A 50,142-nucleotide genomic window follows, 5' to 3' on the forward strand; every position below is an offset into this window, starting at 1 on the left:
ACGGAATCCAGTTCTTCAACTTCGGGCTCGGCTACTACGGCGGCTTCGGCAGCCCCTCACCTGGTCACACCAACGTGTGGGAGGTCTTCCAGCGGGAGCGGGCCGATCGCGGCATGGACCGGGCCGCCTTCGGCAAGCTCGGCGGCCCCTTGGGCAATCCGGCGCGCGGCGCCATCGGCACCCCGGAGCAGATCCGCGAGCTGCTGCGCCAGCACGAGGCGGCCGGCCTGGATCAGGCGATCTTCCTTGTGCAGGGCGGCGGGATACGGCACGAGGACGTGTGCGAGTCGCTGGAGCTGTTCGCCGCCGAGGTGATGCCGGAGTTCAAGGATCGGCACGACAAGGCGGAGCTGCGTAAAGCGGAGCGCCTGGGGCCGGCCATCGACGCCGCCTTGGCCCGGCGCGAGCCGGCCCGGACCGCCGACCCGGGCTACCGGGTGCTGCCGCGCAGCAAGCACTGAGGAGGACGGCATCTACCTGGGCATCGACATCGGCGGCAGCAAGGTCGCGCTGCGGGTCGAGTTGACTGACGGCGCCGTGCGGGAGGCGGCCTTCCGGTGGACCGCCACCTCCCGCAGCGTCGACGACGACGTGCGCGAATTGAGGGCACACGTCGCGGGCGTGGTGGCGGATCAGGCTTCGCTGCAAGGAGTTGGCCTCGCGCTACCGGCCGCTGTGGACACCGACGGCATCGTGACGGCATGGCCGAACCGGCCGTGGTGGCTCGGGCTGGACCTGCGCTCGCTGCTCTCCGACCTGTTTCCGGTGACGGGTGCCCGTTTCGGCGACGACGGCGACCTGGCCGCCGTTGCCGAAACGGTGGCCATCGGCGTGCGCGACGTCGTCTACGTCGGAGTGGGCACGGGAATCGGCGGCGGCATTGTGCTCGACGGCAGGTCCTGCCCCGGCCTGGACCGCGGCTCGTGCGAACTCGGGCACATGGTGGTGGACCGCTCGGGACCGCCTTGCGTGTGCGGCCGGCGGGGCTGCCTGCAAGCAGAGGCGTCCGGTCCGGCGGTACTGCGGGCCGCCGGCCGGGCGCTGGGAACCGAGGTGACGTACGACGAACTGGTGCGCGGGTGGGCCGCCGGTGCGCCGTGGGCGTGTGAGGCGATCGGCCACGCCGCGGCCGTGCTGGCCACGGGGCTGGTCAGCGTGGCCGAACTGGTCCGGCCCGAGCTTCTCGTGGTCGGCGGTGGCTTCGCGGCCGAGCTGCCGGGCTTCGTCACCGCTATCGCCGACCGGGTGGCGGAGCTGGCTCGTCCCGGCCATCCGACCCCGCGGGTCCGCCCGGCCGTGCTGGGCGGGCTGTCCTCGCTGCACGGCGCGGTGCTGGCCGCCAGGGGTCTGGTCTGACGGCGCCGTGGGAACGACCGCTCAGCTAACCGGCGTTCCTGGACGAACGCGATCCAGCGGCGGTGGGTGTGACCCAGCGCGCGGGCGGCTGCGTACCGTGGCCAGGACGCGGCCGACATGGTGGCCCGGTGCCGGTCGCCGGTTCTTCGAGCGGGGCGGGCGTCCCGGACCAGGTGTATCTCCCACGGCCGACGGAGATCGACCGCCAACGGGCGCCGAGCCGCTGCTGGAACAGCCGGAAGGTGTGTTCCAGACCGAAGCGGCGCACGAACTCCTGCCGGCAGCGGTCGACACCCGACGGGGCACGCCGATACGGGACCACCACAGCCAGACCGGCTTGTTGTCCCCGCCCGACGGGAGGCGCGACGGCCAGCCCGATGACGGTGACCTGGATGGTGGGCGGCGGCGCATTCGTACGGCCGGCCTGGGGGCCCCGGCCGAAGGATGGGGGAGGATCACCTGGTGCTTGGCGTCGCCGCGGCCGTAGGTATGGCCCCCCAGGACCAGGCGGCCGTCGGCCTCCTTCGGTGTCGCGAACGCCTCCCGCTTGTCCGGCGGTCGCAGCTCACTCATCTCCACGGCCCCGGTCTCATCGCGTGCGTCCTCGACCGGAGCACAGGATCAAGCCGGGGCCGCCCTCATGCGCGGCGAACGCCAAGGTGAACGACCAAGTTCGAGTCACATGTCGGACCGGGATGTTGAACGACGAGCTCAGGCGCGGGGCGAGAACCGCACCGGCAGCTCGGACAGCGAACGCTGGAAGGGGTTGAGATTGCGGCCCACCTCGTCGGCCGGCTTGGCCAGCTCGATGTCCGGGAACCGCCGGAACAGCGTCTCGATGGCGATCTGGCCCTCCACCCGGGCCAGCGGGGCGCCGACACAGAAGTGGATGCCGTACCCGAACTGGACGTGCATGGCTGAGTCGCGGGTGAGGTCCAGTTCCGTGCCGTCGACGTAACGGCTCGGGTCGGTGTTGGCCGCCTCCAGGTCGAGCAGCACCTGGTCACCGGGCCGCATGTCCGCGCCACCGATGGCGAAGTCCACGTTGACGAAGCGCACGTTGAACTGGCCGGGGCCGTCGTGCCGCAGCAATTCGTCCACGCCGCGCAGGTCGATCTCCGGGCGCTCGCGCAACTCCGCGGCCACCTCCGGCCGGGACAGCAGCGAGTGGATGGCATTGCCGATGAACCCGCTGGTCAGCTCATAGCCGGCGATCACCAGCGCCCGACAGGCGGCCACCAGCTCGCGTTGACTGAGGCGCTCCTCCTCGCTGGCCACGACCAGGTCGCTGATCAGGTCGTTGCCGGGGACGCGGCGCTTCTGCTCGGTCAGGTCCGCCATGTAGGCCGACAGCTCCGCGGCTGCGGCCTGCGAGGCGGCGATCGCGTCCGGGTCGAAGCCGGAGGCCAGCATCGCCTGCGCCTGGTGGTGGATCTGGTCCTGGGCGGTGGTCGGGATGCCCAGCAGCTCGCAGATCACCAGCAGCGGCAGCGGCACGGCCAGCATCTGCACCAGGTCGGCACTGCCGTCGGCGGCGATCTCGTCCAGCAGCGAGTCGGTGATCTCCTGGATCCGCGGCCGCAGCTGGTCCACCCGGCGCATGTTGAACACCTTGGTCAGCGGCTGGCGCAGCCGGGTGTGCGTCGGCGGATTGCTGCCGATCACGGTGTCCTCGAACAGTCCGCTCAGCGGTGAGACCTGCCCGTGCTCGGCGGCGAACGCCGCGGGCGGGCTCAGCGCCGGATTCGACAGGCACTCTCTCACCTCGTCGTACCGCGACACCAGCCACACCGGCATTCCGTTCATGCTCACCCGCCTCGGCGGAACGTGCCGAAACCGTTCCGCCGCAATGGATTGTGGATCGAAGATCGGAAAATGCTCGCTTTGTATTTCGGTCACGGCGTGATGCTAGCAACGGGATACCAGGAAAATTGGTGTTCCGTGGTGCAGTGAGGGGGTTTCCAGTCGTTGGATAGGGGGTTGTTCCGACGGCACCCACGAGAGCAGTGTTGGCATGTTGACAACCCCTGATATGAGGATGGTGGCCGTGGGCTCGCTAACTGACGTGCTGGCCGACGCCGTGTCAGCGGACGAGATCGAACGTGCTGATCTGCCCGCGGAATTCCGGGCCGTACACGTCTGCGCCGAGGACGAGGCAATGTTCTCGGGTCTTTCGGACAAGGACGTCCGAAAGTCTCTCCGCGTCGGTTCGGTTGCGATGCCGGAATTGGCGCCCGACGAAGTGCTGATCGCCGTGATGGCGAGTTCCGTCAACTACAACACTGTGTGGTCGGCGCAGTTCGAACCGGTGTCGCCTTTCCGATTCCTTGAGAAGTTCGGCCGCAAGGGCGGCTGGGCCGGCCGTCACGATCTGCCCTACCAGGTGCTCGGCTCGGACGCGGCCGGCGTGGTGGTCCGGGTCGGCTCCGGTGTGCGCCGCTGGCGGATCGGCGACCACGTGGTGGTCAGCGCCGCCTACGTGGACGAGCAGGATCCCGGCACACACTCGGACGGCATGATCGGCGAGGAGCAGCTGGCCTGGGGCTACGAGACGAACTTCGGCGGCATGGCCGACTACACCGTGGCCCGCGCGAGCCAGCTCATCCCGAAGCCGCCGCACCTCACCTGGGAGGAGGCGGCGTCCAACACCGCGTGCGCGAGCACCGCGTACCGGATGCTGGTCGGGGAGCGCGGCGCGCGGATGAAGCAGGGCGACGTGGTGCTGGTCTGGGGCGCAGCCGGCGGCCTCGGCAGCTACGGTGTGCAGCTGGTGCGCAATGGCGGCGGCGTGCCGGTCGCAGTGGTCAGCTCCGCCCGAAAGGCCGAGGCCGTGCGCCGGCTGGGCTGCGACATCATCATCGACCGCACCGAGATCGGTCTGACCGACGACCCCACCGACGATCCGGCTGAGGTGATCCGGATCGGCAAGCGGTTGGGCGCGATCGTCCGCGAGCGCACCGGCCGCGACCCTGACATCGTCTTCGAGCACATCGGCCGGGCGACGTTCGGTGTCTCGGTGTTCGTGGTGCGCCGCGGCGGTGTGGTGGTGACCTGCGGCTCCTCCACCGGCTACCAGCACGTCTTCGACAACCGCTACCTGTGGATGAAGCTCAAGCGGGTGGTCGGCAGCCACGTGGCCAACCTCCAAGAGGCATGGGAGTGCAACCGGCTGTTCGAGCTGGGGGCGATCGTGCCGACAATGTCCGCGGTCTTCCCGATGGACGAGGTCGGCGAGGCGGTCCGGATAGTGCAGAACAATCGACACATCGGCAAGATCGCTCTGCTGTGCCTGGCCGACCGGCCAGGGCTCGGCGTCACGGATCCCGGGCTGCGCGCCCGCGTCGGCGGCGACGACCGGCTGAACCCGTTGCGCGGCATGACGGCCATCGTGGAAGGCGAGTAGACGATTGATGACCTCTGCCATCGGCATCCTCGGCACCGGGGCGTACCTGCCGGCGCGTGAAGTCGGCAACGACGAACTCGCCGCCCTGGTCCCTGACACCACCGCAGAATGGATACTCCGCAAGACCGCCATCCGCAGTCGGCGCTACGCCGCCCCGGACGAGGCAGCCTCGGATCTTGCCGCCGGCGCCGCGCAGGCGGCCCTCGCGGACGCCGGCCTCACCGCCGGCCGGGTGGACCACATCATCGTCTGCACGTCCACCGGCGACTACCCACTGCCGCCCACCGCGAGCGTCGTGCAACAGCTGGTCGGCGCGGACGCGGCTGCCTGCTTCGACCTTAACGCGGTCTGCGCCGGTTTCGTCTACGGCCTCGAAGTGGCCCGGGGCCTGATCATCGCGAACCCCGGCGCACATGTGCTGCTGATCGGTGTGGACGTGTACTCCCGCTTCCTGGACTTCCATGACCGCCGCTCCGCCGTGCTGCTCGGAGACGGGGCTGGCGCAGTGGTCCTTGGCACAGTCTCGGACGGACAAGGCATCCTCGGCATCGACCTGAGCACCCGCGGCGACGCACAGGACCTGCTGCGCATTCCCGCGGGCGGCAGCCGATCGCCGGCGTCGGCCGAGTCGATCGCCACGGGTGGCCACTTTCTGCGCATGCAGGGCCGCGCGGTCCGCGAGTTCGTGCTGGAGCACATCCCGCCCAGCGTGGACAAGCTGCTCGCCAACGCCGACGTGCGTGTCGAGGAGATCGACTGCTTTGTGCCGCACCAGGCCAATGGCGTGCTCATCCAGGAGCTGGCGGCGCGCTGCGGGCTGGCCGACACACCCATGGTCCACGTGGTCGAGCAGCACGGCAATACCGGTTCCGCCTCCGTGCCGATCGGCCTGGACCACGCTGTCCGCGAGGGCACGGTCAAGCCTGGTGGCCTGGTGTTGCTGTCGGCGTTCGGGTCCGGCATGTCGGTGGGCAACGGTCTGCTGCGCTGGGGCGGTGGCCCCGCGTGACCGCGATGGAACGGGTGGGCGTGGTCGGCACCGGCGCGATGGGCGGTGGACTTGTGGACGTGTGCGCGCTGGCCGGTCTGGGCGTGCGAGTGGTGGCGTCGTGCCTGGCCAGCGCCGAGCGTGCCGAGCGTCGGCTGGCGGAATCGATGGACCGACAGTGGGCCAAGGGGCGGATCACCGAAGCCGAGCGGGACGCGGCCGTGGCCCGGGTGTCGTTCGGCACCGACCTGAAGTCGTTGGAGGACCGTCAGTTCGTGCTGGAGTCGATCAGCGAGTCGCTGCGGGCCAAGCAGGACGTGTTCCGAGCGCTGGACGAGGTGGTCGAGGACCCGGAGGCCGTGCTGGCGTCGAACACCTCGTCCATCCCGATCATGAGCCTGGGCAGCGTCACCCGCGACCCGGGCCGAGTGGTCGGCACACACTTCTTCAACCCGGTACCGAAAATGCCGCTGGTCGAGATCGTCGGCTCGCTGTGCACCTCGGCGGCCACCTGCGAGCGGGCCGAGTCGTTTGTCACCGGGGCCCTGGGCAAGCAGGTGATCCGGGTCAAGGACCGGCCCGGCTTCGTGGTCAACGCGCTGTTGGTGCCGTTTCTGTTCAGCGCCGTGCGGATGCTGGACGCGGGTGGCATCAGCGCCGAGGACATAGACCGGGGTATGACGCTGGGCTGCGGCCACCCCATGGGGCCGCTCGCGCTGCTGGACCTGATCGGCCTGGACGTCATCGTCGCCGTCGGCGAGGCGATGTACGCGGAGTTGAAGGACCCGGCTTGCGCGCCGCCGGCTCTGTTGCTGCGCATGGTCGAGTGCGGCCTGACCGGCCGCAAGAGCGGTCGCGGCTTCCACTTCTACCCCTGAGGGACGCACGACCGCGATGAAAGGGGCCTCCCGCACCGGGCGGCCCCTTTCAGGTTGTGCGCCGACATGGGAGACCGCTTGGGGCTGTACGCCCCCTGGACGAAGAGGTGGTCCTGACGGCGAGCCGGAGGCAATGGTCACCGGGGGAAGGAAGTCCGAGGCGAATCCCTAGCCTTCGGCGCCACGGTTGGGATCCGCCGCGCACTCTCCCGGACCATCTCTGTGTGACGCGCTTGATCTTGAGGAGGCGTGGTACGTATGGCGGTAGGGCGAGCTCGTGACGCACAGCAGGCGGTGACGACGGTCCAGCATATCGACGACGCCATCGACGAACTCGTCGAGCGGGAGAGGGCGGCGTCCGCGCTCGACGCGGCGCTGCACCGGTCGAGCGAGGGTCGGGTCCGGATTGTTTTGGTCGAGGGTGCGATCGGAACAGGCAAGAGTGCACTCGTCTGGCGGTTTTTGGAGAAGGCGGAGTCGGCGGATGTCTTAGCCTTCGGTGTCCATATTCATCCGGATGAGCGCTCATTGACCGTTGACACGCTGGATCGGATGTTTCGCAACGTGGCGGTTCCGAGTCTTTTCAGGACCGCCGTCGGCCGCCGGTTGTTGGCGCTGCGTGAAGGTATCGGCCAAGCCGATGACTCGGCACTGGTGACGCAATTGTGCGATTTAGCTGGTGACTTGGTCGACTTGGCCGAATCTGTTCCGGTTCTGCTCGTCATCGACGACATCCATCACCTCGACACCGACTCGCTGAATGCCCTGCTGCACCTCATGCCCACCGCGAGCGCCGGCCGTGTTCTGGTGGTGCTGACCGCCGATGAGAGCCGGCATCCGCTCGGCTGGCGGGTGCCCACCGGCCTGCTGATGCGGCCCAACTTCCAGCGTGTGGTACTGAACAGCCTCAGCGAGGACGGCGTGCGCCTCGCCGCCGCCCGCCGGCTGGGCGAAACCGCGGCGGATTCCCTCCCGTCCGACCTCATCGCGCTCAGCGCGGGGAACCCGCTCGTGCTGGAGTATCTTGTCCGGGCGTACGAGGCCACTGGCACCGGCTACCCGCAGGGGTATGCCCAGGCGTTCGTGGAGTGCCTGCGCCGCTGCCCGCCGGAGACCGTCCAGGTGGTCCGGGCGCTGGCGGCGCTCGATGGGCAGGCGACATCTGAGCGAGTGGCCGAACTGGCCGCCGTCGACCGCGTGGACGTGGCCCTGCTGCCGTTGACGAACGCGGGCCTGCTCGAACTGCAGGCGTTCCGGCATCTCTCGGCCGCTCGGGCGGTGCTCTGCGATATGCCGACCGGGGCCCGTGCGGACCTGCACCGGCGGGCGGCGCTGCTGCTGCACGACGAAGGGGCGCCGGCGTTGGACGTGGCACGCCAGTTGATTCAGGCAGACGAGCACGGACTGCCGTGGTCTTCCGGACTCCTGCTCGACGCGGCCAGCGAGGCGCTTGCTCTCAACCGGGTGTGGCTCGCCCTGGAATGTGTCAAGATGGCCAGCCGCGCCGAACACGATCCGGTGGCGCGCGCCGCCGTCGATGCCCGGCTCAGCCGCTTGGAGTGGCACCTCAAGCCGCTCGCCGCCGCTCGACACGTGCAGTCGCAGCTGAAGGACAGCGCAGCCGGCTGGCTGAGCCCACGTGACATCCTCGATCTGGCGTGGCGAACGGCGTGGTTCGGGCAGATCGACACCATCGAACCGCTGTTGTCCGCGATGGGTCGGACACCGGACGACCGGGACCTGAACGATCTTGTGGACTGGCTGGCGTTCACGTTCCCGCAACACGGATTTGACCGTCGAACAGCGACGTCACCGCCTTCCTCGGCCCTCGCGGAGCCGTGGCTGCACTCGGCGTCGAGCCTGGCCAAGGGCCTGACCGGCGGGCCGGCGGCCGACCACAGCGTGGCCGACACGGAGCCGGTGCTCCAATCCCTGGCGCTCGACCACGATTCCCTGTGGAGCGGGGAAACCGCCGCCCTGGCGCTGCTCACGCTGGTCTACACCGACCACCTCGAAGCCGCCGTCACACACGCCGACCGGCTGCTGAACGAGGCACGCGACACCGAGATGCCAACGTGGCACGCGGTGTTCATGGCCATCCGGGCCGAGGCCTTGTTCCGGCAGGGCGACCTGCCCGGGGCGTTCAGCCAGGCCGTCACGGCGCTCGCAGAGATCCCAGTCCAGGGTTGGGGCATCGTGGTCGGGCTACCGGTCGGCTGCGCGGTCCACGCGGCAGTTCGCATGGGCGACCTGGCCGCCGCGAAGCGCCTGCTCGGCTTGCCCCTCCCGGAGAGCGCGCTGTGCAGCCGCTACGGACTGCACTTCCTGCATGCCCGCGGCCACTACCGGTTGGCCGTCGGGCTGCCGCAGGCCGCGCTGGCGGACTTCCTCGCCTGCGGCAGCCTGACCGAAGGGTGGGGAGCCCGAGGCGTCGGCGTGGTGCCGTGGCGGACCAGCGCTGCCGAGGCGTGGTCCCAACACGGCAACCCGGACCAGGCGCGGCGACTGCTGCGTGACCAGCTGGCGATGTTGCCACCGAGCAGCGGCCGCGCCCGTGGGCAGGCCATGCGGGTGCTCGCGTGCGTCAGCCGGGACACCCGTCGACCGCAGCTGCTCACCGACGCCGTCGACGTGCTCAAGGACTGTGGCGACAAGTACGAGCTGGCGAGCGCGTTGACCGACCTCAGCATCGCCCTCCGCCAAGCCGGCGACCAGCTCAAGGCCCGCCGCACCGCGCGACGCGCCCTGCATTTCGCCAAGGCTGCCGGTGCGCAGCCGCTGTGCGACGAAGCCGCCCTGTACGACCAGGAAGCCACGGCGGTCGAGCTGGCCCGCGCCGAGGAGGAGAAACTGTCCCTGCTGACCGAGCAGGAACTCCGGGTCGCCGCGCTCGCCGTCGAGGGCGACACCAATCACGAGATCGCCGCGAAGCTCTTCATCACGCCCAGCACCGTCGAGCAGCACCTCACCCGGATCTTCCGCAAACTCAACGTGAAGCGCCGGGACGAACTGCCCTGCCAGCTCGACACATGGTCGGCCCAGCGGCGCCCGCCTGATTCATCACTCACACAAGGGAGACGAAGACAACCGTGACTGATACCACCCCGACTTCCGCAGACCTCTCGCACCTGTACGAGTTGTCGCCCGAAGGGAGGCGACTTTTGTTCACCGACGCCAGGACCGCGTACGCCTTCAGCTCCGAGCCGGTGTCCGACGATCGCCTGCGGGCCGTGTACGAGCTGGTCAAGTGGGCGCCCACCTCGGCCAACATCAACCCGATGCGAGTGCTGTACGTGCGCACACCGGAGGGCAAGGAGCGGCTGATGCGCGGCGTCGCCCAGCCCAACCAGTCACAGACCGCGTCCGCACCGGTCACAGCCGTGATCGCGGTGGACACCCAGTACCCGGAGTATGTGCCGGTGCTTGCGCCGTCCAATCCGAACTTCCGGTCCATGCTGGAGGCCAACGAGGAGCTGCGGATCAGCCACGGGGACTTCAACACCACCTTGCAGGCCGGCTACTTCATTCTCGCGGTCCGTGCCGCCGGGCTGGTCGCCGGTCCGATGAAGGGCTTCAACGCGGCGGCCGTGGACAAGGAGTTCTTCGACGACGGCCGGTGGCGCTCGATCCTTTTGGTGAACATCGGCTACCCGGCCGAAGACGCGTTCCGCGAGCGGCTGCCGAGGCCCACGTTCGAGCAGGCGGTGCGGATGGTCTGAGCCGCGTGCCGCCGCGAGGGCCTGGCTACTGTATCGACGCGGTGGCCAGGCCGGACGGCTGTGCCGCATGCCCCACGAGTGCTCTTTCCGTGCAAGTCGGCACCGTGGGAGAGACCGACCGCGTCGCAGTGAAGGCGTATACCGCCATGGGTCCCCTGCACGCCGCCATCGACGCTGCCCTGCAGTTGCGGGCCAGGGGTGGCCTCATGATGTGCTGGACGCACGGCAGTGCGATCGTAGGTGGTATGAGCGTGCGTCGGTGAACAGCATGTGCTGTGAGCTCCACGGTCGCCGTACGGTGGCGGCAGCACCCCGCTTCTCTGCACCGATCATGGTTGAACAGGGAGGTCAAGGATGATGGGATTCGCGGCCTCAGCCGGACCATTGTCGCTGGCGGCCATGGGCAGCTTCACGGTTGGAGGGCGGCGAGTTCGGGTCAGCGGGCAGCCGACACAGATCGTAGCCCTGTCTGAGAATCTTCCTGAGTACGTAGTCGATCCGAACGGGACTTACTGCGTCGAGCACGCCTATGTCCAGTACTACATTCCTGCCGAGGAGCGCCATGTTCCGGTGATTCTGGTGCACGGCGGCGGGATGACGGGTTCCTGCTGGGAAAGCACCCCCGACGGTCGTGACGGCTGGGTAGCACATTTCCTCCGCGACGGCCATCCAGTCTACGTCATCGACACCGTCGAGCGGGGACGGGCAGGGTGGTGGCCCGTGCCTGGCATGGCCTACGAGCAGCGCCCGCTCCTTCGCTCAGTCGAGGAGGTTTGGGACGTATTTCGCGTCGGTCCTTCCGGAGGCTGCGGCGAGTTGCAGCCGTACCCCGGCTGCTTGTTCCCCCTCGGCCACTTCGACCAAGCATGCTGCCAGGTCGTGCCGCGCTGGACGACGACGACAGATCCGGCCGTCGCGGCTCTGGAAGCACTCATCGCGAAAACCGGTCGTTGCGCCGTCATTGCTCACAGTCACGGAGGCGGGATAGCTGCCCGCGCTGTGGCACGCGACCCGGAACCCGTGGCGGCACTGGTTCTACTCGAGCCGAACGGGCTGTCCGTCCCACAGGGGGCCGAGGAAGTCGGAGCGGCGCCCCGACTGATCGTCGCAGGCGATTTCATCCAACAGTCCCCGCTGTACGCGAAGTTGTCTCCGTTCTGGTCGGAGTACCTCAAGGGCGTCGCGAGTGCCGGCACCCGGGCTGACTACTTCGATCTTCCAGCCATGGGCCACCCCGGTAACAGCCACATGCTCATGATGGATCGCAACAGCGAGCTCGTCGCGGACCTCATCCAGCAGTGGATGGACCAAATCAGCCACCGGAGCCGGGACCGGCTCCGTGGCTGATGCAGATTCGCCGCCTGGTGCGCGACCACGGGCGCCGCACACCAGCGCCGAGGCGATGGTCGCACTCGTACCACCGAGCAGCAGCGGCTCAAGGCCATGAAGAACTTCCAGGACGACATGTCCGCCTACATGCAGCTCCAGGGCACCAGGCCGCAGACCCTGGCTCATGCCCTCGCCGATTCTCCCGCCGGTCAGCTTGCCTGGATCGTCGAGAAGTACAAGGAGTGGACCGACCCGGCCAAGGAGTTGCCTGAGGACGCGGTGGACCGCGACCGGCTGTTCGCCACCATCAGCATCTACTGGTTCACCGATACCGCCCGCAGCGTGGCCAACTCCTACTACGAGCGCTTCCACGACGCGAGCATGTGGGCACCCAAGCCCCCCGCCACGGTGCCCGCGGGTGTCGCGGTCTTTGCCGCCGCCGACTACGCCATCCGACGCTTCGCCGAGAAGGCCCACAACATCACACACTGGTCGGAGTTCTACCGGGGCGGCCACTTCCCTGCCCTGGAGGCGCCCGACCTCCTCATCGGAGACATCCGCGAATTCTTCGCCACACTCGCCCAATAGGACTGCGACGGCGTGCTGTGACAAGACTCCTTGTACAGCACGCCGTCGCGCCTTACCGCTGGTGGCCTCCCAGGTCAGCTCGAGGCGTCCTTGGCACACCGCGACAGCGGCGCCCGGGAAGAGGAAGGCCGCAACGGTGGTGGGCCATCAACGCACCCCACCTCGTCGCCCTCCTCCGAGCCGGAGCCCGCTGCGCACGAGGACACCTCGTCGAACGCCTCAAAGCCCACGCGGCCTGACACACCTCAACCGATCCTGTGTCCGTGCCAAAGATTACTATTCGGCAACCTGCGGGATGTGGAAGGGGCAGTCATGGCCAAGGAACCATTCGACCTGGTTTGTCTGGAGGGGGATGGTAATAGTGTCGTTCTCCGGATCGTGGGGGAGGAGGAGCGAAAGCGTCCCCACAAGACCACTGCCCTGGCCGGAGAATTCCTGGTCGATACGCCCTTCGTCCGTGGCACCCTCAAGACCTGGATATTCCCGGAGGACCTGCGGCAGTGGCAGCAGGCCCTGGACTCGCTCGACGCGGGACAGGACATCGCCTGGTGCGAGGGGAAGCGCAATCCGTGGCTGTTCATCGAACTCGATAAGGACGATGACCGGTGCCAGGTCACGATCACGGACCACTCCATGTCCCTGACGACGGTGACGGTCACCGTCCCACTGGTCGATGCCTGGTTCGATGACGCATACCGACGCCTTGACGTGGTATGGGAGACCTGGCCCATGACCGAGGACTGAACCACGGCAGACGAACGAGATCGCCGGCCTCATGGAGCCAGGCCGTGTCCGACGGGTCGGTGACCATCCGCATCGCGGCTCGTTTTCGGCCGTGTGACGCGGGGTGACCGGGGCCTGTGCTCGCCACCGCGGATGATCGGCGGACGGCACACCGGTGCCGTCAGCGGGTCGGCCGCGCGCCGCACCACACCATTCGTACCCTCGACCGGGACCCACTCACGGATCCAGTACTCGATGCCGTCGATCATTTCCTTGACGTGGTAGCCGAGGCGGGCAACGGCGCGCTCTGGAATCTCGGCGGTGGGCAGGCGCATCTTGGTTGGCCGCGTCGGCACTGGTCGTCACTGCGCGCTCGCTTGGCCGCCGAGGCGAGGCGCGCCGAACTCACCGACTGGTGCGGCCTGGACCGGTGGTCCGGCCGCAGCGTCGAGCAGGAGCGGCCGCGCCGCTGGTCGGCCCGGCAGCCGGAGCACGTTCACCTGGCGGAGGTGGAGGAGCGCCGGTACCTGGACCGGCCGGCGGCCCGATCCGAGGAGGAAGAGACGCACCGCGCCGCGCTGGCCCGTGCTCGCGCGGAGAAGCGCGGCCGCCGCCACAGCTAACCAAGAGGCAACATTCCCCACCGTTTCGGTGTCTCATGAGACACCGTGACGTCTGCCTGACATGCGAGATCCCGTGTTCATCGGAGCGAACACGGGATCTCCTGTCGCGGTAGTGCTGAGACAGATGCTTGGCGTCAGAGCGGTGCCAGGATCATCAGGACTTCGTCGCGATCGTCCCCGGGAGCGAGACGAAGAGCGCTGGGCCAACGACCGATCTCCTTCCAGCCGAGACGGCCGTAGAAGTCCTCCAGCCCAACGCCGCCGCGTGCAGCCAGACGGAGTTGTTCCAACCCCATCTCGTCGCGGGCGATGTCACGAACGTGATTCATGAGAGCAGCCCCGATGCCCCGGCCTCGCAGGCCTGTCCGTGTCTGGACATGGTGGAGCGTCCCCCAGTGGGCGATGAGCTCAAAAGGATCACGCCGAACATTCAGCCACCCGGCGAGGTCGCCGTTGATCGATGCGATCACGAGGCGGCTCGCCTCAGGGACAAGGCCCTCGATGAGGGAGTCGACCGCCGGGGCGGCCAGACTCGCGTCGATGGGCGGGAAGGGGAACCCTGCTGCTCCGCCGGCGTTGGTGACCTCAATCCAGCATCCGATGAGTGCTTGCCTCAGCTCCGGCGTGACGTCACCTGGGGTCGTGACCTGTCGCAGGTCGAGGGGTCCACTATCCATGCAGGAGATCCTTGCACCCGGCACTGACAGTTCTGGGTGGGCCCGGGGTCAGCATGGGTCGATCGTTTCGGTTCGAGAGGCGCGTCGTTCGTCGGGCGCGACGACGGAGCCGCGTCCGGCGAGTTCCTCACGTAGGCCGGCGTTGTCATGGTGCAGGGCAGCGATCACGGTAGCTGCTGCGTCGAGGCGGCCCTGGAGCTGGGTCCGCTCACGCTTCAGTTCTTTCAACTGGCGTCGGACTTCAGTGAGTTCGCTGTCTCGGCGGGCTTCGCCGGGGGTACGGGCGCCGGGCGCGGCTGTCCGCTCGTTCCACTCGGTGAGGATGTCGAGGGCCCGGTTCATCGTGGCCCTGCTGACGCCGGCTACGGAATGCCCTGCGGCCGACCGCGGATCAGGCGGTGGCCCGCTTCACTGGGCTCCGGTCGGGAGAACGGGGCATCCGTCTGACTACGTGATCGGATCCTCTATGAGTCTGTTGGGACAGGTACTTCCCTTGGTGGGTGTTGCGCTTGGCGCTGTCGGATCCTTCCTGGTGAGCAGCTTGAACGACCGGGCGCGGTGGCGGCGTGAGCAGTCCGTGCGCTGGGACGGGCGGCGTCTGGACGCCTATGGCGAGTACATCCACGCGGTCAAAGAGCTTGCGGGCCGCTACCAGCGCATCGCTGCGGGCCGTGGGCTGGTGACTGGTCCCGCGCCGCTGGAGCTCACTGCCGAGGTGCTCGCAGAGCTCGGCGCGGCTGAGGCTCGTCGTTCCGCCCTGGGGGAGACCTGCGAATTGTTGGGAGACACTGACACGAACACCGCGTCCAAGACGCTGAACCACTGCCTGTGGCGACTGGAGCACCTGGCGCGGGGCGTTCCCACAGAAGTCGAACAGAGCTGGGACCAGGCGTACTTGGAGTTCAGAAAGGCACAGCGCCGGTACCTCGAGTGTGCAAGGGCAAGTCTGGGGGTGACCAGTCCCGTCAACCGGGATGTCGCCTGGCCCTCGGCCTCGCGGCCCGTGCGTCGGTCGTCCCGCGCCGGGTGATGAGCCGGGTCCGGTTCGAGGCCGGAGCCAGAGCTGGATCCCGGCGACGGTGACGGTGCCGTGGAAGATGTAGGCCCTCATGTCGAAGTGCGTTGCAACGGCCCGGTGGGCCTTGAGTTTGCTGCTCACCCGTTCGACCTCGTTCCTGGTGAACGCTGCCGGACAACCGCATGAGGCCCCTACAGAGCGATCGGCTGATAAGCCAGGGCCTGATCGACCACCTCATCGGCCGAGAGTTCCCGCTCTGACGGCCAGATGATCAAGTCACTGACATACCCAGTGGGACATGCCAAGGCTCGGCTGAGCATGACCAGCCAACTCTCCGCCTCCTCTTCGGAGGCATAGTCCGCATCCATAAGCCTCTGCACGAGGTCAACCGCCTCGGCCTGGCTCATCTCCACTGCACCCATCAGCCCCCTCAGCCGAGGTCACCATAGCCAGACACGTGATCGTCCGGACAGGACCTCAGACGAGGACACCGGCGCGGGCCGAGCCGAAGCGCTCCACCACCCTGCCTCCGCCCCGGCGGGTGAAGAAGACGGCCGCTCCGCCGCCCGGACAACAGCCGTCCCCCCCCACGCTTGGCCCCCGGGGCTGCGCCCACCGAAGATGCTGCCCTCCTCCGCTACTCGGTGATACCGTATAGCAGTACTCGGTATCACGCAGTACCGGCAGGGTTGAGGAAGGCGTGCGATGGACGACCTGACGGAGATGCTGAAGGGCACGCTCGAAGGGTGCGTGCTGGAGATCATCGGCAGCGAGGAAACCTACGGGTACGCCATCACCCGTCAGCTGAACGAGCTCGGCTTCGCCGACGTCATCGAGGGGACGGTGTACACCATCTTGCTGCGACTGGAGAGGAACGGACTCGTCCAGGTGACGAAACGACCATCCGGGGTCGGTCCGCCGCGCAAGTTCTACGCGCTCAACGAAGCCGGCCGCGAGGAACTCGCGAAGTTCTGGGCGAAATGGCAGTACGTCTCATCACGCATCGACAGGCTCAAGGAGGGCGGGAGATGAACTTCTGGGAGACCATCACAGGCGGCGATCTCACCAGGGAATGGAAGGCGTTCGAAGCCCGGGCCGAAGCCCTGCCAGACGACTACCGGGTGGCATGGGAACAGGTCAAGGGCCACCTCTTCCCCTATGCGGGCTTCACCGGCCGCAACCTGATGCCGATCCTCGACGCCGCCCTGGGGCTGCTCGAAGAAGCAGCGGCGGACGGGCAGAGCATCCACGAGGTGCTCGGCGACGACATCCGAGGCTTTTGCGCAGCGCTGGCCGGTGGAGAAGGGGCTCGAACCTATCGCGACCGGTGGCGCGAGCAGTTGAACAGGAACGTCGCGAGGAAATCGAGCCGGCTGGGAGGCTGACGTGAGCATCCAGGACATCATCGAGGGCAAGAAGCAGTGGCGGGCGCACATGACTCGGGTCAAGGCGCTCCCGCCGGACTACCGGATCGTCTACAAGGAGATGCAGAGGTACCTGTTCAAGGTCGGACCGGTCGACCTGCCTGACGGGCCCCTGCTCCCCGGGATCGTCGACTTCTTCGAGGAGGGCGTCGCCGCGGGCAAGGGGGTCTTGGAACTCATTGGCGACGACGTCGCCGCGTTCTGCGACGACCTGGTCAAGGACTCACGCACCTATGCGGACGTCTACCAGGAATCCATCAGCGGCGAACCTGGCATGGCCGAGAAGTGACACCCGCAGCCCCGTGCAAGTGGGCGTAGCCCGCACACGCGGTTCGTTCGCCTCGGCGCAGCGCCAACAGACGCCGGTCGCCTGGCCACCCGAAGCCGGCGCAGGCACCTCTGCCGGGTCGCAGGGCAGCGATGGCCGGCCGGACAACGCCAAGTCGGGCTCCGGCGACGGCGCCTCGCCCCGTGCCGGCTTGCCGGACAGATGATCTGGTCATGGAGGCTGTGGACAGCTCGTCCGACCAGGAGGTGGGTGGGGTCACCGTTCAGATGACCAACAAGGGTGCGAAGACCTGCTCGGCGACGGGCTTCGCGGGCGTCGACTTGAAGGACAGTGGAGAGAAGGCCGTTCCCGCGGTGGTGAGCAGCCCCGCATCACCGACCTGAAGCCTGGTGACACCGCCACCTTCAGCATCTCGTACAAGGTCGACTCCAGTGGCGACAACCAGGCGTCCCCGACCGACATCATCGTGACGCCGCCGAACGAGACCCACAGCGTGTCCCTGAAGTGGCCCGCGGAGGCGCTGAAGCTGGCCGGCCCGTATGACGACAAGATCCAGGTCGGCGATTCCTGCAGTACAGAAACTGCGAGATGCTGGTCTGGGCTTCCCGTTGATCGGTTCCATTCCGGGGATCTCCTCCCAGGAGAGTGGGAAGGCCGTTCCCGCGGTGGTGAACTGCGGAGGAGGCGGCGGAAGGCGCCGTCACCGACCAGGCACTCGTCGGCTGACTCCACGAGCGACCGGTTCCTGAAGGAGCTCGCTCAGCTCTTCTGTAAGTCTTGCGATCCATCGAGGCCGTGGATCGTCTCCACCGGCGGTGCCCGGTCCCTCTCGCGGTCGCGTTCCGATCGTCGGCCCATGCGGCACACGCTCGGTGCTCAGATGCCGCTGGACTCGTCGTCCAACGCGTTCAGGGTGCGCCGCAGCAGATCGTTCAGCAGCTCCGCGGTGTCGGAAGGGAGGCGGTCCAGCAGTCGGGCGTGCGCCGTGGTGGCGGCTTCGACGGCCTGCTCCGCCGTGGCCAGGCCCTGTTCGGTGAGCTGAACCCAGGTGCTTCGGCCGTCGGCCGCGTCCGCGGTCCTGCTGACCAGGCCGAGTTGCGTCAGGCGCCGTACCACATTCGCGGTGCCGCCCGAGGTCAGGAGGATGGCGTTGCTCAGCTCGGTGGGCTTGAGCCGGTAGGGGGTTCCCACTCGGCGGAGTGTGGCGAGTACGCCGTAATCGGCGGGGGTGAGCCCGAACTTGGCCAGTTGGCGCTGGGTGGCCTTTTCGAAGAGATGGTTGAGCAGAGAGGTGCGCTTGGCGACCTCGAGAGGCAGACCGGCAACCGCGGGGAGTTCCCTCTGCCATGCGGTGATGACTTCGTCCACGTGATCGGGACGCGCCTTGCCGGTCGGCGTGGTCTCGGTGGTCATACCCCTCCGTCCCGCTCGGCGGCTCGCTCGAAGTCCGCTGTTCCCACTTCCTCAGTCTAAAGCTATCCGCGTGCTGACTGTGCCCCGGTCGAGAAGGTGTTCTCACCCTCTGTAGCGGGGCGGTCGCTCCACGATCGCCTTGTGGTCCCGCTGCGTGCGCTATATCCTCACGACATAGCTTTCCATATAGCTTTCAAGACAGGAGCATGGTCCATGGAACCGCGCATCGCCGTCGTCTACCACAGCGGATTCGGGCACACCGCGCAGCAGGCCGAAGCTGTCGCACGGGGCGCCGGAGCAATCGCCCACGTCGATCTGATCCCGCTCCCCGACCTCGCGGACGAGCACTGGGCGAGCCTGGAATCGGCCGACGCGATCATCTTCGGCACCCCCACCTACATGGGCGGCAGCAGCGCCGCCTTCCGCACCTTCGTGGAAGCCACCACCGGCGTCTGGGCGGACGGCCTCCGCTGGAAGAACAAGATCGCAGCCGGATTCACCAATAGCGGATGCATGAGCGGCGACAAGCTGCACACCCTCACAGACATCGCCCTCTTCGCGGCCCAGCACGGAATGATCTGGGTGGGGCTTGCCGAATATGGCGGCTGGAACACCTCCACCGGCACCAGCGAGGACCTCAACCGCCTCGGCAGCTGGCTCGGCGCCATGGCGCAGTCCAACAATGATGAGCCCCCCGAGCAGGTGCCCGCATCGTCCGACCTGCGCACCGCGGAAGCTCTGGGGAAGCGGGTCGCCGAAACGGCTCGCGTACACCTCCTCGGCCGGGCCGCCCTGGAGCCGGCCTCCGCGTGAATTCGTGCCCTCGAAAGGGGGCCCGATCGCGAGGCAAGTGTCCGGCCTCGAGGCGAGTGTCCCGCGGCCAACGCCTCCAACCGCGTTCCCCGTGTGGCGCGTTGGGAACCGAGGGGTGTCCGACCACTCGGCCGATCCCATCTGGCCGCTCCCGGACCCTGTCCGGGAGCGGTTGCCGACCGGCCGCGACATGACCGTCGCCCAGCAGGGCGTGCCCGCCTCACCCGTCCTCGAGGGGATGACACGGCAGTTTCGTTTAGATCATCGGCGGACCATAGGAAGTTGCCTGCGATGTGGAGTCCGGCCAAGTAGACCCCGTTGCGGTCTTCTCGTCACGGGTGGCCAGGCCGCGCCACTTCTTCAGGCGGTTGCTGCACCGCTCGACGGTGTTGCGCTGCGTGTACGCCTCGCGGTCGAAGGCGGGTGGTCGGCCGCCTCGGCTGCCTCGCCGTAGTCGGTGGACTTGTTGTCCGCCGGGACAGGGATCACCGCGCGAATGCCCTGCTTTCCCAGGTGCCCGCGGATGGCACAGCTGGATCAGTCCGCGGGACCGGCCGATGGCGTGGTCGGCCGGTTCGCCGCCCGGGGCCCCTTTTCGCGGGCCCCGGCCGCGTGCTGGTGCGTGCGCACGATCGTGGAGTCCACCGCGACCGCCCAGTTCAGGTCCTCGTCGGCGTCGGGCTGGGCCATCAGGGCGGTGAAAACCCGCTCCCAGGTCCCGTCGACGGCCCACATCCGCAGCCGGTTGTAGACCCCTCTCCCGTTGCCGTGCGTCGCCGGCGGGCGGACCCACTGCGATCCGGTCTGGGACTTCCAGACGATCGCGTCGATCACCTCCCTGCGGTCCCGCTATCGGCCGCCCCTCTTGGGAGTCCGGTCCGGCAGTAACGGATCGATCCGCGCCCACTGCGCGTCAGCCAACGGCACACCCGGGCCAACGAGCCGCCGATCCGGCGAAACTGCCTAGTCGTGATTGTTGTTGCGGGCCTGGCGTGCCGCGTTCTCGCGCTTCTTTTTGAAGTAGTCGTCTTTCCTCTTGATGGCACGCCGTCGCCGCGCTTCCTCTTCCCGCTGCTTCTCCGCCGTCCCCTTGACCAGCGGGCTCTTCACCACATCGTTCTTCATCAGTGCTGCCAGTGTCGAGAGCACAGCCGCACTCGCCAGACCGGCCAGCGCCATCAGCTTCGCGCCCTTCATCGTTGCTCACCCCTCAGTATTGAGACGTCACCCGCTATCCGCTGTCCGTCCCAAGCTATCCCCAGCGACGAGGAGTTGAAATGTTGTGGGAGCGCGTTGCGGGAGTAGGCAGAGGGCCGTCCGCCGGGCCGCCGGCCGGGGGAGCAGGGTGACAACCCTACGAGGTGCGGCACCAAGGCCCGTGAGCCGACGTGACCCAAACGAGAGACCCCAGCCGTTCCCAGCCGCCATGATCAGCGGAGATCCAGCCCTGATGTGCGGGCGCGGGCCCTCCCGGAACCGGTCCACGGGGCTTGCGCATCGCTCGGCGGCGTTGGGGGAGCGGCACGCCACCCGGCAGTGATCATGGCGTCGGCAACCAGCGATTCCGCACTTCCACTCTTGAAGTGGTGCGGATATCGTGACTCAGCAATGCTGTAGATGCTGATTTCGTCGCAGTCAACCTGGTTGTTGTGATGAGAGCGTGTCTTCTACGAGAACTGGCGCTGCGCAGCTTTCCGAGGAGAGGTCGGGACGATGTCGGACTTCGGGGTGGACGTGCGTCCCCTGGCCGTGGGCGACAGGGACGTGTGGGAGCCACTGTGGCAGGCGTACCTGGACTTCTACGGGCAGGATCTGCCGACGGAGGTCGTCGACCTGACATGGGCCCGGTTCGCCGATCCCGCGGAGCCGATGGGCGGGTTGGGAGCGTGGGCCGACGGGGTGCTGGTGGGCATCTGTCATTACGTTCTGCACCCTTCGACGTGGTCCGCGGGGTGCAGCTGCTATCTGGAGGACCTGTTCACCACTCCTGCTGCCCGCGGCAGGGGAGTGGGAAGGGCGCTGATCGACGCGACGGCCGCGGCGGCCAGGAGGGCCGGGGCCGAGAAGCTCTACTGGCAGACGCACACGGACAATGCGACGGCCCGGGCTCTCTACGACCGGGTGGCCCGCCACGAGGGATTTGTTGTCTACGAACGCGCCCTGAACTGACCACACTGGAGGGGCGGTGAGCTGGTCCGAACGGGACTGACCAGCGTGGAGCATCGCGTTAGTGAGACGTTAGCGGACTGCCAACAGAACAGCAGCCGTACGCCAGCGGGTCAGCGCAGTCTTGAGACGTACCGCAAGACGACCACTTGACCCCCAGGGAACTTCTGATGTCGACCGCCACCATCAACGCCCGCGCCGTCCGTACCGCCGTCGCCAGCGTCACGCTGATCGCCGCCACCCTCACCCTGGCCGCGTGCAACAACGACGATGCGGACGCGGGAAAGCGCTCCGGCTCCGCCGGGAGCTCGGCCGCCGACTCCACGGGTTCCGACTCCACGGGCTCCGACTCCCAGAGCGGCGATGAGCAGGACGCGCCCGCGGGCGGTGGCGCCCAGGACACGGGTGGCAAGAGCGGTGGTGGCAAGGACGGGGGTGCGGCGGGCGGCTCCAACTCCAAGATCACCACATGCGACCCGGGCAAGATGTCGATGACCGTCTCCAAGGTCTCGCGTCCGGTCAACCACATGCTGCTCAAGGCGACCAACAACTCCGGTACCACGTGCAGCCTCGTCAACTGGCCCGCGCTGCGGTTCGACGACGCCCAGGCCGCCACCCCGGTCGCGGAGGACACCAAGCCGCAGGCCCTCGTCACCCTCGCGCCGGGCAAGTCCGGGTACGCGGGAATCCTCACCTCCAGCGCCGACGGATCCGGCTCCAACGGCACCAAGGTCACCGACCTGAGCGTGTTCCTCAAGGGCTCGGACGCCGCCACCTCCGTCTCGCTGCCCGGTGGCTCGGTGTACATCGACGACACCGCCCAGGTCACCTACTGGCAGAGCGACAGCTCCAACGCCATCGACTGGTAACGCGCGTATAGCCCTTCCCACCCCCGACGCCGGCAGGGCAGCCGACTCCCCGCCGATCGACGGCCCCCGCTTCCCCGGCGGGGGCCGTTCCCTTCGGATCGACAGCATCTCGGACCGACAGCGTCGAGACCGCTCTCCGGCTCCGTCCCCCGAGCGTGGCCGTCGCTCGCACAAAGAGCCGCCAGGTTTCCTTTCGGCTGGAGAAGCACGCGCGGTTCCTCCGGCGCAGGGCAAAGGACACGGGAGCGTTCACCCGTTGCCGTCAGCCCATGGTGTGGCCACCGTTGACGGTGATGCGTTCCCCGGTGATGAACTCCGCGGAGTCCGAGGCGAGAAACGCCACGGTGCCGGCGATGTCCTCCGGCCTGCCCAGTCGGCGCAGGGGCACGTCGGCGGTGTAGCCGCGCAGGTCTTCTGCCGACACCTCGTCGTGCCGCTCGACCGGTACCCAGCCGGGGGCGACGAGGTTCACCGTGATGCCGTACGGGCCGAGTTCACGCGCCCAGGCCCGAGTCAGCCCCCACTGGGCGCCTTTCGCGGCGGTGTACGCGGACGTGCCCGGAAGTGCGCGCTGGAACGCGTCGGAGCCGATTTGGATCACTCGGCCGCCGCCTTGTGCCTTCATCCCGGGGAGCACCTCCTGGAGCAGCAAGGTAGGGCTCTTGACGAAGAACCGGAGCTGGTCCAGATGCGACTGCCAGGTGAGGTCCTCCACCGACGTCTCCGGTTGCGGCCCCGTCGCATTGGCGACCAGGACTCCGACCGGACCGAGCCGTGAGGCGATCGTCGCGGCCAGACCGGCCACCGCCTCCTCGTCGGTCACGTCGGCGGCGACAGCGTCCGCGGTGCCACCAGCGGCACGTATGTCCTCCACCACCCGGCGAGCCCCATCGGCGTCCGAGCGGTAGTTCACCGCCACGGGCCATCCTTCGGCCGCCAGCCGTCGCGCGATGACGGCTCCCAATCCACGGGAAGCGCCCGTCACGAGCGCGGCATTCTGTTTGATGGCCACGAGACCCCTTTCGCATCGCGTGAGCGGAACAGGCAGACACGCAAGAATCTACAACCGGGCTACGGAGGGCTCTCGCCCCGGGCTGCCACGGACGGAGCGGGGTCGGGGCATGGATCCGCGATCACGATCCACTCACGCAGCGATCGCGTACGCGGCAGCATCGGCGATTTCAGGAAACGCCACGGCACGCCGATGCTCGGTGGTTCCTGGAGAGCGGACGAGATGATGTTCCCAGGGGGCGGGGCCGACTCAGCGAGAGGACGCACATGCCCCCAACGCCGCCATCCGCTCCCTCGTCCGCCTCCTCGGGCTCACGACTGCCGAGGACTCTGAGCGTCTGGCAGGCGGTCGGTCTGTCCATGGCGCTGATGGCGCCGAGTATGGCCGCCAACATCAACCCGCAGGGAACCGAGCGCTCGGTCGGTCGGGCCGTGCCGCTGGCCTTCCTGCTGGCGGGAGTGGCGGTGCTGCTCGTGGCGTATGTGTTCGTGCGGTTGTGCCAGCACTTCCACAGCGCCGGCTCGGTCTACGCCTTCGTGGGAGCGGCTCTGGGGCCTCGTGCCGGATTGGTCGCCGGGTGGTGCCTGCTGGGCGCGTACATCCTCTTCGGTGTGGTGACGTCATCGGCAGCGGGTGTGTTCGGGATCGCCTTCTTGCAGGGCATCGGTGTGTGGGAACACCCTGTCTGGTGGTCCCCTTTCCTCCTGGTCGCCGTCGTACTGATGGCGGCACTGGGGCTCAGCGTGTCACCGGCGAAGCGCGGCACCCGCGTTCTCCTCACCGTCGAGGGCGCGACCGTAGCGCTCATCCTCCTGGTCAGTAGCGTCGTGCTGGTACGACTGATCACAGGGGGTGCGCCGGAAGGCCACCGCTTCACCCTCGACGTCTTCCGGCCCCAGCCGGGTACAAGCTGGTCGGAGCTGTTCCTCGGCGTGGTGTTCGGCTTCCTGTCCTTCGCGGGCTTCGAGGCCGCGGCCACTCTGGGCGAGGAAGCCGCCGAGCCCAGGCGCGCCATCCCGCGCGCCATCCTGGCCACCGCGCTCTTCGGGGGCCTGTACTTCACGTTCGTGACAGCCGTTGAGGTGATGGGGTTCGGAGTGGGGAAGGCCGGACTGGAGGCATTCGCGGCTTCCTCCTCTCTGCTGGGCGACCTTGGCGAGACCTATGTCGGCTCATGGGTCGGCGACTGCATCACCCTTGGTACGACGGTCAGCGCGTTCGGCTGTTGCCTGGCGTCCATGGTCGGCGCGTCGCGGGTGGCGTACACACTCTTTCGTGACGGGGTCGGCAACCGTGGCCCGGGCCGCCTCTCGGCCACCGGCACCCCAGGCGTCTCCGCCGCGCTCACCGCGGCGGTCATGGGCTTCATCGTTCTGGTCTGTGCCACCGTGTTCTCCGCACGGCCGATGGACACCTTTCTGTGGAGCGGCACAGTGGGCACCCTGCTCCTGTTGGTGGCGTACGGGTTGACCACGGTCGGCGGAATCTGGTTGCTGTTCATCCGCCGGGTGATGCCGGTGGCCGCCTGGCAGATCGTCTTCCCGCTCGGTGCACTCGCGATCCTCGGATACACCCTTTACCGGAGCGTGTTCCCCTACCCGGCCTCGGGCGCGGCGCGGTGGTTTCCTGTGGTCGCGGGCGCCTGGGTGGTGGCCGCGATCCTCGCAGTCCTGGCGGCGCCCGCGTGGACACGGCGGATGGGCAGCGCGCTCGCCGAGAACGAGGGCATCACCGCGGCAAGCCCTCGGAAGCCATGACGGCACTGTCGGGCCCTGCTCGACGCGGCGTCGACTGGCGGGTGGCAGCCGGGGGAGTGGCGAGCACTGGAGGTCGACGGCCTGCCCCTGCTGGAGGCCGCGGCCGCCGCGCGGGCCGGGGATCGCGCCCGCTGGCTCGTAGGGGGTGGCTCCGAATTCCCCTCAGGAGCTCCGCGGATACCGCAGGTCTACCGGGGCAGCGAGGCACGCCCGGCCTGTGGCCGGGCGCCCCCCGTCGTGGTGGTCAGGGTGCGACGCAGTCGCCCTGATCAGGCGTCAGTTCTTGACGGCGTAGTACAGGCCGTTGCCCTTGCTTGCCGTCGCGAGATTCTTGGCGGAGACCGTGTGGGTGCCGCCGTAGCTGTTGCGCGAGGGGTCCCAGATGATGAAGGTGCCCTTGTTCTTGTCGTAGCCGCGCACAGTGATCGCGTGGTTGATGTTTGTGCTCGTGTGGGCCCAGGACGCCAGCTTGAGGTTGACACCCACCATCGCGGCCCGATGCAACACACCGACCTCGTACGACACCAGATCCATCAGTTTCGCCGAGCTTGGCGACTGCGACCTCGCGAGCTTGTATCCCTTCTTGTTCAGGTAGGAGTTGTAGACGGGCACGGCGTACTGTGCGCTGGTGCCGGTGCTGTCCGTCTTCATCTGCTTGGCCAGGGAGTCCTGCGTCACGTGGGTGCCGAAGGTCCGCAGGCTGAGCTGCACGCTGGCAGGGACACACCACGAGGACTTCTTCTGCTGCCACGCCTTGTGCGTGACCACAGCCTTGGACGGGGCAGCGCTTTGAGCCGAGGTGTTTCCAGCGTGTGCACTCACCGTGGTACTGGCTACCACCGCGGCCGCCGTTGCCGACAAACCAACGATTATGCGGAAGCGTTTCACCAAAGTTCTCCAGATATAGCGGTCTGACCTGGAACGCAGCGCGGGGGAGCGCACAGTCCGGGTGGATTCACCACTGGACGGCTGGCATCAACTCCGTTCCACGGAGTACAGGACGGCACTCTACGTCCCAGGCGTGTGGGACCACCGCGCCCCCTCCCCCCACGGACCGCCGAACCGCGCGGCGGACCAGCGGCTCAAAGCGCCGCCCGCTGGTCCGCAGCCTCGCGGTCTACTGCCCGGCCGGGACGGTGGCCAGGATGCGACTGACCTTGTCAGTTCGGGCCGCTGGGGCCGACGCCATCCGGCCCGCGAGCAACGCTCCCGGGCGGCCAACAGCGCGACGTCGTGGTGCCTCCCGCCACAGGCCGAAGGATGGCCACTGCCGGGTGCGCGTGTGGGGCCATCCTCCCGGCCCGGCACGAAGCAGCCGACGGCCCCACCAAACCCATGGGCGCCCCCACACCGATCCGTATCCAAGCCGAACAGTTCGCCCCGATCCCCGGCGAGGACTACTCATAGCTCCTTGACTGGCATTTCGGTCGCCTTCTTGATGCGCCGCGCCTGTTTGACCAGCTGTGACGAGCCAGAACGCATCGCCAACTCGTTGATCTCCGGTATCGCCCCACGAGCTCCGGACAGCTCCGCGCATTCGGCCGCGATGGTGAGCAGGGCGGGGAGGCCGTGTGGCGCTTCGCCCGTCAGCAGGAGGGGAAGGGCTGCCGAGAGCACCGCCCATACCGTGGCATACGCGCCGGTGCGCACCGCTTCCCGCAGTGCCGCCACAACTCGCTGGATCTTGAGCCGGCGCAGGCCGGTCAACTCGGCGATGTCCCGGCCCAGCTGGGCTGCGTCGAGCTGTCCGCGAGCGGCCAGGATGAGCATCGCGTCCACGGCGAACAGTTGCTCATCCAAGCGTCGTGCCCCGAGGCCGTACGCCAGGAGGAGATGCGTCGCGGGCCCGGCCGGTCCGCCCGACTCGGCCAGCGCGGGCAGCACGGGCACGCCCTCGCCGACGCTGTCGTACTCGGCCAGCTTCCCGAAGGCCACCAGCATCCGCGCCGCGATGACCTCCCGGTGCCGGGGCAGGAGGGCCAACGTGTGCGGGGAACACTCCCAGCCGCCCCTGCACTTGCACTGGGTCCCGATGGGGTCGTGGGCAGCGAGCAGAGAGCGGAACGGCTCGGGAAGGGTTTCGTGTCCGGGAAGGGCCTCGGTGTGGACCTGCACCCCGGGGCGGGGAGTCCTCAGTCTCAGTGGCTCGGTGACGCGGGAGACGGCGGGATCGGGCAGTCCCCCCGAGGCGAGCCGGGCGGCGAGCCGCCGCCCCGCGGGGGACGTGAGCCTCGCGGCGGTAGCCCGTGCCTCGGGCGCCGCCTCCCCTCCGAGTCGTAGCAGGGCCTGTTCGAGGTCGGCCCGGCCGGGGTCGATGCCGGAGCGCTCATATGCGGCGAGCCGCGCGACCAGCTCCGACGCCTCGATGGTCCCCGTCGACCAGGTGGGTGTGGCCAGCAGGAACGGCATCGGGTCCCCACCCAGCCGCGCCCCGATTTCGTCCGCGCGGACGAGAGGGACGGACCGGAGAGCCAAGTCCGCACACTGGGGCCCGAACGTATCGCGGGCGACGCTCAGGTTCCCCAGGGGCATGCCCATGATGGACATGACGACGATCGCGAGCCCCTGTTTCAGGTAGTCGACCTGCCAGTCCAAGGTCCGCTGGGCCACGATCGGTTCCAAGGCAGCGCGCAGGCCTGCCATGTCGGCATGGGCGTGCACCACGAGACCGTTCAGTACGCGTTCCCACTGCGCCGGCGTCCCCTCCATGCGCAGCAGCGCGCCGGTCTCCTCGACGAGTTCGGCAGCGGTGGGCGGTGCCGGCTCGAGGCGCTCGGGATTCGGCACGGGCGGCAGCACATCACCTGTGGCGGCCGCAGTGTCGTCCTCCTCGTCGGCGATGGCGTCACCGAATGCCTCAGCCGCACGCGTGCGCAGGTCGGGGCTGAGCTGCCCGGCGCTCGCCACGACCTCGGCCAGGACGGCACCGCTCGTGTGCTTGCGGTGGCGGACGACCAGAGCGAGAGCCCGCTCCTGAAGGCTGTGCTGCTCATGGCTGAAGGCTTCGACGACCACGGGCAGCAGCTCGTCCGTGCGCGACCGCTCCCGCCTCATCGCCTTGTCGAGCATGGTCAACTGGGCCCGCACGATCTTCAACTCGGGCCGGAAAAGGGCGGCCCGCGATGCCTCGATCAGATGCTCGCTCTCCAGGCGGCCCGCCTCATCGAGCCCGGCCAGCACCTCCTGGGCACGCGCCGCCGCCAGCGAGTGGGCGTCGGGCAGCATCCCCACCCAGGTGATGGTGTGCGCCGCCCGCTCGTCCTCGGTCAGATCCAGGGCGGTCAGCAGGGCGAGGAAGCCCCTCACGATGCCGAGCCGGCCACCGCGCATCAGCCGCGACAGACAGCCGTCGATCAGCATCTCGCGGCTGAGCCGTCCCTCCTCGGCAAGCCCGGCGAGCGCCTCGGGCCATCCGGGGTCGGACTCCCAGCTGTACTGGAAGTCCGAGCCGGCCCCCGCCACCTCGAAGAGCCGGGGAACCATGACGGCCAGAAACGGGTCGTCCCGGAGTCTGTCCCGGACTGTCATGCCACGGACCGGGATGCTTGCCTCCCAGCCGAGGACGAAGCCGTCCGTGGTGGGAGGCGCGCAGCCCGCGGCATGCACCAGCAGTGCGATCAGCCCGTACTCCTCCTCCGCGACCGTACGGCGCTCCGCCAGCCGGTGCGCCACCTGGCCGAGCCACTCGGCGTCACGATCACCCATCGCCTCGAGGACCAGCGAGGGATGGCTGTTGACCCACCGCAGATCGCCGCTGGCGAGCCACTGGGCCGCGGCCGCCGCGCCGGTACAGCACCCCGCCCCGGCCAGCCGCAGCGCCCCGCGTACGGCCCAGTGCCCGTCGTCCCAGTTGTTCCGCGCGGCCTTGCGCCACGACGTGAGCACCGGCAGACACGCACGTCGCTCGGCGTCGGTGAGCGGGCCGGCCAAGGCGGGGACGGCCTCGACATGGCCCTCGCGCACGGCGCGCAGCAACTCGCGCATGCTCTCGGTGGCTCCGTCGGGGATGTCGAAGGTGATGGTCCCGCTCATCAAATGGCTCCGGTGGAAGTGATGGTCGTGTTCTGCTCGGCGGCGATCGGACGGCGTGACGCTGCCCGGCTGACGATGCGGACAGCGAGGGCGTGCTTGCACGGTCCACGACCGCCGCGGTACTCGGCCCACCAGCGGCAGGTACAGGTCAGACGCCCTTCGGCGGATCTGACCCGGTGGATGTGCTCGTCGACGGTGACCGTGGCCATCTCACCGTCGAGGCGTACCGCGCCCGCCTCGACCAGAGCGTGGGCGGCACGCAGCCGGGGGTTGTGGCGCTCCGCCCGCCCGGTGTCGTACGGCAGCTCCCGGTGGAAGTACGCGGCCTGCGCCACGTCGTATCCGATGCTCCCGGCCGTGCCGAGGCGGGTGAGCGCCGCCCCTACACGCTGCGGAGTGAGCCCGGACTGCGCGGCCAGGTCGGCGATGTCGATGGCGGGGTCCCAGGCGAGCAGTACCGACACCAGATCGGCGTCCTCGGCGGATTCCTCCGCCGCCAGGGCGTCCAGGACGCCACCCTCGCCGGAGAAGCCCCGCGCAGTGTCCGGGGACAGGGTGAGGGTGAGGCGCATCCCGGGCAGCCGCACCTCCCACGCGCTCGCCACAGGGCTGCTGCCCGCTGTGACAGTCGGCCCGTAGATCCGCAGGCCCGTCGCATGGCGCAGCACCCGTGCCAGCGCGGCGAGCCGTTCCGGACCGGGCAGGCAGACCGCTCCGGGGACGGGCCGCGCGGTGGCGCGCAGAGAACGCCCCGCCGGGACGACCCAGCGTGCTCCCCGCGACGCGCCGCGGGAGGTCCCTGGACGCGGCAGCGAACGAAGGAAGCGCACGGCCTCGGCCGCGGAGAGCTCGGCGCGCAGGTCGAACCCGGAGGCGATCACCTGTGTCTCGGCGAAGCCGCGCAGCCAGCGGTCGGGCAGCGGCACCTTTTTCTCTATCACCGGTCCGTCGAAGGTGGTGACGGCCAGTTCGTCGGGCCCGACCTCCAGATGCATCGGATCGGTGGGGCCTACGCGGGTGAGGGCTTCCCGGAGCGGGATGTTCACATCGACGTTGGTCGTGCCGTGTCCGATGTCGTCGCCGTCGAGGGCGTCGCCCAGTATGTCGAGCCGCGCGTACACCCCGCAGCAGCCGGAGAAGGACTCGAACCGCAGCCGGTCCCCGTTCGCGGTGACCACCGGGTCGAGGGATATGGGGGGCAGCGGCTGGTAATAGCGGGCGGCGGCGACGTCTGCGACGCACAGCAAGCCGGCTGCGGCGATCTGAGGGGAGGTCAGGAAGCCCTGGAAGAAACTCGGATGGGCTACCCCACCCGCCGGTGTGGTGCCGCCGGAGGTCTGGAGGCTGAGGGTGCCGCCCTCCGCGGTGCGGTGCACGGCGGAGGGGCGGAGATAGGCGTACGTCTGTGCGGCCTGCGTCATGCTCCGAACACTAGAGGCCGCCACTGACAACGCTTTGAGCTGCCTATCCCATCGCCATGTCCGGGTTGGCTCACTTGCCTCGCCGCAGCCGACGCTTGCCTGTGTGTTTGAACCAGTGGCGGTATCGCCGCACACCGCATCGGCTGGACCTGTCTTCGTGACGTCGTCGCAGTCATGGTCGTCAATCAGCTCACCTGCGGCGGGCCACCGTGACCGGTGTGTGGCAGAGGTCGGCACCTGTGGGCGTGTGGAGGTGATATCAGTGCGGCGGTTGACCCTGACGCAGGGGCAATCTTTCAGCACGGTGGGCATGACTTCGCATGCCATTGCGATCGAGAGCGCCGGACTGCGCGAGGCATACGGCGGCCATGAAGGTGTCGCCATGCCGACCAGGGATCTCACCGAGGGGCGGTCACCGACATGCCGACCGATGAGGGGGAGCGGACCGAGAGGAGCGACAGGGTGATGCGGCACTTCACGGTCCAACACGACGGCGTCACGATCCCGGTATCCCGCGGTGGCCGCGGGCGACCACTGGTGTTGTGTCCTGGGCTGAACTCGACACAGGCCGACCTGCGCGAGCTGGCAGGGCTCCTTCGACGCGACCACGACGTGGTGACCTTCGACCTCCGAGGCCATGGCCTCGCCTCGGCCGCCGAACGGTACTCTTTTGACGCGTTTCTGAGTGATCTCGTCGCCGTGCTGGCGGAGCTCGACCTGCCCTCGGCGCCCGTGCTCGTGGGCTACTCGCTGGGTGCGGATCTGGCCGTGCACTACGCCGCCGAGCGACCCGACGCCGTCGCCGGACTTGTCCTCATCGACGGGGCGAATCCACTGCCCGAGCCGTTCATCACCGAGGCCGACCTGGCGGAATTCCGCGCGATGGCGGACGACTTGGCGACGAGGCGAGAGGGCGAGCAGGCGAGGGGCGCAGCGCGTCAGGTGTTGCTCACCGCACAGAACATCCTCGACCTGAACCTCGAGATCGATGTGGTTCGGTCCGCGATCCTCGGCCTGTACCGGAAGATCGAACACCCCATCCTCATGATCATGTCGACCTCCATCGCCGGTACCGGCAACGAAGGACGTGCGCCACGGCACAATCAGCTCTGGCGCTCCGGCATCGAGCGACTCGTCCGCGAGCGGCCGTACGTCTCCACGTTCTGGCTCGACACCGATCACCGGTTGGTCTTCACCCATGCCTCGGAAGTCGCGGAGATCATCCGAAGCGCACCACTGAGTCGGCAACAGTTCGGCCACTAGGGGGCGGGTGCGATGCTGACCGGCGGCGAGCTGGCGTCGTGTGCCGGGGTGACGGGGGCGCGCGGTGCGGCACTATCACACCAAGGGGCTGTTGCCGGAGCCGGAGCGAGACCATTCCGGCTATCGGAGGTACGGCGCGGGCGCCGTGGTCGGGCTGATCAAGATCCGGATCCTCGCCGAGTCCGGGGTCCCGCTGCGGCGCGCGCGGGAGTTGCTGCGGGCCGAGGGCCCCGCCTGAGGTGGGTGCGGTGTTCGCTCGGCTTTCCAGCGGCGAGGCAGGGCGACGAACTCTTGGCGCCTGGGGGCCTGGTGACGGTCCTCAGGATCAGGTGGCCACGGTGTTCGGGCCAGTCGACGAGGTGGCCGGTATGCGCGGAGTCGGCCCGGACCCGGGTGAAGCGGGGGTGGGTGAGCGGCGGACGGCAGAGCATCTCGCGGGCTGGTTCGCGGTCGCTCAGGTCAGCCGGGGTGGCCATGGCCATCACTCGGTTCTCTCCGGCCAACGGAAGTCGGTCTCCACGACGCCGGGACGGCTGTGGTGACCGACGAGGTGCGCGGGTTACGCCGCAAGGAGCTCGAGCGTCACCCGGCGCGCTTCACAAACCTTCCGCTCGGCGAGGGTGTAGGCCCCCCGATGGGCTGGACCGTCCTGGGCCGGTCTCACGGTGTTGATCGGCCGGTCGTACGTCGGATGCCGCGGAGGATCCAGTGCCTGCACCGTTGTTCCACGGCCACGTAGAGCGCCCAGGCGAGGCCGAGGGAGATGAGGAAGGCGGCGGTCGTCGCCGCGAGGGCGGGGGCGAGGTCGAGGCGGGGGCTGACGGTGAAGAGCTGTTCGCCGGTGCGCATGACCAGGATGTGGATCATGTAGAAGGCGAAGGACCACTCTCCCAGGCGCACCAGACGGGGGTGGCGCCATCTGGTCGGTGTGCCGTTGAGGTCGGCGACGGCGGCGGCCGAGATGAGGCAGACCAGGCCGATGACCGTGCAGGCGGCGTAGGCGAAGGCGCTGGGGAGGGGCCAGATCAGGAGGTAGCCGGTAAGGCTCAGGGCCGCGGAGGTGCCCAGGCCGGGGCCGCGCCAGGCGCCGAGTTGGACCAGGCGGCACGCGGCGGCTCCCACGACGAATTCAGGGAGGCGTACGAGGGGGAAGTGAGGGCTCCAGCCCAGGGCGAAAGTCAGGTTGACGCAGGGGATGAGGATCACCGCCGCGGTGGTGGCCATGGTGAGGGTGGTGAGGGGGCGGGGGCCGAGGCGCCGCAGGAGGGCGAAGACGGCGGGGAAGGCCGCGTAGAAGAACGCTTCACAGGTCAGCGACCAGCTGACCGGGTTGAGCGCCTGCCACCACTGCTCCTTCCAGGAGCTGACCAGCAGCAGATTTGCCACCGCCTCCGGTGTGCCACTGGGCCGCAGTCCGGGCACCAGGGTGAAGGCCAGTGTCAGGGCCGTTGCCGCGGTCGCCAGGTGGACGGGGTAGACGCGGGCGATCCTTCTGCGCCAGAACGTCAGCGCGCGTTCGTCCCGGCGGAACGACCAGGCCAGTACGAAGCCGGAGAGGATGAAGAAGAAGGAGACTCCGACGCCACCGCCGCCGAAGATCCCGCTGAATATGAGTCCGAAGCCGCCGCCGAAGTAGTCGAAGCGCGTCACATGGAAGATGAAGACGAGGAAGGCGGCGGCCCACCGCATTCCTGTCAGGGACGGCAGCCGGGCACCGCCGCCCGTGGCAGGGAGTGTTGTGTGCGGTCGCCCGGGCAGGAGGGTGGATCGGAGCACCCGCCGATCGGCGCGAAGTGACGGGCCGTCGGGTGGGGCAGTGGGTGTGCGGTCGTGCATCGGTGAACTCCTGTAGGGGGTGTGTGGGTGCCGCGGACCACCTCCGTGATGCGGAGGGGCGGCAGCGCGGGGTGGGTACGTTCACGGGCACGTAGGGCTCATACGCGCCGGGCGAGGCCCCGCGGTGTCGAGGCAGGTGTCATCGCCGCACCGCGACACCACTCGTGGCCTCTCCCGGGCCTCTTACTCGGTCGGCAGCCCGCCCGGGCGCATCACCCGCCCCAGTGGCGCCGGGCCGACCGCGGTCACCAGCAGGACGATTCGGTCGCCGATCGCGCCGATCGCGCCGATCGCCGTCATCGCCGTAGCGATCGACCGCTTCTGCCATCCATGGGCATGACCCGGTCGGGTCCTTGTCCACGGTCGTGAAGGGAGCGGCGTACCGAACGGCCCCCTGAAATGCCTTTGAGGGCGGGCCACTCCGGGCCCGGGTTGTCCGGGGCCGTGCGGAAGGGGATGGGCCGGCACCCGCCGATTCCCCCCTCGCGCGCTGTTACCGCCGCGCGGTCAGCACTGTCCCGGGGCCCGTCACGTCCTGGGAGCCTGTGCCCAGGTACATGCCGGTGACGTCGATGGTCCGGCCCGCGACCGAGACGTGGTTCGCCAAGTACGGCTTGGCGTCGGCGACGGTCAGGTTCATCGACACCCACCGTCCGCCGGAGTAGCGGAGCGCGGCGCTGCTCTCCTCCGTCTTATGCGTCAGGACGACGGGGTCGCCTTGACTGATCGCGACCGATTCAAGCGTCCTGGTCCCTTTCGGCAGGGGGACGTTGACCCACTTCTTGCCGTCGTAGCGCAGCGACAGCCCCTGCCAACGGGTGTCAGCCGTCCAGGTGCCGCCCACGGCCCACATGTGGCCGCCGCCCGGCCCGACGGCGACCGCGTACAGGTCTGTGCGCGCGGCACCGAGGGCGGGAGTGGCCACCTCGCTCCAGCGTGTGCCGTCGTAGTGCAGCACCACCGGTTTCCCGTCTTCCGCGCGGAACTTACTGCCCACCGCCCATACGTCATCGGCGGCGAGCGCGGTGACGTCGTGCAGGGCCCAGCCGTTGTACCCCTTGCCGATGTCCGGGAGCTTCTGCTGCTTCCAGCGGCTGCCGTCCCAGTGCTGGAGCAGCCCCACCGTGCGGGCCTCGTCGGTAGGGAGGCGCCGTGACGCGTAGCCAACTGCCCAGGCATCGTCGGGAGCGCGGGTGTCGACGGCGAAGAACTGGCCTTCCTCGGTCTCTCGAGGTACTGGAGCGACAGCGGACTTCCACGCGTTGCCGTTCCAGTGCTGTGTCACCACACCGCCGGCTTGCTTGGCGTAGTCACCGACGACCATGGCGTTGCGCCGCGAAGAAGCATCGATATCGACGAACCGGACACGCTTGGACTGGGGTACGGGCGCTGTCTTCATGGGCTTCCAGCCGGAGCCCTTGCGTTCGTCACGCTCCCACACGGTGGCCACGAGGTCGTCGTGGTCTTGTGGGCCCCCTTGGGGAATGATCCGTATACCCGCCACCCACGTGGTCTGCGCGTCGGGCCGTGTGGAGGCGAAGAGCGAGGCGTTGCGCTGCGTCACCTTCGACTCGCTCCACCCGGCGGCGTGCGGCGAGGCCGCGAACGGTGCGGCGTCCGCGAACGCCGGCATCGTGCTCGCGGCCGGCGTCAGCGCGGCACACGCCACCCTCGCGCCGCGGACACCGCGGGTACTGATCAACTCTTTCACGTTGCTGCCTTTCCCGTAGACCTCGGCGGACCGCCCTGCGTCCCCTCCCGCAGAAGGGTCGAGGCGCGACCGCTCCGCCATTCCAGCGGCCGTACGGTTGTTCAGCAGCCCCCTTCCGAACCACCGAACAATCGCAAAAGCGCAGGTGGTTGGGGCGCAACGGGGAGCGGGCGACAAGACGGGTCCAGGGGAGGGAGAACGGGTGGGCCGTCGGGAGCGGCCGGTGGATCCGAGCGCGGGTCCGGTTCGGCGTTTCGCGTAACGGGCTGCGCAAGCTGCGTCAGGAGGCGGGAGGTTCGCCCATCGGGCGATGGCGCGGCGGGCGCGGTACTCGCTCATGGCCCTGTCCCAGGCGGTGGCGGGCGAGCAGCTGCCCCCGCTGCCCGTGGTGCTGGCGTACGCCGATGTCCGGCGGGGGAGGGGCCGAGGACGACGTCGCCGCCGCACACCGGACCAGCTCGTCGCCTACGTCATGGAGCTGACGCGGAACGCTCCCTTCACTGCCGACGTCGGCCCCTCCCGAAGCGGCAAGTCCTCGCTGCCGCGGGCAGGGCTGATCCCCGCGCTCCGCAACCCCGGGAACGCCGGTGGCGCCCTGTCGGCTCCACCGCCAGCCGCCAGCCGCCAGCCGCCAGCCGCCAGCCGCCAGCCGCCAGCCGCCAGCCGCCAGCCGCCAGCCGCCAGCCGCCAGCCGCCAGCCGCGTCCTGACGCGGCCAGTGCCTGCCGCTCGAGGGCGCGGCTGTTGTCGGCGAGGTGCGGGAGGACGTACCCACGGGTCCACCCCGGCAGGGTGGAGGGTGCGTCCTTCTCCCGGTCATCGAGGGGATCGACCAGTTCGAGCAGCCGGGTATGAGATTGCGAGACCCGAACCACCACTTCGTCAGGGCAATCAGCGAGTTGACCACCGTGAAAGCCCGGCCATGTTGATCCGCTTCCGATACACGCCCTAGTCGGAGTTGTTCCACACCAGCACCCCGGGGCCGTCCGGGGTGCGCACCGGCAACCATGCCTCGTCGAGCTCGTGCATCCGGCTCTCGTCGATCCGGAGGGAACGCGGTTTCTCGGTGTGCCCGTCGCACTCCCAGTAGCAGATGTCCTCGACGATCGCGCGCAGCCGGTGGCGCTCGTCGTCCGTCCATGTGTGGTGGCGCGTTCCGGCGCCACGGAATTCCTTCTCGAAGAGCTCCGTGAAGGTGTCCAGCGCATCGGGCCCGAACACCGGCACGAGAAAACCCTCGGCCCGACCCTGCCGACATGCGGTGCCGCCGTACTGTTGCTGGTAGAAGACACCGGTCGGGGCCTCGACCACCACGTACAGCCAGCCGTCGTCCATGCCGTCGGGGTCGAGATATACATAGCGCCGGTTGTCCATGGCGGCAGTCTTGTACACCTCGCCCACGACCTCAACGCCGGTCGCGAGCACACAGAAACAGACAGGGTTAGAGATGTGCTGTCCGGGGACGTGGTGACGCGGCTGGCTGGGGTGTGGTCGCTGATTCCGGTGTGGGGTCGGTGGTAGTCGTACCAGTCGAGCCAGCCGGGAAACGCTGCCTGGCGTTCGGCTTCCCCGTTGGTCTGGGGTCGCCAGGGGCGGGTCCAGCGGGGGCTGATGTCCAGGTCGTGGCAGGTCTGGCGCCAGTTGTTCTTGGTGTAGGCCCAGGCGTTGTCGGTCAGCACGTCCTCAACGGTGGGGCCTTGTGTGGCGAACCAGGCGGTGGCACGGGTGAGGAAGCCGGCGCAGGTGTCGGCGGTCTCTTTGGGCAGGTTCTCGGTGCAGGCCAGGCGGGAGCGGTCGTGCGGGCCCACGGTGCCCTGGCGGCGGTACCGCCCGGCCCAGCGGGCGGCGGTGGTGTGGCTGACCTGGAAGCGTTCAGCCGCTTGCCGCAGCGGCCAGCCGTCCTCGACGACGCACCGCCAGACGCAGTCTGCCGGTCGGGGTCAGCGGGGCGCTACGGTGGATCAACGACGGCCTCCTGGACATCGGTGCAGACTTCGCAATCCACACCGAACCCAGAGGTCTCCTTGCCCCGTTCAGCACCACTCGCAGCATGTCGCCTGTCACCAACGTCCCCGAACAGCACACCTAGGGCCTGTCCGGCGGATGATGCCGGGCGGCCCATCGACGTTGCATCGCTGTGCCGAGCGGCCGGACAAGGGGTTGGGTGCGGCCGGGGCCGTCGGTAAATGCCTCGACATCGGGCGCGGTGATCGGGGACGCTTCGTGCGATGACCAGAATCGACGACACGCCGCCCGCGTGGGACGAGCGCACCCAGCTCACCACGTTTCTCGACTACGCACGTGACACCGCCCGCGCCAAGTGCGCTGGCGTCTCAGCGGAGAACGCTCGCAAGGCGCTCCTGCCGGGCTCACCGCTGATGACCATGAGCGGAGTGATCAACCACCTCCGCTGGGTCGAGTACTACTGGTTCCAGGTGGTCTTCCTCGGCGAGGAAGACCACGGCCCCTGGACCGAGGAGGACCCCGACCGCGAGATGCGTATCGCCGTCGACTTCCCCCTCCCGCAGTTGCTCGACGAATACGCCCAACAGAGCGCCCGCTACCGCGAACTGGTCGCCGGGAATGACCTGGACAGCCAGGCCCGGCGAGCCGTCCGCGACGGCCTCCACGTCGACCTGCGCTGGATCCTCCTTCACCTCACCGAGGAGACGGCCCGCCACAACGGCCACCTGGACATCCTGCGCGAGATGCTCGACGGCACGACCGGCGACTAGATGCATTGATCACGAACGTTGTCGACACCGGTCAGGCTTGATCAATCCGCGCCGGTGTGGCTTTGTCGTAGCCGGTCGGTGCGCCGGTGCTGTCACCCGGTCCGGCATGGTCGATGGCGTAGACGGTGTGGTGTCGGGCGCGTTGCGGCGTGATCGGCCACCCGGCCGTACCAGGTCTGTGGTCAGCCGTGTATCAGCACGGCCGGTGTGCGCGTCCTAGAGGCCGCTGCCGACGGTCATGTAGTGCATACGGACACCGTCGACGTCGGCGAACTCGTGTCGGAAGGCGTTTGGGAACCGTGGGCCCTCTGTGGTCATGTGGGTGCGTCCTGGCGGAGGTGGGTCAGCGGCCGGTCGTGCCGTCGATGAGCTCGCGGAGGATGTCGGCGTGGCCTGCGTGTCGTCCGGTCTCCTCGATCATGTGGGTGAGTGCCCAGCGGATGCTGGGGGCGGGGCGGTCCGGTCGCGGCCGGGGGATGGGTGCGCTGAGATCGGTGCACTCGTCGAGAACGTCGTTCGCGCGCCGGACCGCGTCTCGGTAGCGGGAGAGGACGTCGGCCACGCTGTCCGCCGGTGCGGCTTGGAACGTCGCCTGCCAGTCGGTGACCTCGTCCCCGAGGAACGTCGAGCGCTCGACGAAGGTCAGGTGGTTGAGCAGGCCGAGCAGGTTTGTGCCGGATGGCACCGCGGCTGTTCGTGCCTGTGGTTCGGGTGTGCCGTCGACCTTGATCGTGATCGAGGTCCGGAGGTAGTCGAGGAATCCGCGCAGGACCTCATTTTCGCTGCTTCCGGTCCGGGGCGGCGGGGTGTCGCCGCGGCGGTCGCGGCGTGTGGTGGTGGGCAACAGTGATCGCTTTCCTTCGTCGTGGCCGGCGTTTGGCACGGTGTCAGGCGGTGCGGCGGATGAGGAGGACGTGGTCGGTGACCTCGGCGGTGCGCCCATGCGGTCCGGTCGCGGTCCGGCGACGGGTGTCGGCGCGCTCGACCGTCCATGTCCGCGGGGCCGGATCGATGTCGGCGGCGATTTCGCGTGGGCTCGGGTACCGGGTATCGGGGTCCTGGTCCCACGACCATGGCGCGGCCGAGCCGTGGTCGACGACCAGCAGCCGCCCGCCCGGACGCAGGGCGTGTGTGGCCGCGCGCAGGACGGTTGGCCGGTCCAGGTCGCGGGGGGTATGCAGGTAGTGGGCGCAGATCAGGTCGAATCCGCCGGGCGGGAAGGACGTGTGCAGGTCGGTCCGCATGGTGGTGACGCGGTCGCTCAGGCCGTGTGAGCGGGCGAGGGCGGTGAGCCGTTGGACCGCTACGGCCGAGATGTCGGTGGCGGTGACCTGCCACCCCTGGTCGGCGAGCCACAGTGCGTCGCCGCCGTCGCCGCATCCGAGGTCCAGCGCGTCACCGGTGGGCAGGCCGGTCACCATTTCGATGAGAGGGGCATTCGGCCGCGGGTTGCCGGCTGCCGGCCGGGCCGCGTGGACGCCGTCCCAGAACGCGAGTGCATCGGTGGTGCTCATCAGGACTCCTTGTGTCGGGAGGGTGTGGGGATGTGCTCAGTCTTGTCAGGCACTCCACGGTCTGGCACGGAAACTTGCGGTTCGCGCAAGATGGCCTGATGGATCGCAATACGGACGATGACGTGCTTGACGCGGTGGGGTCGCGACTGCGTGGGCTGCGTCGTGACCGCGGCATCACCCTCGCCGACCTCGCGTCGGCGACCGGTGTCTCGGAGAGCACCCTGTCCCGGCTGGAGAGCGGGCAGCGGCGGCCGAGTCTGGAGCTGCTGTTGCCGCTGGCCCGTATCTACGACGTTCCGTTGGACGATCTCGTCGGTGCTCCGCGTACCGGCGACCCTCGGATCCACCTCAAGCCGATCAGGCGGTTCGGGATGACTTTTGTGCCCCTGTCCCGGCGACCGGGCGGCGTGCACGCCTTCAAGGTGATCATCCCCGGGCGGCCGGAACCGCTCGAACCGACCCCGCAGACCCATGAAGGCTTCGAGTGGCTCTACGTGCTCAGCGGACGTCTGCGACTCGTGATCGGTGAGCGCGGCCTGACGCTGCCTGCGGGTGAGGCGGCCGAGTTCGACACGTCGTTGCCCCACTGGCTGGGCAGCGCGGACGGCGGCGTGGTGGAGCTTCTTATCCTGTTCGGCTTGCAAGGGGTGCGTGCCCACGTACGCACCGACCCGCATTGATCCGGTCAGGCCGGTGAAGGGCGGTGACCTCAGCGGGAGGTTCTGGTTGCACGTCGGTCCGCGGCCCTGTCGGGGAAGATGACCAGGTGGTGGTCGCCGTAGGCGAAACGCCCGGGGATCTCACGCCGAGCAGCTGGCCGCGGAGCCTCTCTACCGTTCCCACAGGTGGCGGGTGGTTTGCCGCGGGGCCGGCTCTGCGCCATCCGGATGGGTCAGGTGGTTTTCCTCTGGGTGGGGGCTTGGTGTGTGTTCCCTCGGGCGTGGCGTAGGCGGGCGAGGGTGGCCAGCGTCTCGTCCATGTTGCCCGTGGCGGTGGTGTCGGTGGTCTCTTCCACGTCGCTCGTGGTGCCGGTGCCGGTGCCGGTGTGGCGGGTGGTGAAGCCGAGGGCGGCGTTGTTGCGTTCGATGTATTCGGCCAGGAAGTCGAGTTCGTCGGGGTCGTACTGCGCGGTGACGTGGTCGAAGATGTCGCGGAGTGGCAGGTAGTGCTCCATCAGGGCGTTGGTCTCGGTGCCCTGGACGATCTCGATGAGGACCTGGCGGCGGTCTTTGTGGCCGCGTACGCGCCGGACGTAGCCGGCTTTCTCGAGCCGGTCGATCATCGCGGTGACGGCGCCGCCCCTGGTCATCGCCAGTGCCTGGGCCAGTTGGCTGGGGCTGAGCTGTCCTTGGAGGGTGAGCAGGTTCAGGCACTGCAAGTCGGTCTGGTTCACCCCGGCCTGGGCCGCGATCGTCTGGTTGATCAGCACCGCGAGGGTCACCTGCACCCGTGAAGCCTTGCCCAGGCGTTCGGCCGCCTGCCTGCGCCGCTCGTCGATTGACACGTCACACCCTCCCAAATAATCTCTAAAACAGAGAGACACTGTTTTCGTCTCACTCTGAAGTGTACAAGCTTCTTCTTCCTGCTCAGAGAGATCCCATGGCCCACACTCCCTTCCGTGTCCTGATCATCGGCGCGGGCACCGGTGGACTCTGCCTGGCCCACGGCCTCAGGCAGGCCGGCATACCGGTCACCGTGTTCGAGCGCGACGCCACCCGCCGTGACGGTCTGCACGGCTACCGGGTCGGCATCGACCCCGACGGCAGCCGCGCCCTGCACGACTGTCTGCCCAAGGACCTGTTCGACACCTTCGTCGCCACCTGCGCCCGCACCCCGACGTGGTCCAACCAACTCACCGAACAGCGCAAGGAACTCCTGGCGCTGCCCAGCAAAAGCGACCCAGACATGGTCGCCAGTGAGCGGTCGGTCTCCCGGATGACCCTGCGCCAAGTACTGTTGACCGGCCTGGGGGACACCGTCCGGTTCGGCAAGACCTTCACCCGCTACACGAACAATCCCGACGCCACGGTCACGGCCCACTTCGAGGACGGAACCAGTGCCACCGCCGACGTCCTGGTCGCCGCCGACGGAACGAACTCCCGGGTGCGCCGCCAGTACTTGCCCCACGCCCGGCTGGAACCCACCGGACTGATCGGGGTCACCGGCAAGGTTCCGCTCGACGACACCACCCGGCTCCTGCTGACCGAACGCATGCTCAACGGCGTCTCGCTCGTGATCGGCCCGAACGGCAACACCTGCGTCTACCACGCGATGCGCTTTCCCTGGCACGCCCCCGGGGCGCCGAAGGACGGGATCGGATCCACCGACGCCGCCCTGATCAGCAACTGGCCCGGCATGCAGTTCGACAACACCCGCGACTACATCATGTGGGGCTTCGCCGCGGCCGCGAAGGACCTGCCCCCCGACATCCTCGACATGAACGGCACCCAGCTACAGCACCTGGTCCGCCAGCGCACCGCCTCCTGGCACCCGGACCTGCGCAAGCTGTTCGCCTTGGCCGACCCGAACTCCTGCTTCCCGCTCAACATCCGCACCTCCGTGCCGATCCAGCAGTGGGTCACCACCAACGTCACCCTCCTGGGCGACGCCATCCACACCATGACCCCAGGCCGCGGAGTGGGCGCGAACACCGCGCTGCGCGACGCCCGCCTGCTCACCCGCAACCTCACCGCCGCGCGCGACGGCCACACCACCGTCCTGGAAGCGATCCACGCCTACGAGACCAAGATGCTCGCCTACAGCACCGAGGCCGTCACCGCGTCCCTGCAACAGATGACCGCCGACGGCGCCATGTACAAGCCGGTCATCGGCCGCGCCGCGCTGGCCGGCATGCGCACCGCCTTCCGCGTCATCAACCGCGTCCCCCCACTCAAACGGCGCATCGCCGCCTCCTTCGAGGCCTTCCGCAACCAGGACGAGGACTGACAAGCACCACCCACCCCCCACAACCCCTCAAGCAGTTCCTCGATCCACCTGGTCAGCAGCTTGCGCTGGTCAAGGACGGCCGTCAATGAGGAAATTCATCTGGGCACGCGGGGATTTTGGCGCGGGGCGGGTGAACACGGCGTGCTCCGCGCGCGTCAGCGCGTTGAAGATCTTGCCGCGGCGAGGACCTGGCGTCTCGGCGGTGTCGTCTCTGCAGGCCATGAGAGGTCGGATCCCCTGCGGACACCCGCCGTTGGGCTGTGGTCGGGTAGCTGGATGACATGGGTGTGACTGGGTCAGTTGGGAGGTTGAGCGGGATGGTTCAGGTCCACTGCTCGCCCCTGGACGGGAAATTCTGCTGACCAGCTCGTGATGCGATGTCTATGGTGAGCACATGGCCAACGGGAAGACCTCATACGTCTGTCTCTCATGCCGGGTCTCGTACAAGCAGGCATACGGCCGCACGAGGCAGCGGATCTGTCCGCGCTGTGCAGAGCCGATGATTCATGCAGGGTCGGCGTTCGCCGCGCCCCGGCGGCAGGACATCGCAGCATGGCGGACCCTCTCCGTGCTGCTGAATGCTGGCGTGGGCTTCCACAAGAGCTGCTGCGGTGGGCCTGGCTACCGCCCCCGGACCCTTCGGGATGTGCGCGAACGGATGACATACGCCCGACGCAGTGGCGAACCAGTCGCCAAGGCGCTCGCGCGACGTGACGTTCCTTGAACGCTCGTCGGATCCTATGCATCGGCGAATGGATCACCCAAGACGCCTGCAAGCCGAATGAGGCCCGGGCTGTCTCCATTGGTGGTTGAGACATATATGGTGTAGGACCATCCCCGTTCGGCTGCGTATCTCGACGCCCAGGTCAGGAGTTCGTCGATATCCACCTCACCGAGGATTTCGTACTCGTGAGAGGTGACTGCCGGTACGTCCCAGAAGTAGACGCGGTAGCGGGCGTAGTCCTGCTCCCAGGCTGTGTCGCGGGGGTCGATGGCGCGGATGTCCATGTGATGAGCCTAGAGCGGAGCGCGAATGCTCGAGGCCCACGGCCCCCGGGACGCCGGAGTTCCGCATCTTTGAGGTCGCTCCCCCGGACGGCAACCTGACTCTCACCGGAGTCACTGTGCGCAACGGTGATGTGACGACGGCGTCCTGGTGATCGCGTGGCTGGTCGAGGCCGACGAGGACACAGCGCGGGAGGTGGCTCACCCGTTCAACGGGATCAACCTGCCTTGCCTCGATCCTCGATCGGCGGGAGGCCGCCCCCACTCAAGCCTGAGGCCTGGCAAGGAGGGACTGTTTTTCGTAGGCGAGCGGTCGGTCTCCCGGATGACCCTGCGCCAAGTACTGTTGACCGGCCTGGGGGACACCGTCCGGTTCGGCAAGACCTTCACCCGCTACACCAACAATCCCGATGCCACCATCACGGCCCACTTCGAGGACGGAACCAGCGCCACCGCCGAGGTCCTGGTCGCCGCCGACGGAACGAACTCCCGGGTGCGCCCGCCAGTACTTGCCCCACGCCCGGCTGGAACCCACCGGGCTGATCGGGGTCACCGGGTCGTCTTCCGTGCTCTGGCCGCGGGGGCCGGGTTCGCTGTCCCCGACGGCATACCGTGCCGCACTACTGAGGATCTGTTGCGCACGCTGCATGGGCTCTTGGCCGCACACCCGGCCGTCATCCTCAAACGCGACCGCGCCGTCGGCGGCCACGGCAACACCGTGATCACCACCGACCCGGGCCCGGAAGGCACCGGAGCCCAGCGCACGATCGTCCTCGGCGATCCGACGGATACCGAACAGGTGCTCAAGGAAGCCGGGTTGACCACCACCCATGCCCCGCAGGGAGAGATCGTCCTGGAGGTGTTCCACCCAGACTGCACGTCCGTGTACGTCGAGGTGGACTGCCCCGAACACGGCGAAGCCGTCGTGCTCAACGGAGGGCAGCTTCGTACCGACCAGCATCCACCGGTCCTTGCTGGACTCGCGCTGCCGCCCCTGGAGCGTGCCCGGACCGGCGTGGGAGCACTTCACCAGCGAGGCCCTGCGGATGGCCCGCTTCATGCAGAGCCTGGGTTATCGCGGTCTGGCCAGCATCGACGCGGTAATCGACCAGGCCGGCAACGTATGGTTCAACGAGGCAAACGCGCGCCTGGGCGGCAGTACCCACCTGCATCACATTGCCGAGACTCTTGTCGGCCCGGACTGGACGGACAGCCATGTCCTGATCGGCAGGTTCAATATCCGGGCACCCGCGCTCGCCCATCTTCCGCGCGCCGTGCGAGAACACGGGCTCGCTTGGGATTCCCGGCACGGTCATGGCATCGTCATCGCCTCCGATGACACCGCCACCACCGGCAACATCGAGCACGTAGTCCTGGCGCACAACCACGAAGAAGCCAGAGACCTCGAAGACCAACTGACCGGCCTCGTGGCCCAGTACGACAGTTAAGGATCACAACGCGTGGCGTACCGCGGCCTGTTTACCAAGCACGTCACGATCTGGGCCGCGGTCGTCACGGCCAGCCGACTGCCGGTGGCGATGGCACCGCTCGCCTTCCTCTTCTACGGGCGCGGTACGGACGCCGGATACAGCGGCGGTGCAGCCATGGCCGCCGCGTACGCCATCGCGGAAGCGTTAGGCGCCCCGTTACTCAGCACGCGCCTGCGTACGCGCCCTTACCGCCGAGAGATCGCCGTGGGACTCGGGCTGTCCGCCGTCGCCTTGGTCCTACTCGCTTTCCTTCCGACCCCCGGCACCGTGCTCGCCGTGATCCTCGCCGCGATAGCCGGCGCCTCCGCAGCCGCCGCACCCGGCGCGCTGCGCACCATGGCCGAGGACCTCGCCCCCCAGAAGCGCCTTCACGCCGCCCTCAGCCTGGAGTCGACGCTCAACATGGCTGCCTGGGCCGCCTCGCCGGCCCTGGTGTCCGTACTCTCGCTTCAGTTCTCCCCGCAGACTCCGTTCCTCCTCGCCACGCTCGCCACGTGCGCCGCCACCGCCGCACTGTGGCTGCTGCCCGACAAGACCGGCGCCACGGGCGACGGACAGCGCACCCCGCTCAAGCAAACCCTCACAGCCTGGCCCGTCTACCTGACCAGCATCGCCGCCATGTACCTACTGGCCAGCATCGAACTGACCCTGCCCGCCCTGCTCCAGCACCGGGACCTGCCCGTCACCTACAGCGGCCCGATCCTCACCGGCTTCGCCTTGGCGAGCATCCTCGGCGGCCTCGTCTACGGTGCGCGCACCTGGCCCGGCAGCATGCAGCGCCAGAGCACCCTGCTGCTGGTCATCATGATCGTGGGCGTCGCCGCCACCGCACTCGCCACCACCTGGACCGTGATCGCCGCTCTCCTCGCTCTCGCCGGCCTCCTCCAGGCAGCCGTACTGATCACCCGCAACCTCACCCTCCGCGAACAGCTCCCCGCCGACCTTCATCCCGTCGGCTACTCCGTCCTGTACGCCGGCAGCGGCATCGGCTACGGCCTCAGCGCTGCCGCCACCGGCCTTCTCCTCACCGTCACAACCCCCGACACCGCCGTCCTCATCGCCACCGGCACCACATTCCTGCTGACCACAGCGACATGGCTCAGGCGGAGACCCCCGCAGGACAAGGACAACTGCGGCAGCTGACCCGGCTCCCACCCCCGCCCCGCAGGACACGACCGGTCTCTGCGGATGCCAGCCCCGGCCATGCCCTTCCGCCGTGGGACAATCGCCGGGACCGACCACTGCCCCGCTGCAGAATGAGCTAGCACGGCCGCGTGGATTCTGCCCACATGACTAACTTGCCTTACGCCGCACCAACCTGCTGACCTGTAGAGACATGGACAGTGGATGTCTCGCTGTGGCTGCGGCCGGACGCCAACACGTGTGCTGACCGGGCCTCTTGCCACACGTTCGGTCGGGGCGAGGGCAAGCATCAGATGGTCCCGGGCTGGCCGTACTCGGTGGTGGCCGCACTGGAAACCGGCCGCACGTGGCCCCGGCCGACGGCCGACCCCAACTGGTCGACCTCGGCATGCCCGTCGTCACCGACCCACCCGCCGCTCCCACACCCCCAGGAGAGTCCCCGCATGCACCCGATACGCCTGATCTCGTTCGGCTGCCTGCACCTCCCCACGGGCCCGGGCGGCAGGCCGATCCCGCCAGCCGCTGACCGCGTCGAGGGTGAGACCACTGGAACCGGTGGCGGTCGACGGGCCCGGTCCGCGGCCCGGAATCGCGGTTGTCGACCAGATCACTCCGTTACGGGCAGGCACTCGGCGAGCAGGTCGACGACGTCGTGCCAGGCTCGCTGTGCGTGCTGTGGGTGGTAGCCGACGCCGGGACGCACGGTGTGGTCGACCGGTGGGTGGTGGAAGGCGTGAAGGACCCCTCCGTAGACCGTGAGGCGCCAGTCGACGCCCGCGGCCTGCATCTCGGCGGTGAGCCGCTGCCCGGCCCGTTCCGTCTCGGCCCCACGCCGGGCCTGGCCAAGGTGGAAGGCGTGCAGTCGATGGCCTGGGCGGTCGACCTGATGGAGCAGGGGCACAACCCGGCGCGCCACATCAAGGGCAACGACACTGTCATGGATGAAGGAGAGTAACCGTGGATGAGGTCAGCGACGCTCTGACCCGCGCCGACAGCGAGGGTTTCACCAGGGAACCGCCCAAGACGGTCAAGGGCCGGATCGGGTACCTGCTCAAGCAGTTGAAACTGCCAGGGCCGTCGCCGCTGAGCTGGGCGCCACCGCGGACTCGGTCAACCGCTACCGGCGCGGCGCCCGGAAGAACGGCGGAGGCCGCGCTATAGACCTTTCCGATGTCGAAATCAACGATATTGACTACCTCGATTTCAGCTTCTGGCGAGGTGGAAATCGGCGCCGCGCAGGCCCTCAATTGTGACTGAGCGTTTGAGTAGGCCCGTGAGCGTTGTACTTGGCCCAGCTGGGCGTGACGGGTGGGCCGGGGCCGTTTCCTCGTTACCCCCAGCGCGACCGATGAGTTTGTTGCTCCTGGTCGGTCCAAGCTCGTGACACCCTAGGAAAGGACACGCCATGTCGGAGCTTCTCGTCGACTTCATCACCTCCCTCGACGGCCACGCATCGGGAGAGGGATGGCCCGGGTTCTGGGGGCTCGAGGGCCCGGAGTACCTCGCATGGCTCGGCGCGCAGCCCGAGGCCACCTTCCTGATGGGAACGAACACCTACCGCCTGATGTCGGGCTTCGCCGCCGGCGAGGTCCCGAATGGCCAAGACGAGTTCAGGCCCGAGGAAGAGGCGTCCGTCGACGAGCTCACGCAAGCGTCCAAGGTGGTGTTCTCCTCCTCGCTCAAGGAACCACTGACGTGGGCCAACTCCAGGCTCGTCCGCGACGACGCCGTCGAGGCGGTCCGCGCCATGAAGTCGAGTGACTCGGGGCTCCTCAGCACGATCGGCAGCCTCAGCCTGTGCCGGTCCCTGCTACGAGCCGGACTTGTCGACCGCTTCCGGGTCGTGATGTTCCCAGTGATCACCGGGGCCACGGGCGAAGAACGCATCTACGACGGCTATCCGGACGTTGCCCTCGAGATGATCGAGCACCGCACCTTCGACGGCCGCATCCAGCTGGTCGAGTACAAGCCCCGCGTGCTCGAGCACCCACCGCTCGGCGCGCCTGCGTGACGTCGCCCCGTCCGCCGGATCCGCACTGGTGGAGCAATGCTCTAGAGTACTACTCTGCTCACATGCAAGATACCGAGACTCGAACGCGGATTCTCACGGCAGCGCTGGACTGCTTTCTGGAGCGGGGGGTGCAGCGGACAACGGTGGAGCAGGTCCGCAAGCGGGCCGGCGTCAGCAACGGCAGCTTCTTCCATCACTTCCCCAACAAGCAGGATCTGGCAGAGGCGGTCTATCTACAGGGGCTCGAACAGCACCAAGCCGAGCTCCTTGCGGTGCTCACACCCCAGCTCGGATTGCGGGCTGGGATCGAAGAGGTTGTTCACCGCCATCTGGGATGGATGGCCGAGCATCCACGCCATGCCACGTTCCTGTTGGCGCCCCCTGACTGGATCGCTCCCGGCGACGCACCTCAGATCGCATCCTCCAGCCGGGGGTTCTTCCACTCGGTCGCCCGGTGGCTGCGAGAACACGGCTGGGCTGGTACTCCCGCGCTCACCATCGTCATCGCCATCTGGACAGGGCCCGCTCAGGAGTACGCGCGCCATCGGCTGCTCGGCAGCGCCGAAAGGACCGAAGATGCGGCACCGGTCCTTGCCCAGGCCGCCTGGATGGCCCTGAAGCCTCTCCTTTCCACGACTGCCCAGGAGGACTCACGATGAACCAGACCGTTGCCCGCTACCAGCGCGTGCTCGCCGGAGTGAGCGACGTCGTCTCCCGCATCCCGGGCGATCGCTGGACCGCTCCTTCACCCTGCACCGAGTGGACAACCCTGCATGTGCTGGGACACCTCGTCGACGGGCAGGACCAGATCGCCACGCTCATCACCGGGCAAGGGCCTCGCGAGCCGCTTAAGGACCCTCTTGCGGCTGCCGGCGGCGACCCTGCTTCCACCTGGGCTGCAACGACCCGTCATGTGGACAGCCTGCTCGCTGCTGCCGATCCGGCCGCAGTGGTTCCTTCACACCATGGCGACGTCACCGTTGAGGCGGTGCTGGGCACAGCCGTCATCGAACCGCTCATCCATGCCTGGGATCTGGCGCAGGCGGCCGAACTCGCAGTGTCCCTCGATGAGGAGGCTGTCGCGACGTGCCTGGCGGTGATCGCTCCCATGGCGGAGCAGTTCGCGGCCACAGGGATGTATGCGCCTGCCCGGGCTGCCCGGATGAATGCCCCCCTCAGCAGCGGCTTCTCGCTCTTCTCGGTCGCGGTACGGGCTGAGTCTCTCGCCAAGGGGCCGGGGGAGGGTCGGCCGGCCCGGTGGCTTGAGTCAACGAGACCACTGGCCGGCCGCCGAGACGGCCTCTAGCGGGCTCCGCTCACGCAGGAGGGTCGTCAGAGAAGGGCGGGGGCGGGGGGTTTGACTCTCATGCAGGGTGGGGGGCGGTTTTGATGCTCTGGATGCCCGGCAGGGGGCCGATGCGCTGGTCGATGTAGTCGTAGAGGTCGGCGGGGGGCGCGGAAGACGCCGCTGGCGACGAGGTTGGCAGTGCCGCTGGTGGCAGTCACGAAGGCGATTGCGGGGTGGGCGGCGAGGGACTCCCCGACGGTGCGCAGGTGGGCAGGGGCCACGTTGAGCCAGTGCTGGGTGGTCATGTGGTAGCCGGGAGCTGAGGGTCGAAGTCGACGGAGAGGCCCAAGGCCCCTTCGGTGCGGAGCCGTTCGAGGTGGCGTTGGACGCTGGAGGGTGAGCGGCCGGTGGCCTGGGCGTGGGCAGGGTGGCGCGGCCGTCGCGGGCGGGCTCGGTGAACTGGATGCGGTCGGTGGCGGCCAGAGTCAGCGGGGTGGAGTCCCCGCGCGACGCGGGCCTCTGATCACAAGGACTCGAAGCGTCTCTGATGCTGTTGACGTTACTCTCAGGCTCCGGCGGGGCGGAGCCGCATCGGCACGAACGGTCTCGCACAACGGACCTCGACCGCGCCGCCGAGGTGCTCAACGCCGGGCAGAAGGTGGCCGTCCTCATCGGCCAGGGCGCCCGCGGGGCACGGGCCGAG

At 68.5% G+C, this 50,142-nt stretch carries 49 protein-coding genes and 10 pseudogenes (1 of these 59 running past the window's edge); 35 read left to right on the top strand and 24 right to left on the bottom strand.

Annotation, left to right across the window (positions count from 1 at the left end; genetic code table 11):
- Window positions 1–461 carry the final stretch of an LLM class flavin-dependent oxidoreductase gene (locus AB0C66_RS19780; RefSeq protein ID WP_362439806.1) on the top strand. Its footprint begins 766 nt before the window's first position, so 461 of the gene's 1,227 nt are visible here — the last part of the coding sequence; the start codon falls outside the window, past its left edge; its stop codon occupies window positions 459–461.
- A 22-nt stretch (window positions 462–483) separates the two neighbouring features.
- On the top strand, window positions 484–1,356 hold the full coding sequence (locus AB0C66_RS19785; RefSeq protein WP_362439985.1) for an ROK family protein: 873 nt from the start codon (window positions 484–486) through the stop codon (window positions 1,354–1,356).
- A gap of 711 nt (window positions 1,357–2,067) precedes the next feature.
- Here the strand turns inward: AB0C66_RS19785 and AB0C66_RS19790 are convergent.
- Window positions 2,068–3,162, bottom strand: a complete 1,095-nt coding sequence (locus tag AB0C66_RS19790; protein ID WP_362439809.1) for a cytochrome P450 — start codon at window positions 3,160–3,162, stop codon at window positions 2,068–2,070.
- Window positions 3,163–3,394: 232 nt separating this feature from the next.
- Here AB0C66_RS19790 and ccrA point away from each other — a divergent pair, with 232 nt between their 5' ends.
- The 8 genes from ccrA (at window position 3,395) to AB0C66_RS19830 (ending at window position 13,005) form a co-directional block, all read left to right on the top strand.
- Window positions 3,395–4,759, top strand: a complete 1,365-nt coding sequence (gene ccrA / locus AB0C66_RS19795; protein ID WP_362439812.1) for a crotonyl-CoA carboxylase/reductase — start codon at window positions 3,395–3,397, stop codon at window positions 4,757–4,759.
- Between the two features lie 7 nt (window positions 4,760–4,766).
- Complete coding sequence (locus AB0C66_RS19800; protein WP_362439815.1) at window positions 4,767–5,768, top strand: ketoacyl-ACP synthase III; 1,002 nt, start codon at window positions 4,767–4,769, stop codon at window positions 5,766–5,768.
- Window positions 5,769–5,773: 5 nt separating this feature from the next.
- Window positions 5,774–6,625, top strand: coding sequence for a 3-hydroxybutyryl-CoA dehydrogenase (locus AB0C66_RS19805; RefSeq protein WP_362439988.1), 852 nt, complete (start codon window positions 5,774–5,776; stop codon window positions 6,623–6,625).
- A 258-nt stretch (window positions 6,626–6,883) separates the two neighbouring features.
- Window positions 6,884–9,718, top strand: a complete 2,835-nt coding sequence (locus tag AB0C66_RS19810) for an AAA family ATPase (RefSeq protein ID WP_362439818.1) — start codon at window positions 6,884–6,886, stop codon at window positions 9,716–9,718.
- Window positions 9,715–10,344, top strand: coding sequence for a malonic semialdehyde reductase (locus AB0C66_RS19815; protein ID WP_362439820.1), 630 nt, complete (start codon window positions 9,715–9,717; stop codon window positions 10,342–10,344). The genes AB0C66_RS19810 and AB0C66_RS19815 overlap by 4 nt, the downstream gene beginning before the upstream one ends.
- Before the next feature lie 354 nt (window positions 10,345–10,698).
- Window positions 10,699–11,691 (top strand): alpha/beta fold hydrolase, encoded by a 993-nt coding sequence (locus AB0C66_RS19820; protein WP_362439823.1) that lies wholly within the window; start codon window positions 10,699–10,701, stop codon window positions 11,689–11,691.
- 96 nt (window positions 11,692–11,787) lie between these two features.
- Complete coding sequence (locus AB0C66_RS19825; RefSeq protein WP_362439826.1) at window positions 11,788–12,261, top strand: hypothetical protein; 474 nt, start codon at window positions 11,788–11,790, stop codon at window positions 12,259–12,261.
- A 312-nt stretch (window positions 12,262–12,573) separates the two neighbouring features.
- The gene (locus tag AB0C66_RS19830) at window positions 12,574–13,005 is read left to right on the top strand and encodes a DUF5959 family protein (protein ID WP_362439829.1); all 432 of its coding nucleotides are present in this window, start codon (window positions 12,574–12,576) and stop codon (window positions 13,003–13,005) included.
- A gap of 149 nt (window positions 13,006–13,154) precedes the next feature.
- Here the strand turns inward: AB0C66_RS19830 and AB0C66_RS19835 are convergent.
- Window positions 13,155–13,286 (bottom strand): annotated as a pseudogene (locus tag AB0C66_RS19835) (rhodanese-like domain-containing protein); the annotation flags it as partial.
- A 75-nt stretch (window positions 13,287–13,361) separates the two neighbouring features.
- Between AB0C66_RS19835 and AB0C66_RS19840 the strand changes: the two are divergent.
- Complete coding sequence (locus tag AB0C66_RS19840; protein ID WP_362439832.1) at window positions 13,362–13,607, top strand: hypothetical protein; 246 nt, start codon at window positions 13,362–13,364, stop codon at window positions 13,605–13,607.
- A gap of 134 nt (window positions 13,608–13,741) precedes the next feature.
- Here AB0C66_RS19840 and AB0C66_RS19845 read toward each other — a convergent pair whose 3' ends face one another.
- Window positions 13,742–14,284, bottom strand: coding sequence for a GNAT family N-acetyltransferase (locus AB0C66_RS19845; protein ID WP_362439835.1), 543 nt, complete (start codon window positions 14,282–14,284; stop codon window positions 13,742–13,744).
- A gap of 48 nt (window positions 14,285–14,332) precedes the next feature.
- Window positions 14,333–14,626 (bottom strand): hypothetical protein, encoded by a 294-nt coding sequence (locus AB0C66_RS19850; protein WP_362439837.1) that lies wholly within the window; start codon window positions 14,624–14,626, stop codon window positions 14,333–14,335.
- 190 nt (window positions 14,627–14,816) lie between these two features.
- Between AB0C66_RS19850 and AB0C66_RS19855 the strand changes: the two genes are divergently transcribed.
- Window positions 14,817–15,314 (top strand): hypothetical protein, encoded by a 498-nt coding sequence (locus AB0C66_RS19855; RefSeq protein ID WP_362439840.1) that lies wholly within the window; start codon window positions 14,817–14,819, stop codon window positions 15,312–15,314.
- 21 nt (window positions 15,315–15,335) lie between these two features.
- On the opposite strand, the pseudogene AB0C66_RS19860 reads toward AB0C66_RS19855, so the two are convergent.
- Together AB0C66_RS19860 and AB0C66_RS19865 are read right to left on the bottom strand one after the other, a co-directional pair.
- Window positions 15,336–15,461 (bottom strand): annotated as a pseudogene (locus AB0C66_RS19860) (IS5/IS1182 family transposase); the annotation flags it as partial.
- Between the two features lie 32 nt (window positions 15,462–15,493).
- The gene (locus AB0C66_RS19865; RefSeq protein WP_362439843.1) at window positions 15,494–15,724 is read right to left on the bottom strand and encodes an e9imm peptide; all 231 of its coding nucleotides are present in this window, start codon (window positions 15,722–15,724) and stop codon (window positions 15,494–15,496) included.
- A 283-nt stretch (window positions 15,725–16,007) separates the two neighbouring features.
- Between AB0C66_RS19865 and AB0C66_RS19870 the strand changes: the two genes are divergently transcribed.
- The 4 genes and pseudogenes from AB0C66_RS19870 to AB0C66_RS19885 form a co-directional block, all read left to right on the top strand.
- Complete coding sequence (locus tag AB0C66_RS19870) at window positions 16,008–16,334, top strand: PadR family transcriptional regulator (RefSeq protein WP_362439846.1); 327 nt, start codon at window positions 16,008–16,010, stop codon at window positions 16,332–16,334.
- On the top strand, window positions 16,331–16,687 hold the full coding sequence (locus tag AB0C66_RS19875) for a DUF1048 domain-containing protein (RefSeq protein ID WP_362439848.1): 357 nt from the start codon (window positions 16,331–16,333) through the stop codon (window positions 16,685–16,687). Before AB0C66_RS19870 ends, AB0C66_RS19875 begins: the two co-directional genes overlap by 4 nt.
- Window position 16,688: 1 nt before the next feature.
- Window positions 16,689–17,015, top strand: a complete 327-nt coding sequence (locus AB0C66_RS19880; RefSeq protein ID WP_362439851.1) for a DUF1048 domain-containing protein — start codon at window positions 16,689–16,691, stop codon at window positions 17,013–17,015.
- A gap of 212 nt (window positions 17,016–17,227) precedes the next feature.
- Window positions 17,228–17,517 (top strand): annotated as a pseudogene (locus AB0C66_RS19885) (DUF4232 domain-containing protein); the annotation flags it as partial.
- Window positions 17,518–17,891: 374 nt separating this feature from the next.
- On the opposite strand, the gene AB0C66_RS19890 reads toward AB0C66_RS19885, so the two are convergent.
- Complete coding sequence (locus AB0C66_RS19890) at window positions 17,892–18,428, bottom strand: MarR family transcriptional regulator (protein ID WP_362439854.1); 537 nt, start codon at window positions 18,426–18,428, stop codon at window positions 17,892–17,894.
- 213 nt (window positions 18,429–18,641) lie between these two features.
- Here AB0C66_RS19890 and AB0C66_RS19895 point away from each other — a divergent pair, with 213 nt between their 5' ends.
- Window positions 18,642–19,241, top strand: coding sequence for a flavodoxin family protein (locus AB0C66_RS19895; RefSeq protein WP_362439857.1), 600 nt, complete (start codon window positions 18,642–18,644; stop codon window positions 19,239–19,241).
- A 287-nt stretch (window positions 19,242–19,528) separates the two neighbouring features.
- On the opposite strand, the pseudogene AB0C66_RS19900 reads toward AB0C66_RS19895, so the two are convergent.
- Both AB0C66_RS19900 and AB0C66_RS19905 read right to left on the bottom strand, forming a co-directional pair.
- A pseudogene (locus AB0C66_RS19900) lies at window positions 19,529–20,168 on the bottom strand (transposase); the annotation flags it as partial.
- 36 nt (window positions 20,169–20,204) lie between these two features.
- Window positions 20,205–20,438, bottom strand: coding sequence for a hypothetical protein (locus AB0C66_RS19905; protein ID WP_362439860.1), 234 nt, complete (start codon window positions 20,436–20,438; stop codon window positions 20,205–20,207).
- Between the two features lie 516 nt (window positions 20,439–20,954).
- Between AB0C66_RS19905 and AB0C66_RS19910 the strand changes: the two genes are divergently transcribed.
- Together AB0C66_RS19910 and AB0C66_RS19915 are read left to right on the top strand one after the other, a co-directional pair.
- Window positions 20,955–21,410, top strand: a complete 456-nt coding sequence (locus tag AB0C66_RS19910; RefSeq protein ID WP_362439863.1) for a GNAT family N-acetyltransferase — start codon at window positions 20,955–20,957, stop codon at window positions 21,408–21,410.
- A 167-nt stretch (window positions 21,411–21,577) separates the two neighbouring features.
- Window positions 21,578–22,276, top strand: a complete 699-nt coding sequence (locus AB0C66_RS19915; RefSeq protein ID WP_362439866.1) for a DUF4232 domain-containing protein — start codon at window positions 21,578–21,580, stop codon at window positions 22,274–22,276.
- A gap of 262 nt (window positions 22,277–22,538) precedes the next feature.
- On the opposite strand, the gene AB0C66_RS19920 is transcribed toward AB0C66_RS19915, so the two are convergent.
- On the bottom strand, window positions 22,539–23,288 hold the full coding sequence (locus AB0C66_RS19920) for an SDR family oxidoreductase (protein ID WP_362439869.1): 750 nt from the start codon (window positions 23,286–23,288) through the stop codon (window positions 22,539–22,541).
- Window positions 23,289–23,554: 266 nt separating this feature from the next.
- Here AB0C66_RS19920 and AB0C66_RS19925 point away from each other — a divergent pair, with 266 nt between their 5' ends.
- Entirely contained in the window at window positions 23,555–25,045 is a 1,491-nt protein-coding gene (locus AB0C66_RS19925) for an APC family permease (RefSeq protein ID WP_362439872.1), read from the top strand.
- A 276-nt stretch (window positions 25,046–25,321) separates the two neighbouring features.
- Here the strand turns inward: AB0C66_RS19925 and AB0C66_RS19930 are convergent, their stop codons facing one another.
- The 3 genes from AB0C66_RS19930 to AB0C66_RS19940 form a co-directional block, all read right to left on the bottom strand.
- Entirely contained in the window at window positions 25,322–25,933 is a 612-nt protein-coding gene (locus tag AB0C66_RS19930; RefSeq protein WP_362439875.1) for a C39 family peptidase, read from the bottom strand.
- Window positions 25,934–26,446: 513 nt separating this feature from the next.
- Window positions 26,447–29,077 carry a DUF6493 family protein gene (locus tag AB0C66_RS19935; protein WP_362439878.1) on the bottom strand — a complete coding sequence of 877 codons (2,631 nt, stop codon included), beginning with the start codon at window positions 29,075–29,077 and terminating at the stop codon, window positions 26,447–26,449.
- On the bottom strand, window positions 29,077–30,498 hold the full coding sequence (locus tag AB0C66_RS19940) for an SWIM zinc finger family protein (RefSeq protein WP_362439881.1): 1,422 nt from the start codon (window positions 30,496–30,498) through the stop codon (window positions 29,077–29,079). The genes AB0C66_RS19935 and AB0C66_RS19940 overlap by 1 nt, the downstream gene beginning before the upstream one ends.
- Before the next feature lie 465 nt (window positions 30,499–30,963).
- Between AB0C66_RS19940 and AB0C66_RS19945 the strand changes: the two genes are divergently transcribed.
- From AB0C66_RS19945 to AB0C66_RS19955, 3 genes and pseudogenes are all read left to right on the top strand, one after another.
- A complete protein-coding gene (locus AB0C66_RS19945; RefSeq protein ID WP_362439884.1) occupies window positions 30,964–31,761 on the top strand; it encodes an alpha/beta fold hydrolase in 798 nt (265 codons plus the stop codon).
- Between the two features lie 12 nt (window positions 31,762–31,773).
- Window positions 31,774–31,987, top strand: a pseudogene (locus tag AB0C66_RS19950) (MerR family transcriptional regulator); the annotation flags it as partial.
- Window positions 31,988–32,099: 112 nt separating this feature from the next.
- Window positions 32,100–32,303 (top strand): hypothetical protein, encoded by a 204-nt coding sequence (locus AB0C66_RS19955; RefSeq protein WP_362439887.1) that lies wholly within the window; start codon window positions 32,100–32,102, stop codon window positions 32,301–32,303.
- 118 nt (window positions 32,304–32,421) lie between these two features.
- On the opposite strand, the gene AB0C66_RS19960 is transcribed toward AB0C66_RS19955, so the two are convergent.
- The gene (locus AB0C66_RS19960) at window positions 32,422–33,450 is read right to left on the bottom strand and encodes an acyltransferase (protein ID WP_362439890.1); all 1,029 of its coding nucleotides are present in this window, start codon (window positions 33,448–33,450) and stop codon (window positions 32,422–32,424) included.
- Window positions 33,451–34,090: 640 nt separating this feature from the next.
- Window positions 34,091–35,299, bottom strand: a complete 1,209-nt coding sequence (locus AB0C66_RS19965) for a hypothetical protein (RefSeq protein WP_362439893.1) — start codon at window positions 35,297–35,299, stop codon at window positions 34,091–34,093.
- A gap of 481 nt (window positions 35,300–35,780) precedes the next feature.
- Here AB0C66_RS19965 and AB0C66_RS19970 point away from each other — a divergent pair, with 481 nt between their 5' ends.
- The gene (locus tag AB0C66_RS19970) at window positions 35,781–36,017 is read left to right on the top strand and encodes a hypothetical protein (protein ID WP_362439991.1); all 237 of its coding nucleotides are present in this window, start codon (window positions 35,781–35,783) and stop codon (window positions 36,015–36,017) included.
- Between the two features lie 15 nt (window positions 36,018–36,032).
- Here AB0C66_RS19970 and AB0C66_RS19975 read toward each other — a convergent pair.
- The 3 genes and pseudogenes from AB0C66_RS19975 to AB0C66_RS19985 form a co-directional block, all read right to left on the bottom strand.
- Window positions 36,033–36,185: pseudogene (locus tag AB0C66_RS19975) on the bottom strand (maleylpyruvate isomerase N-terminal domain-containing protein); the annotation flags it as partial.
- 70 nt (window positions 36,186–36,255) lie between these two features.
- On the bottom strand, window positions 36,256–36,681 hold the full coding sequence (locus AB0C66_RS19980; RefSeq protein ID WP_362439896.1) for a DUF6210 family protein: 426 nt from the start codon (window positions 36,679–36,681) through the stop codon (window positions 36,256–36,258).
- Window positions 36,682–36,776: 95 nt separating this feature from the next.
- Window positions 36,777–37,272: pseudogene (locus AB0C66_RS19985) on the bottom strand (leucine zipper domain-containing protein); the annotation flags it as partial.
- 263 nt (window positions 37,273–37,535) lie between these two features.
- Here AB0C66_RS19985 and AB0C66_RS19990 point away from each other — a divergent pair.
- Window positions 37,536–38,042: a DinB family protein gene (locus tag AB0C66_RS19990; RefSeq protein WP_362439899.1), complete on the top strand. Its 507-nt coding sequence runs from the start codon at window positions 37,536–37,538 to the stop codon at window positions 38,040–38,042.
- A 343-nt stretch (window positions 38,043–38,385) separates the two neighbouring features.
- Here the strand turns inward: AB0C66_RS19990 and AB0C66_RS19995 are convergent, their stop codons facing one another.
- Together AB0C66_RS19995 and AB0C66_RS20000 are read right to left on the bottom strand one after the other, a co-directional pair.
- Window positions 38,386–38,886, bottom strand: a complete 501-nt coding sequence (locus AB0C66_RS19995) for a DinB family protein (protein ID WP_362439902.1) — start codon at window positions 38,884–38,886, stop codon at window positions 38,386–38,388.
- A gap of 43 nt (window positions 38,887–38,929) precedes the next feature.
- Window positions 38,930–39,556, bottom strand: a complete 627-nt coding sequence (locus AB0C66_RS20000) for a class I SAM-dependent methyltransferase (RefSeq protein WP_362439905.1) — start codon at window positions 39,554–39,556, stop codon at window positions 38,930–38,932.
- Window positions 39,557–39,654: 98 nt separating this feature from the next.
- Between AB0C66_RS20000 and AB0C66_RS20005 the strand changes: the two genes are divergently transcribed.
- The gene (locus AB0C66_RS20005) at window positions 39,655–40,236 is read left to right on the top strand and encodes an XRE family transcriptional regulator (RefSeq protein WP_362439993.1); all 582 of its coding nucleotides are present in this window, start codon (window positions 39,655–39,657) and stop codon (window positions 40,234–40,236) included.
- Between the two features lie 212 nt (window positions 40,237–40,448).
- Here the strand turns inward: AB0C66_RS20005 and AB0C66_RS20010 are convergent, their stop codons facing one another.
- The gene (locus tag AB0C66_RS20010) at window positions 40,449–41,060 is read right to left on the bottom strand and encodes a MarR family transcriptional regulator (RefSeq protein ID WP_362439908.1); all 612 of its coding nucleotides are present in this window, start codon (window positions 41,058–41,060) and stop codon (window positions 40,449–40,451) included.
- 95 nt (window positions 41,061–41,155) lie between these two features.
- Here AB0C66_RS20010 and AB0C66_RS20015 point away from each other — a divergent pair, with 95 nt between their 5' ends.
- Window positions 41,156–42,502, top strand: a complete 1,347-nt coding sequence (locus tag AB0C66_RS20015; RefSeq protein ID WP_362439911.1) for an NAD(P)/FAD-dependent oxidoreductase — start codon at window positions 41,156–41,158, stop codon at window positions 42,500–42,502.
- Between the two features lie 394 nt (window positions 42,503–42,896).
- A complete protein-coding gene (locus AB0C66_RS20020; protein ID WP_362439914.1) occupies window positions 42,897–43,226 on the top strand; it encodes a deoxyxylulose-5-phosphate synthase in 330 nt (109 codons plus the stop codon).
- A 14-nt stretch (window positions 43,227–43,240) separates the two neighbouring features.
- On the opposite strand, the gene AB0C66_RS20025 is transcribed toward AB0C66_RS20020, so the two are convergent.
- Complete coding sequence (locus AB0C66_RS20025; RefSeq protein ID WP_362439917.1) at window positions 43,241–43,510, bottom strand: hypothetical protein; 270 nt, start codon at window positions 43,508–43,510, stop codon at window positions 43,241–43,243.
- Between the two features lie 145 nt (window positions 43,511–43,655).
- Between AB0C66_RS20025 and AB0C66_RS20030 the strand changes: the two are divergent.
- A pseudogene (locus AB0C66_RS20030) lies at window positions 43,656–43,769 on the top strand (IS630 family transposase); the annotation flags it as partial.
- Window positions 43,770–43,772: 3 nt separating this feature from the next.
- Here the strand turns inward: AB0C66_RS20030 and AB0C66_RS20035 are convergent.
- The gene (locus tag AB0C66_RS20035) at window positions 43,773–44,468 is read right to left on the bottom strand and encodes a hypothetical protein (protein ID WP_362439921.1); all 696 of its coding nucleotides are present in this window, start codon (window positions 44,466–44,468) and stop codon (window positions 43,773–43,775) included.
- Window positions 44,469–44,478: 10 nt separating this feature from the next.
- On the opposite strand from AB0C66_RS20035, the gene AB0C66_RS20040 reads away from it, so the two are divergent.
- From AB0C66_RS20040 to AB0C66_RS20050, 3 genes and pseudogenes are all read left to right on the top strand, one after another.
- The gene (locus tag AB0C66_RS20040; RefSeq protein WP_362439924.1) at window positions 44,479–44,955 is read left to right on the top strand and encodes a peptide ligase PGM1-related protein; all 477 of its coding nucleotides are present in this window, start codon (window positions 44,479–44,481) and stop codon (window positions 44,953–44,955) included.
- Window positions 44,956–44,967: 12 nt separating this feature from the next.
- On the top strand, window positions 44,968–46,140 hold the full coding sequence (locus AB0C66_RS20045; RefSeq protein ID WP_362439926.1) for an MFS transporter: 1,173 nt from the start codon (window positions 44,968–44,970) through the stop codon (window positions 46,138–46,140).
- 200 nt (window positions 46,141–46,340) lie between these two features.
- Window positions 46,341–46,826, top strand: a pseudogene (locus AB0C66_RS20050) (hypothetical protein); the annotation flags it as partial.
- Here the strand turns inward: AB0C66_RS20050 and AB0C66_RS20055 are convergent.
- Window positions 46,748–46,936: pseudogene (locus tag AB0C66_RS20055) on the bottom strand (dienelactone hydrolase family protein); the annotation flags it as partial. The pseudogenes AB0C66_RS20050 and AB0C66_RS20055 sit on opposite strands and share 79 nt — an antisense overlap.
- 609 nt (window positions 46,937–47,545) lie before the next feature.
- Between AB0C66_RS20055 and AB0C66_RS20060 the strand changes: the two are divergent.
- The 3 genes from AB0C66_RS20060 to AB0C66_RS20070 all read left to right on the top strand — a co-directional run bounded on the left by AB0C66_RS20060 (window position 47,546) and on the right by AB0C66_RS20070 (window position 49,457).
- Complete coding sequence (locus AB0C66_RS20060; RefSeq protein ID WP_362439929.1) at window positions 47,546–48,151, top strand: dihydrofolate reductase family protein; 606 nt, start codon at window positions 47,546–47,548, stop codon at window positions 48,149–48,151.
- A gap of 62 nt (window positions 48,152–48,213) precedes the next feature.
- Window positions 48,214–48,810, top strand: coding sequence for a TetR/AcrR family transcriptional regulator (locus AB0C66_RS20065; RefSeq protein ID WP_362439932.1), 597 nt, complete (start codon window positions 48,214–48,216; stop codon window positions 48,808–48,810).
- Entirely contained in the window at window positions 48,807–49,457 is a 651-nt protein-coding gene (locus AB0C66_RS20070) for a maleylpyruvate isomerase family mycothiol-dependent enzyme (protein WP_362439935.1), read from the top strand. Before AB0C66_RS20065 ends, AB0C66_RS20070 begins: the two co-directional genes overlap by 4 nt.
- Window positions 49,458–50,142 lie beyond the last annotated feature (685 nt).

The sequence above is a fragment of the Streptomyces sp. NPDC048636 genome, assembly GCF_040650655.1.
In the GTDB taxonomy this organism is placed as follows: Bacteria; Actinomycetota; Actinomycetes; order Streptomycetales; family Streptomycetaceae; genus Streptomyces.

Coding starts and splice junctions, on each gene's coding strand:
- AB0C66_RS19905 (WP_362439860.1), bottom strand. CDS start 20,438: ATGAAGGGCGCGAAGCTGATGGCGCTGGCCGGTCTGGCGAGTGCGGCT.
- AB0C66_RS19895 (WP_362439857.1), top strand. CDS start 18,642: ATGGAACCGCGCATCGCCGTCGTCTACCACAGCGGATTCGGGCACACC.
- AB0C66_RS19925 (WP_362439872.1), top strand. CDS start 23,555: ATGCCCCCAACGCCGCCATCCGCTCCCTCGTCCGCCTCCTCGGGCTCA.
- AB0C66_RS19980 (WP_362439896.1), bottom strand. CDS start 36,681: ATGGACAACCGGCGCTATGTATATCTCGACCCCGACGGCATGGACGAC.
- AB0C66_RS19850 (WP_362439837.1), bottom strand. CDS start 14,626: ATGAACCGGGCCCTCGACATCCTCACCGAGTGGAACGAGCGGACAGCC.
- AB0C66_RS19890 (WP_362439854.1), bottom strand. CDS start 18,428: ATGACCACCGAGACCACGCCGACCGGCAAGGCGCGTCCCGATCACGTG.
- AB0C66_RS19940 (WP_362439881.1), bottom strand. CDS start 30,498: ATGACGCAGGCCGCACAGACGTACGCCTATCTCCGCCCCTCCGCCGTG.
- AB0C66_RS19800 (WP_362439815.1), top strand. CDS start 4,767: ATGACCTCTGCCATCGGCATCCTCGGCACCGGGGCGTACCTGCCGGCG.
- AB0C66_RS19790 (WP_362439809.1), bottom strand. CDS start 3,162: ATGAACGGAATGCCGGTGTGGCTGGTGTCGCGGTACGACGAGGTGAGA.
- AB0C66_RS20015 (WP_362439911.1), top strand. CDS start 41,156: ATGGCCCACACTCCCTTCCGTGTCCTGATCATCGGCGCGGGCACCGGT.
- AB0C66_RS19915 (WP_362439866.1), top strand. CDS start 21,578: ATGTCGACCGCCACCATCAACGCCCGCGCCGTCCGTACCGCCGTCGCC.
- AB0C66_RS19935 (WP_362439878.1), bottom strand. CDS start 29,077: ATGAGCGGGACCATCACCTTCGACATCCCCGACGGAGCCACCGAGAGC.
- AB0C66_RS19810 (WP_362439818.1), top strand. CDS start 6,884: ATGGCGGTAGGGCGAGCTCGTGACGCACAGCAGGCGGTGACGACGGTC.
- AB0C66_RS19945 (WP_362439884.1), top strand. CDS start 30,964: ATGCGGCACTTCACGGTCCAACACGACGGCGTCACGATCCCGGTATCC.
- AB0C66_RS19865 (WP_362439843.1), bottom strand. CDS start 15,724: ATGGGTGCAGTGGAGATGAGCCAGGCCGAGGCGGTTGACCTCGTGCAG.
- AB0C66_RS20020 (WP_362439914.1), top strand. CDS start 42,897: ATGGCCAACGGGAAGACCTCATACGTCTGTCTCTCATGCCGGGTCTCG.
- AB0C66_RS19870 (WP_362439846.1), top strand. CDS start 16,008: ATGGACGACCTGACGGAGATGCTGAAGGGCACGCTCGAAGGGTGCGTG.
- AB0C66_RS20025 (WP_362439917.1), bottom strand. CDS start 43,510: ATGGACATCCGCGCCATCGACCCCCGCGACACAGCCTGGGAGCAGGAC.
- AB0C66_RS19805 (WP_362439988.1), top strand. CDS start 5,774: ATGGAACGGGTGGGCGTGGTCGGCACCGGCGCGATGGGCGGTGGACTT.
- AB0C66_RS19875 (WP_362439848.1), top strand. CDS start 16,331: ATGAACTTCTGGGAGACCATCACAGGCGGCGATCTCACCAGGGAATGG.
- AB0C66_RS19825 (WP_362439826.1), top strand. CDS start 11,788: ATGAAGAACTTCCAGGACGACATGTCCGCCTACATGCAGCTCCAGGGC.
- AB0C66_RS19845 (WP_362439835.1), bottom strand. CDS start 14,284: ATGGATAGTGGACCCCTCGACCTGCGACAGGTCACGACCCCAGGTGAC.
- AB0C66_RS20065 (WP_362439932.1), top strand. CDS start 48,214: ATGCAAGATACCGAGACTCGAACGCGGATTCTCACGGCAGCGCTGGAC.
- AB0C66_RS20035 (WP_362439921.1), bottom strand. CDS start 44,468: ATGCTGGTCGGTACGAAGCTGCCCTCCGTTGAGCACGACGGCTTCGCC.
- AB0C66_RS19970 (WP_362439991.1), top strand. CDS start 35,781: ATGGAGCTGACGCGGAACGCTCCCTTCACTGCCGACGTCGGCCCCTCC.
- AB0C66_RS19820 (WP_362439823.1), top strand. CDS start 10,699: ATGATGGGATTCGCGGCCTCAGCCGGACCATTGTCGCTGGCGGCCATG.
- AB0C66_RS20070 (WP_362439935.1), top strand. CDS start 48,807: ATGAACCAGACCGTTGCCCGCTACCAGCGCGTGCTCGCCGGAGTGAGC.
- AB0C66_RS19990 (WP_362439899.1), top strand. CDS start 37,536: ATGACCAGAATCGACGACACGCCGCCCGCGTGGGACGAGCGCACCCAG.
- AB0C66_RS19960 (WP_362439890.1), bottom strand. CDS start 33,450: ATGCGGTGGGCCGCCGCCTTCCTCGTCTTCATCTTCCATGTGACGCGC.
- AB0C66_RS19830 (WP_362439829.1), top strand. CDS start 12,574: ATGGCCAAGGAACCATTCGACCTGGTTTGTCTGGAGGGGGATGGTAAT.
- AB0C66_RS20060 (WP_362439929.1), top strand. CDS start 47,546: ATGTCGGAGCTTCTCGTCGACTTCATCACCTCCCTCGACGGCCACGCA.
- AB0C66_RS20000 (WP_362439905.1), bottom strand. CDS start 39,556: ATGAGCACCACCGATGCACTCGCGTTCTGGGACGGCGTCCACGCGGCC.
- ccrA (WP_362439812.1), top strand. CDS start 3,395: ATGGTGGCCGTGGGCTCGCTAACTGACGTGCTGGCCGACGCCGTGTCA.
- AB0C66_RS19910 (WP_362439863.1), top strand. CDS start 20,955: ATGTCGGACTTCGGGGTGGACGTGCGTCCCCTGGCCGTGGGCGACAGG.
- AB0C66_RS20005 (WP_362439993.1), top strand. CDS start 39,655: ATGGATCGCAATACGGACGATGACGTGCTTGACGCGGTGGGGTCGCGA.